The 57,671-nt window shown below is 66.5% G+C and carries 40 protein-coding genes (2 of these 40 only partly in view); 12 read left to right on the top strand and 28 right to left on the bottom strand.

What is annotated here, in order from left to right; all coding sequences use genetic code 11:
- The 7 genes from AC1KVE_RS06665 to betA all read left to right on the top strand — a co-directional run.
- Positions 1-708 carry the 3' portion of a c-type cytochrome gene (locus AC1KVE_RS06665; protein WP_024939455.1) on the top strand. It extends 90 nt beyond the left edge of the window, so the window shows 708 of its 798 coding nt (coding positions 91-798); its start codon lies beyond the left edge, outside the window; the stop codon is at positions 706-708.
- Between the two features lie 97 nt (positions 709-805).
- On the top strand, positions 806-1,456 hold the full coding sequence (locus tag AC1KVE_RS06660; protein ID WP_481092172.1) for a thiol:disulfide interchange protein DsbA/DsbL: 651 nt from the start codon (positions 806-808) through the stop codon (positions 1,454-1,456).
- A 91-nt stretch (positions 1,457-1,547) separates the two neighbouring features.
- The gene (locus AC1KVE_RS06655; RefSeq protein WP_104609291.1) at positions 1,548-2,363 is read left to right on the top strand and encodes a thiol:disulfide interchange protein DsbA/DsbL; all 816 of its coding nucleotides are present in this window, start codon (positions 1,548-1,550) and stop codon (positions 2,361-2,363) included.
- A 49-nt stretch (positions 2,364-2,412) separates the two neighbouring features.
- Positions 2,413-3,150 carry an endonuclease/exonuclease/phosphatase family protein gene (locus tag AC1KVE_RS06650; RefSeq protein ID WP_024940789.1) on the top strand — a complete coding sequence of 246 codons (738 nt, stop codon included), beginning with the start codon at positions 2,413-2,415 and terminating at the stop codon, positions 3,148-3,150.
- 136 nt (positions 3,151-3,286) lie between these two features.
- Complete coding sequence (gene betT / locus AC1KVE_RS06645) at positions 3,287-5,266, top strand: choline BCCT transporter BetT (RefSeq protein ID WP_481092173.1); 1,980 nt, start codon at positions 3,287-3,289, stop codon at positions 5,264-5,266.
- 40 nt (positions 5,267-5,306) lie between these two features.
- Complete coding sequence (betB, locus tag AC1KVE_RS06640) at positions 5,307-6,779, top strand: betaine-aldehyde dehydrogenase (RefSeq protein ID WP_024940791.1); 1,473 nt, start codon at positions 5,307-5,309, stop codon at positions 6,777-6,779.
- Between the two features lie 157 nt (positions 6,780-6,936).
- Complete coding sequence (betA, locus tag AC1KVE_RS06635; RefSeq protein WP_039528720.1) at positions 6,937-8,607, top strand: choline dehydrogenase; 1,671 nt, start codon at positions 6,937-6,939, stop codon at positions 8,605-8,607.
- 908 nt (positions 8,608-9,515) lie between these two features.
- On the opposite strand, the gene AC1KVE_RS06630 is transcribed toward betA, so the two are convergent.
- A complete protein-coding gene (locus AC1KVE_RS06630; protein WP_481092174.1) occupies positions 9,516-12,395 on the bottom strand; it encodes a TonB-dependent receptor in 2,880 nt (959 codons plus the stop codon).
- A gap of 271 nt (positions 12,396-12,666) precedes the next feature.
- Here AC1KVE_RS06630 and AC1KVE_RS06625 point away from each other — a divergent pair, with 271 nt between their 5' ends.
- Both AC1KVE_RS06625 and AC1KVE_RS06620 read left to right on the top strand, forming a co-directional pair.
- Positions 12,667-14,640 (top strand): transglycosylase SLT domain-containing protein, encoded by a 1,974-nt coding sequence (locus AC1KVE_RS06625; RefSeq protein WP_481092175.1) that lies wholly within the window; start codon positions 12,667-12,669, stop codon positions 14,638-14,640.
- 915 nt (positions 14,641-15,555) lie between these two features.
- Positions 15,556-16,788: a multifunctional CCA addition/repair protein gene (locus AC1KVE_RS06620; RefSeq protein ID WP_481092176.1), complete on the top strand. Its 1,233-nt coding sequence runs from the start codon at positions 15,556-15,558 to the stop codon at positions 16,786-16,788.
- 169 nt (positions 16,789-16,957) lie between these two features.
- On the opposite strand, the gene AC1KVE_RS06615 is transcribed toward AC1KVE_RS06620, so the two are convergent.
- The 24 genes from AC1KVE_RS06615 to AC1KVE_RS06500 all read right to left on the bottom strand — a co-directional run bounded on the left by AC1KVE_RS06615 (position 16,958) and on the right by AC1KVE_RS06500 (position 51,415).
- Positions 16,958-19,621: a TonB-dependent receptor gene (locus tag AC1KVE_RS06615; RefSeq protein WP_481092177.1), complete on the bottom strand. Its 2,664-nt coding sequence runs from the start codon at positions 19,619-19,621 to the stop codon at positions 16,958-16,960.
- Positions 19,622-20,410: 789 nt separating this feature from the next.
- On the bottom strand, positions 20,411-21,565 hold the full coding sequence (gene nagA / locus AC1KVE_RS06610) for an N-acetylglucosamine-6-phosphate deacetylase (RefSeq protein WP_481092178.1): 1,155 nt from the start codon (positions 21,563-21,565) through the stop codon (positions 20,411-20,413).
- Between the two features lie 2 nt (positions 21,566-21,567).
- Positions 21,568-22,596: an SIS domain-containing protein gene (locus AC1KVE_RS06605; protein WP_016900885.1), complete on the bottom strand. Its 1,029-nt coding sequence runs from the start codon at positions 22,594-22,596 to the stop codon at positions 21,568-21,570.
- Positions 22,597-22,601: 5 nt separating this feature from the next.
- The gene (locus AC1KVE_RS06600) at positions 22,602-23,669 is read right to left on the bottom strand and encodes a LacI family DNA-binding transcriptional regulator (RefSeq protein WP_024940298.1); all 1,068 of its coding nucleotides are present in this window, start codon (positions 23,667-23,669) and stop codon (positions 22,602-22,604) included.
- Positions 23,670-23,709: 40 nt separating this feature from the next.
- On the bottom strand, positions 23,710-24,987 hold the full coding sequence (locus AC1KVE_RS06595) for a sugar MFS transporter (RefSeq protein WP_024940299.1): 1,278 nt from the start codon (positions 24,985-24,987) through the stop codon (positions 23,710-23,712).
- A gap of 46 nt (positions 24,988-25,033) precedes the next feature.
- On the bottom strand, positions 25,034-25,756 hold the full coding sequence (locus AC1KVE_RS06590) for a GntR family transcriptional regulator (RefSeq protein ID WP_016900882.1): 723 nt from the start codon (positions 25,754-25,756) through the stop codon (positions 25,034-25,036).
- Between the two features lie 260 nt (positions 25,757-26,016).
- The gene (locus AC1KVE_RS06585; protein WP_481092179.1) at positions 26,017-27,183 is read right to left on the bottom strand and encodes an acyltransferase family protein; all 1,167 of its coding nucleotides are present in this window, start codon (positions 27,181-27,183) and stop codon (positions 26,017-26,019) included.
- Between the two features lie 121 nt (positions 27,184-27,304).
- Positions 27,305-29,740: an alpha-N-acetylglucosaminidase gene (locus AC1KVE_RS06580; protein ID WP_481092180.1), complete on the bottom strand. Its 2,436-nt coding sequence runs from the start codon at positions 29,738-29,740 to the stop codon at positions 27,305-27,307.
- Positions 29,737-32,631: a beta-galactosidase GalA gene (gene galA, locus AC1KVE_RS06575; RefSeq protein WP_481092181.1), complete on the bottom strand. Its 2,895-nt coding sequence runs from the start codon at positions 32,629-32,631 to the stop codon at positions 29,737-29,739. The genes AC1KVE_RS06580 and galA overlap by 4 nt, the downstream gene beginning before the upstream one ends.
- A gap of 165 nt (positions 32,632-32,796) precedes the next feature.
- A complete protein-coding gene (locus AC1KVE_RS06570) occupies positions 32,797-35,505 on the bottom strand; it encodes a TonB-dependent receptor (protein ID WP_481092182.1) in 2,709 nt (902 codons plus the stop codon).
- 723 nt (positions 35,506-36,228) lie between these two features.
- Positions 36,229-36,912 (bottom strand): type II secretion system protein N, encoded by a 684-nt coding sequence (gspN, locus tag AC1KVE_RS06565; protein ID WP_102255680.1) that lies wholly within the window; start codon positions 36,910-36,912, stop codon positions 36,229-36,231.
- Between the two features lie 32 nt (positions 36,913-36,944).
- The gene (gene gspM, locus AC1KVE_RS06560) at positions 36,945-37,421 is read right to left on the bottom strand and encodes a type II secretion system protein GspM (protein WP_481092183.1); all 477 of its coding nucleotides are present in this window, start codon (positions 37,419-37,421) and stop codon (positions 36,945-36,947) included.
- Positions 37,418-38,506, bottom strand: a complete 1,089-nt coding sequence (gspL, locus tag AC1KVE_RS06555; protein ID WP_435012552.1) for a type II secretion system protein GspL — start codon at positions 38,504-38,506, stop codon at positions 37,418-37,420. The genes gspM and gspL overlap by 4 nt, the downstream gene beginning before the upstream one ends.
- Complete coding sequence (gene gspK, locus AC1KVE_RS06550) at positions 38,503-39,495, bottom strand: type II secretion system minor pseudopilin GspK (RefSeq protein WP_435012551.1); 993 nt, start codon at positions 39,493-39,495, stop codon at positions 38,503-38,505. Before gspK ends, gspL begins: the two co-directional genes overlap by 4 nt.
- Positions 39,492-40,115 (bottom strand): type II secretion system minor pseudopilin GspJ, encoded by a 624-nt coding sequence (gspJ, locus tag AC1KVE_RS06545; RefSeq protein WP_024939654.1) that lies wholly within the window; start codon positions 40,113-40,115, stop codon positions 39,492-39,494. The genes gspK and gspJ overlap by 4 nt, the downstream gene beginning before the upstream one ends.
- Positions 40,112-40,492 carry a type II secretion system minor pseudopilin GspI gene (gene gspI, locus AC1KVE_RS06540; RefSeq protein ID WP_435012549.1) on the bottom strand — a complete coding sequence of 127 codons (381 nt, stop codon included), beginning with the start codon at positions 40,490-40,492 and terminating at the stop codon, positions 40,112-40,114. The genes gspJ and gspI overlap by 4 nt, the downstream gene beginning before the upstream one ends.
- On the bottom strand, positions 40,476-40,958 hold the full coding sequence (locus AC1KVE_RS06535) for a GspH/FimT family pseudopilin (protein ID WP_104553695.1): 483 nt from the start codon (positions 40,956-40,958) through the stop codon (positions 40,476-40,478). The genes gspI and AC1KVE_RS06535 overlap by 17 nt, the downstream gene beginning before the upstream one ends.
- A gap of 27 nt (positions 40,959-40,985) precedes the next feature.
- Positions 40,986-41,450: a type II secretion system major pseudopilin GspG gene (gene gspG, locus AC1KVE_RS06530; protein ID WP_039513054.1), complete on the bottom strand. Its 465-nt coding sequence runs from the start codon at positions 41,448-41,450 to the stop codon at positions 40,986-40,988.
- 28 nt (positions 41,451-41,478) lie between these two features.
- On the bottom strand, positions 41,479-42,675 hold the full coding sequence (gene gspF, locus AC1KVE_RS06525; protein WP_481092184.1) for a type II secretion system inner membrane protein GspF: 1,197 nt from the start codon (positions 42,673-42,675) through the stop codon (positions 41,479-41,481).
- Positions 42,662-44,149: a type II secretion system ATPase GspE gene (gspE, locus tag AC1KVE_RS06520; RefSeq protein ID WP_349781270.1), complete on the bottom strand. Its 1,488-nt coding sequence runs from the start codon at positions 44,147-44,149 to the stop codon at positions 42,662-42,664. The genes gspF and gspE overlap by 14 nt, the downstream gene beginning before the upstream one ends.
- Before the next feature lie 4 nt (positions 44,150-44,153).
- On the bottom strand, positions 44,154-46,235 hold the full coding sequence (gene gspD, locus AC1KVE_RS06515; RefSeq protein ID WP_184457162.1) for a type II secretion system secretin GspD: 2,082 nt from the start codon (positions 46,233-46,235) through the stop codon (positions 44,154-44,156).
- Complete coding sequence (locus AC1KVE_RS06510; protein WP_481092185.1) at positions 46,232-47,044, bottom strand: type II secretion system protein N; 813 nt, start codon at positions 47,042-47,044, stop codon at positions 46,232-46,234. The genes gspD and AC1KVE_RS06510 overlap by 4 nt, the downstream gene beginning before the upstream one ends.
- 158 nt (positions 47,045-47,202) lie before the next feature.
- Positions 47,203-49,857, bottom strand: a complete 2,655-nt coding sequence (locus AC1KVE_RS06505; protein ID WP_054591904.1) for a TonB-dependent receptor domain-containing protein — start codon at positions 49,855-49,857, stop codon at positions 47,203-47,205.
- Between the two features lie 79 nt (positions 49,858-49,936).
- Entirely contained in the window at positions 49,937-51,415 is a 1,479-nt protein-coding gene (locus AC1KVE_RS06500; protein WP_481092186.1) for a hypothetical protein, read from the bottom strand.
- Between the two features lie 189 nt (positions 51,416-51,604).
- Between AC1KVE_RS06500 and AC1KVE_RS06495 the strand changes: the two genes are divergently transcribed.
- Together AC1KVE_RS06495 and AC1KVE_RS06490 are read left to right on the top strand one after the other, a co-directional pair.
- On the top strand, positions 51,605-52,465 hold the full coding sequence (locus AC1KVE_RS06495) for a 2OG-Fe(II) oxygenase (RefSeq protein ID WP_184457167.1): 861 nt from the start codon (positions 51,605-51,607) through the stop codon (positions 52,463-52,465).
- Positions 52,466-52,776: 311 nt separating this feature from the next.
- Positions 52,777-54,822 carry a TonB-dependent receptor gene (locus AC1KVE_RS06490; protein ID WP_184457170.1) on the top strand — a complete coding sequence of 682 codons (2,046 nt, stop codon included), beginning with the start codon at positions 52,777-52,779 and terminating at the stop codon, positions 54,820-54,822.
- A 224-nt stretch (positions 54,823-55,046) separates the two neighbouring features.
- Here the strand turns inward: AC1KVE_RS06490 and AC1KVE_RS06485 are convergent, their stop codons facing one another.
- Positions 55,047-55,415, bottom strand: a complete 369-nt coding sequence (locus AC1KVE_RS06485) for a VanZ family protein (protein ID WP_202397592.1) — start codon at positions 55,413-55,415, stop codon at positions 55,047-55,049.
- A 32-nt stretch (positions 55,416-55,447) separates the two neighbouring features.
- Positions 55,448-56,701 carry a class I SAM-dependent methyltransferase gene (locus tag AC1KVE_RS06480; RefSeq protein ID WP_024939666.1) on the bottom strand — a complete coding sequence of 418 codons (1,254 nt, stop codon included), beginning with the start codon at positions 56,699-56,701 and terminating at the stop codon, positions 55,448-55,450.
- Here AC1KVE_RS06480 and AC1KVE_RS06475 point away from each other — a divergent pair.
- Positions 56,700-57,437 carry a pteridine reductase gene (locus AC1KVE_RS06475; protein ID WP_184457172.1) on the top strand — a complete coding sequence of 246 codons (738 nt, stop codon included), beginning with the start codon at positions 56,700-56,702 and terminating at the stop codon, positions 57,435-57,437. The two genes, AC1KVE_RS06480 and AC1KVE_RS06475, sit on opposite strands and share 2 nt — an antisense overlap.
- A gap of 12 nt (positions 57,438-57,449) precedes the next feature.
- On the opposite strand, the gene folK is transcribed toward AC1KVE_RS06475, so the two are convergent.
- Positions 57,450-57,671: the 3' portion of a 2-amino-4-hydroxy-6-hydroxymethyldihydropteridine diphosphokinase gene (folK, locus tag AC1KVE_RS06470; RefSeq protein WP_046345647.1), read on the bottom strand. Its footprint extends 291 nt past the window's final position; only the last 222 of its 513 coding nucleotides appear in the window; its start codon lies beyond the right edge, outside the window; its stop codon occupies positions 57,450-57,452.

Raw genomic sequence — 57,671 nt, 5'->3', positions numbered from 1 at the left:
CCCGATCCGCCGCCGGTGCGCATCGCCCCGCTGGAGGTGGACCTGTCCAAGACCACCTGGGGCGATGCCAAGGCCGGCCAGACCAAGGCCGCCGCCTGCGCGGCCTGCCATGGCCCGGACGGCAATCCGGCGGTGGCCATGTACCCGCGCATCGCCGGCCAGACCGAGCGCTACGTGGCGCACCAGGTCGCCTTGATCGCCAGCGGCGAGCGCAATACCGGCATGTCGGCGGTGATGGTGCCGTTCGTCAAGGACCTCACCGCGCAGGACATGCGCGACCTGGGCGCCTACTTCGCCACGCAGAAAGCCGCTGCCGGGGTGGCCGACGATGCGGTGGTCAACGAGGGGCCGTACCAGGGCCTGAAGTTCTACCAAGTCGGCGAGAAGCTCTACCGCAGTGGCGATGTCGCGCGCGGCGTGCCGGCCTGCATGGCCTGCCATGGCCCGTCCGGCAGCGGCAATCCCGGCCCGGCGTATCCGCGCCTGGGCGGCCAGCATGCCGAGTACGTGGCGCGGCGCCTGAAGGAATACCAGGCCGGCACCACCCAGGAGCGCAACCCGGCGCTGTTCAATATCATGGCGCAGGTGGCGCACCCGCTGACCGAGCAGGAGATCCAGGCGCTGGCCAGCTATCTGCAGGGTCTGCACGACCGCGCCGACGATGCCGCCGCCGCACAACTGCCCGCAGCAACGCCCGCACGCTCATGAGCTGACCGCCGCAACCGCCACAGCGTGTCACGACGCCGGTCCCGCGACCGGCGTCGTCGTTTCCCGCCCTCCCCCTTCCCACCCCCACGGAGCCTGCATGAATCTGCTTTCCCGCCTGTCCCTGCTGTTGTTGCTGTTGATGCCGCTGGCGGCCTGTGCCGCCGACAAGAACGCCCCGCCGGTCGAAGGCGACGACTACATCGTCATCGACGGCGGCCAGCCGTACGCGCCGCTAGCCGGCAAGGTGGAAGTGGTCGAGGTGTTCGGCTACACCTGCCCGCACTGCGCGCACTTCGAGCCGACCCTGGAGGCCTGGGTGGCCAAGCAGCCGTCGTATGTGCGCTTCACCCCGGTGCCGGCGGCCTTCGGCGGGTTCTGGGATGCCTTCGCGCGTGCCTACTTCGCCGCCGACATCCTGGGCGTGGCCAAGCGCAGCCATCGCGCCATGTTCGAGGCGATCCACGAGAAGCAGACCGTGCCGACCCAGAACGTCGCCCCGGAGGAACTGGCCGCCTTCTACGCCGGCTATGGCGTGCCGCAGCAGCGCTTCATCGAGACCTACAAGAGCCAGGCGGTCGACACCAGGCTCGATGCCGCGCGCGAGTTCGCCAAGCGCAGCAAGCTGCCCGGCACCCCGGCGATCATCGTCAACGGACGCTATCTGATCGGCGCGCGCAACTACCCGGACATGCTGCGCGTGGCCGACTACCTGATCGCCCGCGAACACGCCGCGCCTGCCAAGCGCTGAACCGCGTAACCGCCACCGACGGCCGCCCGTGGCATCATGCGCCCCGCGGCCGTCCGGCCCTTTCCTCGCCCCACGCTGGAGATCCAATCCGATGAAGACCCGCTTCGCCCTGACGCTGATGGCGCTGCTGCCGATCCTGGTCGCCTGCAAGGCCCAGGACGGCTCGTCCGATACCGCACCTGCCGCCACCACGCCGGCTGCCGCAACGGCGCCTGCTCCGGCCGCTGCCACGCCGGCCGCCGACCCCGCCGCACCGCCTGCGGTTGGCGAGAGCGCCAGCACCCCGCCGGCCGCCGCCCCCAGCGCCGCACCGCGCGCGCCGAACGGCCCCGAGCCGGTCGCCGGCACCGACTATCTGGATATCGAAGGCGGCCAGCCGTACCAGCAGGCCGCCGGCAAGATCGAAGTGGCCGAGGTCTTCGGCTATGTCTGCCCCGCCTGCAACGCGTTCCAGCCGCTGATCGGGCCGTGGAAGGCCGGCCTGCCGTCGGACGTGCACTTCGTCTACGTGCCGGCGATGTTCGGCGGCCCGTGGGACGACTACGGCCGTGCGTTCTACGCCGCTGAAACCCTGGGCGTGCAGGAAAAGACCCACGAAGCGCTGTACAAGGCCATCCACACCGAGCAGACCCTCAAGGGCGAGCGCGGCAAGGATTCGGTGCAGGACATCGCCGCGTTCTACGCCAAGTACGGCGTGGACCAGAAGACCTTCATCGACACCATGAGCAGCTTCGGCGTGTCGGCCAAGACCAACCGCGCCAAGCAGTTCGCCACCCGCAGCAAGCTCACCGGCACCCCGTCGCTGATCGTCAACGGCAAGTACCTGGTCAAGGGCCAGAGCTTCCCGGACATGCTGCGCATTGCCGATCACCTGATTGCGCGCGAACGCGCCACGCTGGCCAAGTGATCCTGTCGATCGCCGCCCTGTGAACGCTTCGGATTCGCGCACCCTGCGGGTGCTGACGGCCAATATCCAGGCTGGCTCCAGCACCCGCCGTTACAGCGATTACGTCACGCGCAGCTGGTCGCATGCGTTGCCGCTGGGCAGCAAGCGCACCAGCCTGGACAGCATTGCCAAGCTGGCCGGCGAGCGCGACATCGTCGGCCTGCAAGAGGCCGACCCGGGCAGCCTGCGCTCGGGTTTCACCAACCAGACCCATTATCTGGCCGAGCGCGCCGGCTTCCATTACTGGAGCCACCAGCCCAACCGCCGCATGGGCGGGGTGGCCTCCAGCGCGAATGGTTTGCTCAGCAAGCTGGAACCGCTGGAAGTGCAGGACCACGCCCTGCCCGGCCGGATCGGCGGACGCGGCATCCTGCTGGCCAAGTTCGGGCAGGGGCGCGAAGGCCTGGCGGTGGCGGTGGCGCATCTGTCGCTGGGCGCCAATTCGCGCATGGCGCAGCTGGCCTTCATCGCCGAATTGTTGTCCGAGCATCCCAACGCGATGTTGATGGGCGATTTCAACTGCATGGCCGACCGGCCGGAAATGCAGGCGCTGTACCGGCACACGCGGTTGCAGCCGCCGAGCTGCGAAGTGCATACGTTTCCGAGCTGGCGTCCGGACCGGGCGATCGACCATATCCTGGTCAGCGACAGCCTCACCATCGAGCATATCGAAGCGATTCCCGCAGCGTTCTCCGACCATCTTGCGGTGGGCATGGATATCCGCGTGCCACTGCAGCTGCTGCGTTAGCCACCACGCAAAGTGGCTACGGGTTCGCACTGGCGGACTCGACCGATGACACCCCCTCGACACCGCCTGTGCGATAACGCAGGCGGTTTTTCGTTGGGAGCACAGCACGTGATACGCGTCATATGAGTGTGTCGGCATGAGTGCGGTTGAGCCGCAGCTGTTGCCGGTGCGCACCCTGCGCCCGGTGTTCGTGCTGGCGGCCACGGTGGTGTGTACGTTTGCGTTGTTGGTGTCGTTGTTTCCGCTCGAAGCGGGCCGCGTGCTGCTGGACGCGCAGACCTGGGCCTCGCGCAATGTCGGCTGGTACTACCTGCTGGCGATGACGGTGTATCTGGTGTTCGTGCTTGGCGTGGCCTTGTCCAGCTACGGCAACATCAAGCTCGGCGCCGATCACGACGAACCGGAATTCAGCTATCTCTCCTGGGCCGGCATGTTGTTCGCCGCAGGCATCAGCATCACGCTGTTCTTCTTCTGCGTCTCCGAACCGCTCACCCATTACCTGCAACCGCCGCAGGGCGGCACTGGCAGCGGTGAAGTTTCCGCGCGGCAGGCGATGCAGCTGCTGTTCCTGCATTGGGGATTGCATGGCTGGGGCGTGTTCGCGCTGGCAGCAATGGCGCTGGCGTATTTCGCATTCCGCCACAACCTGCCGCTGGCCTTGCGCTCGGCGCTGTATCCGCTGATCGGCAAGCGCATCAACGGGCCGATCGGCTACACGGTGGATGCGCTGGGCATCGTGGCCACCGTGTTCGGCCTGGGCGCGGACATGGGCTTTGGCGTGCTGCATCTCAACGCCGGCCTGAGCACCTTGATGGATGTGCCGCATACCCATTGGGTGCAGGTCGCGCTGATCGTGGCGATGATGGGCGCGGCGATCGTGGTGGCGGTGTCCGGCGTCGAGAAAGGCGTGCGCTGGATGTCGGACATCAACATGCTGCTGGCGATCGCGCTGCTGCTGTTCATGCTGTTCGCTGGCCCCACGCAGTACCTGCTCAACGCGCTGATCCAGAACCTGGGCGACTACCTGGGCAGCGTGGTCAACAAGAGTTTCGATGTATATGCCTACGGCGGCCGCAGCGACTGGCTCGGCAACTGGACGGTGTTCTACTGGGCGTGGTGGATCGGCTGGGCGCCGTTCGTGGGCCTGTTCATCGCACGCATTTCGCGCGGCCGCACCATTCGCGAATTCGTGCTCGGCGTGTTGCTGATACCGCTCGGTTTCACCCTGGCGTGGCTGTCGATCTTCGGCAACAGCGCGCTGGACCAGCTGCTGCATCACGGCCAGGGCGCGCTGGCGCAGCAGGCCATCGATGCGCCGCAGACGGTGCTGTATTCGCTGTTGCAGGGCTACCCGTGGAGCCGCACGGTGATCACGGTGACGGTGGCGATCAGCTTCGTGTTCTTCGTCACCTCTGCCGATTCCGGCACGGTGGTGCTGTCCACGCTGTCCTCGCACGGCGGCGAGCCGCACGACGATGGCCCGCGCTGGTTGCGCGTGTTCTGGGGTGTGCTCACCGCGGTGGTGACCGGCGGCCTGCTGCTGGCCGGCAGCATGGACGCATTGAAATCGGCCGTGGTGCTGGCCTCGCTGCCGTTCTCTGCGGTGTTGCTGCTGATGGCCTGGGGCTTGTCGCGCGCGCTCAGCGAAGAATCGCAACGCAAGCGCGCACAGCTCTACAGCCCCAGCCCGCTGATCGGGCAATCGCGGCATCACCGCGGCTGGCGTCAGCGCCTGGGCCAGGCGATGCATTTCCCGGCGCGCGATGAGGTCTATCGCTTCATGCACGACCAGGTGCGCCCGGCGATCGAAGCGGTCACCGCGCAACTGCAGGAAGAAGGCTGGCAGGTCAGCAGCCGGCTGGACGACGACGACATGGAAATCAGCGTCGACCACGGCGAGCAGCAGGGCTTCCGCTACCAGGTGGTGATGCGCGGCTACCTGACGCCGTCTTTCGCCGCGCAACGCCTGCGCAACCAACGCTATTACCGCGCCGAAGTGTATCTGTACGAAGGCAGCCAGGATTACGACCTGGTCGGTTACAGCCGCGAGCAGATCATCAACGACATCATCGATCAATACGAGCGTCACCTGCAGTTCCTGCATCTCACTCGCTGAGGTGCCGCCGCTGCCGCGTGCGCCCCACAGGAGGTTTGTCATGCCACGTTTTCCCGACCAGTTGCTGTATATCGGCGGCCGCTATGTTCCCGCCCGCGGCGGCCACACCTTCGAAGTGGTCAACCCCGCCACCGGCGAAGTGTTGGCCAATGTGCACAACGCCGGTGCCGACGACCTGGATGCCGCGGTCGACAGCGCCACGGCCGGCCAGCAGCAATGGGCGGCACTGACCGCGGTGGAACGCTCGCGCATCCTGTTGCGTGCGGTGGCGCTGCTGCGCGAGCGCAACGACGCGCTGGCCGAGCTGGAAACGCTCAACACCGGCAAGCCGCTGAGCGAAACCCGCAGCGTGGACATCGTCACCGGCGCAGACGTGCTGGAGTACTACGCCGGGGTGGCGCAGGCGCTGCAGGGCGCACAGGTACCCCTGCGCGAAGGCAGCTTCTTCTACACGCGGCACGAGCCGCTCGGCGTGGTCGGCGCGATCGGCGCATGGAATTACCCGATCCAGATCGCGCTGTGGAAGGCCGCGCCCGCGTTGGCGGCCGGCAACGCAATGATCTTCAAACCCAGCGAAGTGACACCGCTGACCGCACTCAAGCTGGCCGAACTCTTCACCGAGGCCGGCCTGCCCGATGGCGTGTTCAACGTGCTCCCCGGCGACGGCGCCAGCGTGGGCACCGCGCTCACCGAGCACCCACAGATCGAAAAGATCAGCTTCACCGGCGGCACCGCGACCGGGCGCAAGGTGATGGCCAGTGCCTCGAGTTCGTCGCTGAAAGACGTGACCATGGAACTGGGCGGCAAGTCGCCCCTGATCGTCTGCGCCGACGCCGATCTGGATCTGGCCGCCGACATCGCGATGATGGCCAACTTCTACAGCTCCGGGCAGGTCTGCACCAATGGCACCCGCGTGTTCGTGCCGCGCGCGCTGCGCAACGCCTTCGAGGCGCGGCTGCTGGCACGCGTGCAACGCATCCACATCGGCGACCCGCTGGACGCGCGCACCACCTTCGGCCCGCTGGTCAGCGCCGCGCACATGCAGCGCGTGCTGGACTACATCGAACAGGGCAAGGCCGAGGGGGCGCGCCTGCTATGCGGTGGCGAACGTCTGCGCGATGGCGCGCTGGCACAGGGCTGCTACGTCGCACCGACCATCTTCAGCGACTGCACCGACGTGATGACCATCGTGCGCGAGGAGATCTTCGGACCGGTGCTGAGCCTGCTCACCTACGACGACGAAGACGAAGCGATCGCGCGCGCCAATGCCACCACCTACGGTCTGGCCGCAGGTGTGGTGACGCCCGACCTGGCGCGCGCGCATCGGCTGATCCATCGCCTGCAGGCGGGCATCTGCTGGATCAACACCTGGGGCGAGTCGCCGGCAGCGATGCCGGTGGGCGGCTACAAGCAATCCGGCGTGGGTCGCGAGAACGGCCTGGCCACGCTGCAGGCCTATACCCGCACCAAATCCATCCAGGTCGAACTGGAACGCTACGCGTCGGTGTTTTGACCGGCCGACGCCACCTGGCAGGCCGTCGCCGGCGATACCGGCGAGCTGCGCGAGCTGAAGCCTGTAGACCGCGCCGCCATTTCGAACAAGAACAGCCGCCCACCGCGCAATCGTCTTGAAAGCCGCTTCACACCGGCACCGCAACAAGGAGAACCCTATGCAACGCGAATACGACTACATCATCATCGGCGCCGGCTCGGCAGGTAACGTGCTGGCCGCGCGCCTGACCGAAGATCCGGGCGTCAGCGTGTTGCTGCTGGAGGCCGGCGGGCCGGATTACCGGCTGGATTTCCGCACCCAGATGCCGGCGGCGCTGGCGTTCCCGTTACAGGGCCGTCGCTACAACTGGGCCTACGAGACCGAGCCGGAGCCGCATATGGACAACCGGCGCATGGAATGCGGGCGCGGCAAGGGATTGGGCGGCTCGTCGTTGATCAACGGCATGTGCTACATCCGCGGCAATGCCCTGGATTTCGACCATTGGGCCAAGCGGCCGGGCCTGGAAGACTGGAGCTACCGCGACGTGTTGCCGTACTTCCGCAAGGCCGAGACACGCGACATCGGCGCCAACGATTATCACGGCGGCGAAGGCCCGGTCAGCGTGGCCACGCCGAAGAACGACAACAACGTGCTGTTCCATGCCATGGTCGACGCCGGCGTGCAGGCCGGTTACCCGCGCACCGACGATCTCAATGGTTATCAGCAGGAAGGCTTCGGGCCGATGGACCGCACGGTGACGCCGCAGGGGCGCCGCGCAAGCACTGCACGCGGCTATCTGGACATGGCGCGTCCGCGCGATGGCCTGCACATCGTCACCCATGCCACCACCGATCGCATCCTGTTTGCCGGCAAGCGCGCGATCGGCGTGCATTACCTGGTCGGCAACAGCAGCGAGGGCATCGACGCGCATGCGCGCCGCGAAGTGCTGGTGTGTGCTGGCGCAATTGCCTCGCCGCAGCTGCTGCAACGCTCTGGCATTGGCGCGCCGGATCTGCTGCGCGCACTCGACGTGCAGCTGGTGCACGACCTGCCCGGCGTCGGCCAGAACCTGCAGGACCACCTGGAGGTCTATATCCAGTACGCCTGCACCAAGCCGGTGTCGTTGTATCCGGCGCTGCAATGGTGGAATCAACCCGCCATCGGCGCGCAGTGGTTGTTCGCCGGCACCGGCACCGGGGCCAGCAACCAGTTCGAGGCCGGCGGCTTCATCCGCACGCGCGAAGAATTCGACTGGCCCAACATCCAGTACCACTTCCTGCCGGTGGCAATCAATTACAACGGCAGCAATGCGGTGAAGGAACACGGCTTCCAGGCGCATGTGGGCTCGATGCGCACCCCCAGCCGCGGGCGCGTACATGCCAAGTCGCGCGACCCGCGCCAGCATCCGTCGATCCTGTTCAACTACCAATCCACCGATCAGGACTGGCAGGAATTTCGCGATGCGATCCGCATCACCCGCGAGATCATCGCCCAGCCCGCACTGGACGCCTACCGCGGCCGCGAAATCAGCCCGAGCGCGGACTGCAAGACCGATGCCGAGCTGGATGCCTTCGTGCGCGCACGCGCAGAGACGGCGTATCACCCGTCCTGCTCCTGCGCGATGGGCACAGATGACATGGCGGTGGTCGACGGACAGGGCCGCGTACACGGCATGGAGGGCCTGCGGGTGATCGATGCCTCGATCATGCCGCGCATCATCACCGGCAACCTCAACGCCACCACCATCATGATCGCCGAGAAGATCGCCGACCGCATGCGTGGCCGCACGCCACTGCCGCGCAGCACCGCCGACTACTACGTGGCCGGCGATGCGCCTGTGCGCGGGTGATGCTAGAAAACGCAGTGCGCTACCCTGGGTCGAGTGCACGGTGCCCTCAGCGCTCGCAGGATACGCTGCAAGTACGTCCTTGTAGGCTCGGCGGCATCCATGCCGCCACACGGTCCCGCAATCGGTAAGCACACCGCACCAGAAAATTTGCATGTTGCTTGCTAAAAGACCGTGTTCTGATCTCGTTGCGTTGCGAAGCTGATCAGATGCGTCATTACCGAAAAACGCACGCCATGCATTGCTTGCAACCATGCACACCGACCAACTCGACTGGTCCTTGCCCGCCCACCGTCGCGGGACCTTACGCGGCATGGATGCCGCGTAAGAGCCTACACGGACGTACTTGCGGCGTGTCCCGCGATGGTGGGCGGGCAAGGGCCCTGCAGCGAGGTCACAGATCAACCGCTCTGCAATTGATCTATCCGCACTCTCCAAGCACTTCAAGACAACCGAGATTTAGAGTCGTAGCGCCGTTTAGATGCGATCAAAAGCGTGGTTAGTGGAGTGCGCGGTACCCTCACCGCTCGCGGGACACGCCGCAAGTACGTCCTTGTAGGCTCGGTGGCGGCATCCATGCCGCCACACGGTCCCGCAATCGGTGAGGACACCGCACCAGAAAGTTTGCAGGTTGCTTGTTGAAAGCCTGTCTTCTGATCTCGTTGCGTTGCGGAGCTGATCGGATGCGCCATTACCGAGCAGCGCACGTCATGCATTGCTTGCAACCATGCACACCGACCATCTTCGATGGTCCTTGCCCGCTCACCGTCGCGGGACCTTACGCGGCATGGATGCCGCGTAAGAGCCTACAGGGACGTACTTGCGGCGTGTCCCGCGATGGTGGGCGGGCAAGGGCCTTGTGGCGAACCAGCAGATCGCATGCTCTGCTGGTGCTACATCCACACCGTAGACTAAAACTTCAAATCCACCCGCGCATACCAGAAGCGCCCACCGGGGATGTCGTAGGTAGAGGCGTCGTAGCCATTGAGTGAGCACGACAGGCAGAGCGGCGGGTCCTTGTCGAAGACGTTGTTCAAGCCGGCCGTGAGCTGCAGCCCCTTGAGCCAATCGACGCGATAACCCAGCTGTGCATCGTGGTAGGTGATCGCATCCAGGCGATTGGTGCCTACTGCAGGATCGGAACACACCGCAAATTCCACTGCATCGCCGCATTGCTCGGTGAGTTTGGAGATGTGGCGCGCCGTCCAGGATGCGGTCCAGTTGCCCAGCGACCAGTCCAATACCGCGTTGCTGGTCCACTCGGGGATCGCGCTGTCCACCACTTCGATGCCCGGCCCCTGCGGCTGGCGCTGCCCTGCCGCACCGAGTGCCTCGTAGCGGCCCACAAAGGTGTTCTGCCAGGACAACTTGAATCGCCCCAACCCGGTTTCCGGCAGCGTCCAGAACAGGTCCACATCCCAACCGTCGGTCTTGATCGAACCCAGATTGGTCAACCGGTTGTTGAACGCATTGATGCCGCCGGTGGAGGCGCGCCCGATGCCATTGCAATACAGTGCGTCCAGGGTATCCACGCACAGATCCAGCTGGGTTTGCGCATTGATCGCCTGGATCGCGCCATCGACATGATGGCGATAGAACGTCATCTCCAGGTCGAGGCGGTCGGACCAGCTGGCATTGCTGGCAAAGCCAGGACTGAACACAAAGCCGGCACTGAAGCTGCGCGAACGTTCCGGATCCAGTTGCTCGTTGCCGCCGGTGGTGACCGAGATCTGCTGGTTGGCCTGTTGATAGCCGGCCGGTACGCCGAGCGATGCGCAGTTCGCGGCGCTGCCGCGCGGCGCGGTGCCGCCCAACCCGATCGAGCATGGATCGGACAGCTGCAGATCGGCGCGCGCGGCCGAACCGAATAGCTCGCCGATGGTCGGCGCACGGAAGCCCTCTGCATAAGTGGTGCGCAGCACCAGCTCATCGGTGACCTGCCAACGCAAGCCGTACTTTGGCGTGAACTCACCACCGAAAGTGGAGTAATCCGAATAACGACCGGCGATATTCAGGTCGAGTTTGTCGCCCAACGACGAATTGGCGAAGATCGGGATATTGAGTTCGAGATAGGCCTCGTTGACGTCGTAGCTGCCTGACGTCGGCAACGACGGCACACCGTTGTAGCGCCCCGCCACGGTGAGCGGGTCGGGTTGGTAGGACCCTTCGTATTTGCGGTATTCGTAGCCGGTGGCGAACGACACCGCACCACCAGGCAGTTGGAACAGCTCGCTGCTCAGATTGGCGGTGAACAGGCTCAACTCGTTCTGGCTGCGGTCGCGCACCACCGGCTGGATCCAGCGCAACATCTCCGGCGTGATGCTGCCGGCGCCGCTGAAGATATCCAGTGGCACGCAGCCGGCCACCGCCGCGCACGCGGCCGGATCGCCCAGGCCAAGGTTGATGTTGTAGAGGTTGTAACTGCCGTAGTTGGTCTGTTCGGCCTTGTTCTTGCTGTACATGCCGTTGATGTCCCAGAACCAGGTGCGCGCCGCACCTTCGAAGGTGCCCACCAGACCGGTGCCGAAGTATTGCGTGTCGACCTGCTGCTCGAAACGGCGCGCCCCGCCTTCCACCGGGCGGCGGCCGATCTGGATCAGGTTGGTAGCCGAGTTCAGCTCGAAGCCGAACGGATTGAACGGATTGAGCGCGGAAATCACGATGTTGTCGGCCAGCGGATTGCCGGTGCCGGCATCGGGGCCGAGAAAGATCGGCTCGGGCGCCGCCTGGTTGGTCGACTCGCGCCGGTTGCCCAGCGCCTTGACGTACCACTGCACGTCGTCGTTGAAGTAATAGCGAAATTGCGCGAACACGCCCTTGCGCTCGGACGGTGTCAGCAACAGGTTCTGTTCTGCAAAGTTGTAGCGGTCTGCGGTGCCGAAACAGTGGTAGTCGTCGCTACGCGTACAGCCGGCGCTGCCATCGTATTGCGGCGTGCCGACGCCGGCATTGGGCGTGAGGTTCTGGCGCACGCCGGTGTTGGGGTCGACGAACTGGAAGCGACCATCGGGCGTTGCCGAGCTGGCAAAGGTCAACCCGGTGCCCGGGATCGGGAAGCGGGCCTGCGCGCGGTCGCGTGCGTAGATCGGATCCTGCTTGACGTAGCTGGCGCCCAGAAACAGGCTGAAATCCTCGCCGCTGGTGCCCCAGGCCAGGTCCATGCCCTGGTTGGCGCCGTCGCCCTTGCCGTATTGCCCATAGTTGAGCGTGACCTGCGCACCGTCGAAGCTGCGCCGGGTGATGATGTTGACCACGCCGGCGATCGCATCCGAGCCGTACAGCGACGAGGCGCCGTCTTCGAGCACCTCGATGCGCTCCACGATCGCCAACGGAATGGTGTTGAGATCGGTCGACGAGCCCACGCCGGAGGCCGAAGACTCGTTGACCCAGCGGATGCCATCGACCAGCACCAGCACGCGCTTGGAGCCGAGATGGCGCAGATCCACCTGCGCCGAGCCGGCGCCCACGCCGCCGCCATCGGGCGGAAAGCCGAAGTTGCCGGACGAATTGAATTTGGCGTTGAGCGCCGAACCCGACGCGGTGAGTTCCTGCAGCACCTCGCCGATCGAGGTCAGGCCGGTGCGTTCGATGTCGGCGCGGTTGAGCGTCTGGATCGGCACCTGGCCCTGCAACTCTGCGGTCTTGATGCGCGTGCCGGTGACCTGCACGCTGTCGAGCGTGCGCGTACTCGGGGCGGCCTCGGGCTGTTGCGCCCAGGCGAGTGTGGGAATCAGACACAACGACAACTGCACGGCCAGGCATGACCGCGGGGAGCCAATCAGACGCTTCATCCTTTCTCTCTCCAGAAGGACTGCTAAGTGTCCGCACGCCCCCGTGCCCTGCGGTCCGCCCCAACTTTTAAACGAAACCTTAACGCCCCGCAAGCCAACCATGCAGGCAGTGAGAGACGCTTCCCATTGCGCGCCGGGCCGCAGACCAAGACCGCGCGCCAACGGGACGCATCTGCGCCTCGCGGCGCAGGTCGCTGCCGACAGCGCTGACGGGCGTCGATCCTGCACGTATTCACTCAGGCGCGCGGGCGCGCTTCGGTATCATCGCGCAATGACTTATGCCCCCCGTCTTGCCACTGTTTTCGTCGGCCTGCTGTGCCTTGGCAGCACCACGCTGCATGCCCAAAGCCTCGACCCGCAATTGACCGCCATGCGCGATGCCATCGCCGCCGCAGAGCGCGGCCAGTCCGATGCCGGTCAGCTCGGTGCCCTGAGCCGTCACCCGCTCTATGGCTGGCTGGAATTTGCCACGCTCAAGCGCAATATCGACAACGTCTCCAACACGCAGGCACAGGGATTTTTGCAGCGTTATGCAGGCCAGCCGGTGGCCGAAAGCTTCCGCAGCACCTGGTTGCCGGCGGTGGCGCGTCGTCAGGACTGGACCACGTTGCTGGCCAACTGGAAACCCACCGACAACGTCGGCCTGCGCTGTGCGCAGCTGACCGCGCGACAGGCAACCGGCAAGCTGGATGCGCAGTGGAGTCGCGATGCGTTGACGTTATGGCGCACTGGCAAGGGCCTGCCCGACGCCTGCGATCCGGTGGTCGCCGGGCTGGAGTCGCGCGGCGAGCTCACTCCGGCGCTGCGCTGGGAGCGCGTGGAGGCGGCCGCCGATGCGCAACTGCCCGCGGTGATGCGCACGGCCGCACGCGGTCTGCCGGCAGCCGATCTGGCCCTGGCCAACGACTACGCCGCGTTTCTGGACAAGGTGCATCCGCGTGCATCGAGCTGGCCCAGGACCGAGCGCAGCCGGCGCATCGCGGTCGATGGCCTGGCCAAGCTGGCCAAGAGCGACCCGGATGCGGCCGAGCAGCAGTTGCCGCAGCTGGCCAGCGCGCTCGGCTTCAGCGAGGCGCAGCGCGGCCAGGTGCTGTACCAGATCGCGCTGTGGACGGTGGCGTCTTACCTGCGGGATTCGGCGCGTCGCCTCAATGCAGTGCCCGATGCCTCGTACGACGAGCGCCTGCACGAATGGCGCGCGCGCGAGGCGATGGCGCGTGGCGACTGGCCGGCGGCATTGGCGGCGATCCGCAAGATGCCCGCCACCCAGCGCAGCGATTCGCGCTGGCAGTATTTCGAAGCGCGCCTGGCCGAGAAGACCGGCGCTGCCGCGGCCGCGCAGCCGCTGTATCGCGCAGCCGCGCAATCGCCGACCTTCCACGGCTTCCTGGCCGCCGATCGTCTGCAGCAGCCTTATCGGCTGTGCCCGTGGGAGCCCAAGGACACCCCGCAGGCCAAGGCCGCCGTCGCGCGCGATCCGGCGTTGCTCCGTGCCATCGCCTTGTTCCAGATCGACCGCCCCGGTTGGGCCGTGGCCGAGTGGAACGATGCCGCAAGCCGCTTCGACGACACCCAGCGCCGGCTGGCGGTGCAGGTGGCCAGCGAGAATGGCTGGTTCGATCGCGCAGTGTTCGCGCTCGGCAAGCAGCCGGACGAACAACGCCTCTATGCATTGCGCTTTCCGCTGAATCACGACGACAGCATTCGCCGCGAAGCGGCCAAGAACGCGATCGACCCGGCCTGGGTGGCAGCGGAGATCCGTGCCGAAAGCATCTTCAATCCGCGCGCGCGCTCGCCTGCCAACGCGATGGGCCTGATGCAGGTATTGCCGGGCACCGGCGCGGCCGTGGCCAAGGGCATCGCCCTGCCCGGTTACGCGGGCGCCACCAGCCTGTACGAGCCGGACACCAACATCGCCATCGGCACCGCCTACCTGCGCCAGTTGCTCAATACCTACGGCCTGCCCTACCTCACCATCGCCGCCTACAACGCCGGCCCGGGGCCGACCGGGCGCTGGCAATCGCAACGGCCCAACTTCGAGCCGGACTTCTGGATCGAGACCATCAGCTACAAGGAAACCCGTGAGTACGTCGCGCGTGTGCTGGCTTTCAGCGTGATCTACGACTGGCGGCTCAACGGCGACATGCTGCCGCTGAGCGATCGCCTGATGGGCAAGCTGGTGGACAAACGTCTGAAACCGGTGTGCACGCCAGGCCAGGCGACCAATAACGCGGCGCAGGACTGAGCTCCCAGTCAGCCGCCGGGCATGGCGGCTGGATGAGGTGACCGTGCTTGCGCGGTTGCGCGTGGTTGTCTTGGCCTGGGGCGCAAGCTAGGCGATGCCGCTCTGATACTTGCCTTTCGTTCGCTCCTAGGCTTGAAGCTCTGAGGCTTCAGGCTCTCAAGCTCTGGGGCTCTGGGGCTCTGGGGCCAACCAAGCGTTCCCGTCGTTGCGTTGTTTCGGTGCATCGAAGGCTCGGGTCGTCGAGGGCGCGGTGCCCTCACCGCTTGCGGGACACGCCGTGAATCCGTCCGTGGAGGCTCGGTGGCGGCATCCGTGCCGCCACACGGTCCCGCAACCGGCAAGGACACCGCACCAGAAAGTTGGTCGGCTGCTTCTTGAAAGCGTGTTGCCCGACCTGCCTTGGGCAGATGGGGGACTTGTAGCTTGCTTGCTGAAAGCCTGCCTGCTGCCCAGGTTGCGATGAGAGGCTGGTCGGACACGGCGTGATTCGAACAATGCGCGTCCTGCCCTGCTTGCCCGTGCACACCGACCATCTCGACTGGTCCTTGCCCGTCCACCGTCGCGGGACCTTACGCGGCATGGATGCCGCGTAAGAGCCTACATGGACGTACTTGCGGCGTGTCCTGCGAGGGTGGGCGGGCAAGGGCCCTGCAGCAAAACCACACATCACCCCGCTCTACAGCTGATCTATCCGCAAAGCCGTACTGCCTTGCGGCATGTCCCGCGATGGTGGGCGGGCAAGGGTTCTTCAGTAAAGCCACACATCACCCGCTCTACAGCGGATCTATGCGCAAAGCCGTAGATGGGCCACGCTGCCTTGCGGCATGTCGCGATGATGGGTGGGCAAGGGCCCTACAGCCAAGCAATGGATCAGTCGCTCTACGACGCACGCACCGCATCGGGCATCATGTCGCGATGAAGACCTATCTCGTTGGCGGCGCAGTCCGCGATGCCCTGCTTGGCCAGCCCGCTGGCGACCGCGACTGGGTAGTGGTCGGTGCCGATCAGGCGCAGATGGAACGCCTGGGCTTCAAACCGGTGGGGAAGGATTTCCCGGTGTTCCTGCATCCGCGCAGCGGTGAGGAATATGCGTTGGCGCGTACCGAGCGCAAGTCCGGGCGCGGCTATCGCGGCTTCGTGGTGGATGCCGATCCTTCGGTGACGCTGGAAGAGGATCTGCTGCGCCGCGACTTCACCATCAATGCGATCGCACGCGACGAGGACACTGGCGAGTTGTTCGATCCGTATGGCGGCGCGCGCGATCTGCAGGCGCGCGTGCTGCGGCACGTGGGGCCGGCCTTTGTCGAAGATCCCGTGCGCGTATTGCGCGCTGCCCGCTTCATGGCACGGCTGGCACCGCTTGGTTTCACTGTCGCGCCAGAGACCGCAGCACTGATGCGCGAGATGGCCGCCAGCGGCGAGCTGGACAGCCTGGTGCCCGAACGTGTGTGGCAGGAATTGCGCCGCGTGCTGGAGAGTGCGCAGCCGTCGGCATTCCTGCGCACGCTGCACGACACCGATGCGCTGCGCGTCATCCTGCCCGAGATCGATGCGCTGTATGGCGTGCCGCAACGTGCCGAGTTTCATCCGGAGGTGGATACCGGCATTCACCAGGAAATGGTCAGCGACATGGCCGCGCGACTGGCGCCCGGCGACGCGCTGGTGGGCTTTGCCGCATTGACCCACGACCTGGGCAAGGCGCTCACGCCGGCGGAAGAATGGCCGCGCCACATCATGCACGAACAGCGCGGCGTTGCCCCGCTGCAGACATTGTGCGAGCGGCTCAAGGTGCCGCAGGATTATCGCCAGCTCGCCATCACCGCCTGCCGCGAACACTTGAACGTGCATCGCCTGGCCGAACTGCGCGATCGCACCGTGCACGAGCTGCTGGTGCGCTGCGACGCGTTTCGCCGCCCCGAGCGCATCGCGCAACTCGCGCTGGTCTGCGAAGCCGACAAGCGTGGCCGCCTGGGCAGCGAACACGCCGCATATCCGCAGGGCGAACAGCTCAAGCATCTGCACGCCGCTGCGCTGGCCATCAATGCGCGCGACCTGGCCGCACAAGGCCTGCAAGGCCCGCAGATCGGCGAGGCATTGGCGAAGGCGCGGATTGCGGCGATTGCGGCCGCAAGAAAGGCCGGCACATAGCCGATGCATCGCGCATACCGTTGTCGCAACACGACAGGGATGTAGCCGTGCCAAGCAAAGCGTTGCCGCTCAGATCCGGACTAGCGAAAGATCCCGGGGGCGAAATTGCAACCGCGAGCCGCCGCCATTGCAACAAGGCGGCTGCCCGAGAGCAGCCGCCCGGCCGACGTCACAGCTTGAAATTCAGGCTCAGCATGAAGGAGCGGCCGTTCTTGTAGATGTAGTACGGCTGGTTCTTGTTGCCGATATAGCTGAAGTAGGTTTCGTCCAGCAGATTGGTGGCTTCCAGCGCTATGCGCAGGCGCTCGGTGGCCTGGTAGCCGAACGAGGCATCGACCTGGGTGAATGCATCGGTCATCTGCTGGCCGTTGAGGCGGCCGATCTGGGTGAAGTATTCCGAGCGCCAGCCCAGATTCACCCGCGCGCTCCATTTGCCCTGCTCGTAGTACGGGCTGATGTTGTAGGCGTTGCGCGAGTTGTACGGCAGGCTGTAATCGCCGTCGGTCTTGGAATCGGAATAGGTGTAGTTGGCCACCACGCCGAACCCGTTGCCGAAGTTGTGCTGCAGGTTAAGCGCAACGCCGCGCACCTTGGCATCGCCGGCGTTGGTCGGCACGGAGGTCTGATAGGTGCTCGAGCCGCCGGTGGCGTTGTTGAAGAACACCCGGTCTTCCACCGTGGTCAGGATGTAGTTGGAGATATCGCGCGAGAAGAACTCGCCGCTGAGCAGGCTGCTGTCGGAGAAGTACCACTCCAGCGATGCGCCCAGGTTGGTGGACTCGTACGGACTCAATCCAGGATTGCCCGTGGACGCGGTGAGCGTGGTGTCGTCGGTGGCCACGTACGGGGTCATGTTGGTGTAGCGCGGCCGTGCGATCACCTTGGACGCAGCAAAGCGCAGCATCAGATCGTCGCGCAGGTCGTAGGCGATGTTGAAGGACGGCAACCATTTGCCGTAGCTGTTGAGGAAGTTGACCGGCGTATAGCCGCCACCGGGCGCATAGCTGAAACCATCGGTGGAATCGCGGGTGTGCACGTAACGCACGCCGACGTTGCCGCGATAGCGCTCGCCGGAAAAATTGCCCTGCAGGAACCAGGCGCGGTTCTGCTCTTCGATGCTGTAGTTGCCGGCGTAGCTGATCGGCAAGCCGTCATCGCCCTCCAGGCCACCGATGTACTGGCTGATGGCGCCGCTGTTGATGGTCGACCAGCGCTGCATGTCGGCGCTGGTCGACAAGCCGTCCAGATAGCCCGACGGCGTGGTGCCCGGCGAGAATGCGGCCAGCGTGCTGCCGTCGTTCGGTGTCCAGGTGCGGCTGTAGGAGGACTGCCCGGTGGCATGATTGGTCAGCTTGATGCCGGTCAGGATCTGGGTGAACGGCCCCCACTCCACCGCATGGTCGAAGTCCAGCTGCAGGTAGCGTTCCTTGTCGTACTGCGGGCTGTGGCTGGCCGAGGCGTTGTTGAGTTGCATCGCCGACGCGTTGGTGGGGTCGGTACTGTAGTCCATCGCGGTGCGACGCCCGTCGATGTTGTAGCTGTAACCGGCGAGGTTGCGGAACTGGATGCCGTAGATGCGCTCGGCGCCGCCCTGCGAACTGGTGTAGCCCACCTGGCTGGACGCATTCCAGCCATCGCCATGCCAGTCGGCGCGTAGATGGATGCTGCCGGTGCTGACCTCGCTGTTGCGCAGATAGCCGTCCAGGTAGGTGTTGGACTGGTCGCCGAACGTACCCGAGGTCGCCACGCCGTTCTCGAAGCCCAGCGCCTGCGCATCGCCGGGGGTGGAACCCCAGTAGCCATAGCGGCTCTGGTTGTAGTTGTCGAAACTTTCCTTGACGTACAAACCGGTCAGGTTGAGCTCGAAATCGGCATCCGGCTTCCACTGCAACGCCGCGCTGACGCCGTCGCGCTTGCGCGTCTGCTGGAACAACGCGGTGTTGATCGAGGTCGGAAACACGCCGGTGTTGTTGCCGACCACGGCCGCCGGAAACCCCGCGCCTTGCACATTGTCGTAGCCGAAGATCTCCACGCCATCGCGGCGCAACACGCGCTGCGAATGCATCACCGAGGTGAGCACGCCGAGCGTTTCATCCTGGTTCTTCCAGCTGTACAGCGCCGAGGCATTTGGCTTGCCTTCTTCGGAACGATCGTTATAGCCGTAGCTCAGCGTGCCGGTCAGCGTATTGCGCTCAAGATCCAGCGGCTTGCGCGTGTGCACGATCACGGTGCCGCCGATCGAGCCCTCGTCGATGCGTGCCTCCGGTGTCTTGTAGACCTCCATCAGGCCGACCACTTCCGGCGCCAGCGTGCTGTAGTTGAACGAGCGGCTATCCGGGTCGTTGGGATCGCCGCCCCAACTGGTGGAGGCAATGGTCTGGCCGTTGAGCAACACGCGATTGAGTGCCGGATCGGTGCCGAGGATGCTGACCTTTTCGCCTTCGCCGAACTGGCGATCCACCGTGATGCCGGACAGGCGCGACAGCGACTCGGCAACGTTGGTGTCGGGGAATTTGCCGATGTCTTCGGCGCTGATCGCATCGACGATCGCATCGGCATTGCGCTTGACGTTGAGTGCCTTGCCGAGGCTGGCCTGATAGCCGACGACCTTGACCTCGTCCAGCGTGGACACCGAGGGATTGGTTTGCGCGGGCGCCTGTTCCTGCGGGGCAGCAGCCTGCTCCTGCGCACCTGCGGGCAACGCGGCAAGACCTGCCAGGGTAGCGCCACCGATCAACAGGCCGCGGACTGCAGTGCTCAATGGAGTACGACGCAGCGGGTGCGCATGACAGAACAGGTGACGGGACAACTCGAATACACGGGAAGACGGCATTGCGTAGACCTCTTGACGGATGTCAGGTGGCAACCATGTGGTTGCACGACAACGCGCGATGCGCGTGACATGCCCGCACTCCGTCCCCTGTGCCGGATGCGAGCAGCGTCCCGCACTGCCGTAGCGGCGTGCGGGTCAGCGCCAGTCCGACCAGCGGCCGGACGACAACGCTTTCAAGAATTCAGAAGTGGCTCCTGCTCGCTGACAACGTTATCAGCGAAGGTGCCTTTCGCGGCGGGGGCTGTCAACTCGCTGCCACAAAAGCCCAGTTTCATGCCTGAAACCGCACCGCCGACGCAGATATTGGAATGACAGCGTGATCGTGTTCGCACTCATGTGCATCGACGGTGCAGACCACTGCGCGTAGCGGCCTGATGCCACAAGGCTGCGCAGCCGGATGTTGCGATGCAGAGTGTGTTGCAGGCTTTGTTGTGGTGGCTGGTGTATGCGGCGCTTTGCCAAACCACTGCGATTGCAGTGCTGACGTGCTGCAAGCGCACGCGGCTGCAGTCATCGTCGAGCGTCTACTGCAACAGAAAGCGCGTCGGTTGCACTACGCGTTGCGTGACGCCGCAAGCGCCCGAGTTCTGCTTGGCTGCTCCAGCGTTCGACACTGATGCCTTTCCGGAGCTTGGCGAAAGCACGCCCTGCACTCGCGCACGCACGCACGCACGCACGCACGATCATGCTGCAGCGTACCGACGATGGCGGTTCACCGCAGACACGACCGCAAACAAGGTTTCAAGCGCATCGCGCCGCACGAACGGGTTCGTGCGGCGGCGCGCGGACTTAGTCGCGCTGACCGGCGACCCAGGTGGCAAGTACCTGCACGTCGGCATCCACCAGCACTAGGTCGGCCTGATAGCCGGGTGCAATGCGGCCCAGGCGCTGGCCCAGGCCGATGCATTGCGCCGGATAGGTGGACGCCATGCGCGCGGCTTCGGCCAGATCCACGCCCAGCCACTGCACGCTGTTGCGCACGGCCGTTGCCATGTCCAGCGCCGAGCCGGCCAGTGCGCCGTCGGCATTGCGTACCACGCCGTCCACGGCGGTGATGGTTTCGCCGTACAGGTCGAAACTGGGGCTGTCGGCACCGACCATCGGCATGGCGTCGGTGACCAGCAACAGCTTGCCGCGCGGTTTGGCGGCCAGCGCCACGCGCAGGCTGGCCGGGTGCACGTGCACGCCATCGACGATGATGCCGCACCACACATCGGGGTCTTCCAACGCGGCGCCGACCGCGCTGGGCTCGCGCCCGGCCAGCTGCGACATCGCGTTGTACAGATGGGTGAAACCGCTGACGCCGGCGGCAATGCCGTCGCGCGCCTGCTCGTAGCTGGCCGCGGTGTGGCCGGCAAACACGATCGCGCCGCCGGCGACGAAGGCGCGGATGTCGTCCAGCGGCACGCGCTCGGGTGCGAGCGTGATCAGGGTGACGCCGTTGTCCAACGAGGTATCGACGGCAATCTCGTGCGCGTCGGGCAGGCGGAACTTGTGCGCGTCGTGCGTGCCCTTGCGGGCCGGGCTCAGGTACGGGCCTTCCAGATGAATGCCGAGCACGCCGGGCACGCCTTGCGCGATGGCCTGGCGCGTGGCGGCGATCGCCTCGGCCATCACCTCGGCGGTGTCGCTGATCAATGTCGGCAGCATGCCGGTGGTGCCGTAGCGGCGATGCGCCGCCGCGATCGTGGCCAGCGCCTGCGGGTCGCGCGCATTGTTGAACAACACGCCACCACCGCCGTTGACCTGGATGTCGATGAAGCCGGGCAGCAAGGTGGCGCCGCCCAGATCCACGCGCGTATGCGCCTGCGCAGCGCGCGCATTGTCGGCCGCCACCACCGCCTGGATTTGCGTGCCGGCCAGCAGCACCACCAGCCCATCCTGCAAGCCATCGTCGGTGAGCACGCGTGCATTGCACAACGCCTGAATCGGGGAAGCATCCATGTTCAAACGGTTTCCGTGACCTTGTTCAAATGCGGCGGCAGATCGGGATTGTTGCCACGTTGCAGGGCCAGCGCGTTGATCGCGCGGTAGAAGCTCTGCACGGTCAGCAGCGGCGCGCTGGCCGGGTGCGCCGCATCCACGAGCGGCAGGTCGCCGTCGGGGGCGGCCAGCCACACCTGCGCGCCACGCGCGCGGAATTCGGCGGCGAGCGCACGCGTGCCGGCGCCGGTTTCGTCGGGCTGGGCGAACACCAGCACCGGGAAGCCCGGCCCCACCAGCGCCATCGGGCCGTGCTTGACCTCGGCCGAGCTGTACGCCTCGGCATGCAGGCCACAGGTTTCCTTGAACTTCAGCGCCGCTTCCTGCGCCGCGCCCAGGCCCAGGCCGCGACCGAGCACGAACAGGTTGTGTGCCGGCACCAGGCCGGCAGTGAGCGCGGACCAGTCGGCCTGCCAGGCGGCGCGCAACTGCTGCGGCAGTGCCTCCACCGCCGCCAGCAGGGCCGGGTCGTTCTTCCACACCGCGCCCAGGTGCAGCAGCGCAGCCAGCGAGGCGAGATAACTCTTGGTGGCGGCAACGCTTTTTTCCGGGCCTGCGCCCAGCGGAATCACCACCTCGGCCAACTGGGCCAGCGGCGAATCCTCGACGTTGACCAGGGCGACCACGCGCGCGCCGGCCGCCTTGGCGGCCTCGGCATTGCGCAGCAGGTCCGGGCTCTTGCCCGATTGCGAAATCACGATGTACAGCGCGCCGCGCAACTGCAGCGGCGATGCGTAGACCGAGCCCACCGACGGCGATGCAGAGGCGGTCACGATGCCCAGTTGTGTTTCGAACAGATACTTGGCATAGGTCGCTGCGTGATCGGAACTGCCGCGTGCACAGGTCACCACGAACGGCGGCGGCGTATCGCGCAGCGACTGCGCGAGGGCGGCGACGGTGTCGGCATTGCGGGCGAACTGTGCGGCGACCACGTCGGCGGTCTGCGCCGCCTCGCGGAACATCAAGGTCTCGGTTTCGGTGGGAAGGCTCATCGTGCTCAGGCGGATTCGGGAGGAAGGGATTTGGCGGACGGCGTCTGCGCCGGTGCAGTGGAACCGCGCACCACCAGCTGCGGCACGAAGCCGCGGTTCTGCAACTGCGCGGGCTGGTCGTCGTAGGCATCGCTGCGCAGCTGGCTGATCAACAGGCGTGCGGCATGCCGCGCGATGTCGTCGGTGGCCTGCTTGGCGGTGGTCAGCGCCGGCCAGGACTGGCGCGAGAACGGGCTGTCCTCGAAGCCGGCGATCGACAATTGATACGGCACGTTCATGCCGGTGGACTTGGCCGCGGCCAGCACGCCCGCGGCGATTTCATCGTTGCTGCCGAAGATGGCGGTGGGCGGCTCGCGCAACGACAGCAGCCGGCGCGCGCCACGGAAGCCGTCGTCGAAGGTGTAATCGCCGGGAATCACCAGGTGCTTGTCCAGGGTGATGCCGTAGTCCTTCAACGCGGCCTCGTAACCGGCGTAGCGCTCGCCGCTGGAGCGGTGCTGCGGGCCACCCCACAGGAACCCGATGCGCTGATGGCCCAGCTGGACCAGATGCTCGGTGATCTCGTAGGCGGCAGCGCGGTCGTCGATATAGACGCAGGGGCCGTCGCCCGGATCGTCGGTGGCGGCGATGATGCGCACGCTCTTGATGCCGCGCGCAGCCAGGCCGGCCATCAACTCGGGGCGCTCGGACATCGGCGCGGTCAGCACCACGCCGGCCAGCCGCGAGCGCTGCACCCATTCGGCCAGTTCTTCGGCCAGCAATGGCGAGGTGGAATCGCAGGGATGGATCTGCAGGCCGAAGCCGGTTTCGCGGCAGGCGGCCAGCACGCCGTTCTGGATGCCGATGATGTGATACGGGTTGGGATTGTCGTAGACCAGGCCGATCACGAACGGCGTGCCGCTGCGCAGGTTGCGCGCGGACGGATCGGGTTCGTAGTCGAGATCGGCGATGGCGCGCAGCACGCGCGCGCGCGTGGCCTGCATCACCGACGGTTCGTTGTTGATCACGCGCGACACGGTCTTCAACGAGACCTTGGCGCGCTCGGCGACATCTTTGATGGTGGGCCTGCGCATGGGTGTGCCTTGTTCGTCGGAACGCATCATGCTGCCTGGTTCACTTGGCCTGGGCCGGCAGGCCCACACGGTAACCGCGCAGCGAATAGAACAGGATGTAGAGATAGCACGGCACCATCAGCGCAGCGAACACGACTTGGAAGTCGTAGTGCTGTTTGAGAATGGCGAACAGCTGCGGAATGATCGCGCCGCCGGCAATGCCCATGACCAGCAAGGCCGACCCGATCTCGGTGAAGCGGCCGAGCCCGCGAATGGCCAGCGGAAAGATCGCCGGCCACATCATCGCGTTGGCAAAACCGAGCGCGGCCACGAAGCCCACCGACACATAGCCGTGGGTCAGCAGCGCGCCCAGCGAAAACAGCACGCCCAGCACCGCCGACACGCTCAGGTAGCGCGCCTGCGAGATCACACCCGGAATCAACGCCAGGCCGACGATGTAGCCAACCAGCATCGCGCCCAGCGTGTAGGAGGTGAAGATCTTGGTGCTGTCCAGCGGCAGATTGAAGCCGTGGCCGTAGGTGCCGATCGCATCGCCGGCCATCACTTCCACGCCCACGTAGACGAACAGGCACAACACGCCCAGCCACAGGTGCGGGAACTGGAAGATGCTGGACTTCTGCACGCCAACCGCGCTGCCGGGCGTGGCATTGGCCTCGGAGGCCCGCAGCTCCGGCAGCGGCGAGAACAGCACGCCGATCGCCAGCAACAGCAGCACGCCGGACATCACCAGATACGGTGCGTGGATCTTGGCGGCGAAGGCCGTGAGCAACTGCTGCTTGGTCGCCGCATCGGCGCTGGCCACCTGCGCGGACAGATCGCCGATGCCGTGCAGCACCAGCGAGCCGATCAGGATCGGCGCCAGGATGCCGGCGATCTTGTTGCAGATGCCCATCAGCGCGATCCGCCGCGCCGCGCTCTCGATCGGCCCGAGGATGCTGATGTACGGGTTGATCGCGGTCTGCAGCAGCGCCAGGCCGCTGCCGATCACGAACAGGCCGCCCAAGGCGCCCGGATACCAGCGTTGGGTGGCGAACTGGCCGAAGCCGGCCGCGCCCACCGCCATCACCACCAGGCTCAGCGCCAGCCCCTTCTTCATGCCGGTGCGCTTGAGGATCCACGACGCCGGCAGCGCCAGGAAGAAGTACGACAGGTAGAACACCATCAGCACCAGGAAGGCATTGACCTCGTTGAGGTCGAACGCCAGCCGCACGAAGGTGATCAGCGGCCCGTTGATCCAGGTGAAGAAGCCGATGATGAAGAACAGCACGCCGACGATGGCGATCGAGACAACGGGATTTGCGGGCCTGGCGGTAGTCATGGATCGGCTGGCTCTTGAGTTGTCGGTTGGGGGGCGCCGCGCTGGATCAGCGACGCAGTTCGGCGACGAAATCGTAGAAATCGTTGTGGCAATAGGTGTCGGTCAATTCGATCGCGCTGCCGTCGCGCGCATAGCCCACGCGCACCACATGCAGGATCGCCTCGCCGGTCTTCATGCGCAGGTGTTCGGCCAGCCGCGCTGGCAGATTGATCGCGCGGAAGTACTGCAGCGCGCGCACCACCGGGGTGCCCTGCGCGTCCAGGTAGCTGTAGAGCGAATCGCCGATCTGCTGCGGGTCGGCAACGATGCGCTGCGGCAACACCGCATGCTCGTAGGCCATGACCCGGTCGTCGGCGCTGCGCAGGCGGGTCAGCGAGGCCACAGCCGCATCCGGCGACAGGCCCAGCCGCAGGATCTCTTCGCCATGCGCCGGACGCAGCCGCCGCTCCAGCCAGCGCGTGCCGGGCTCGTAGCCCTTGATGCGCAGCGTCTCGCTGAAACTGGTCAGGCCGCTGAGCTGGTGCTGGATCTGCGTGGTGACGAAGGTGCCGGCGCCTTGCCGGCGCGAGACCAAACCCTGTTCGACCAGCACGTCCACGGCCTGGCGCAGGGTCACCCGCGAGATCTGCAGCCGCTCGCACAGCTGGCGCTCGGCCGGTAGCGCCTCGCCGGCCTTCCACTGCGCGCCGCGGATCTGCTCGTCCAGCTTGCTCGCCAGTTGCAGATACAGCGGCGTCGGCGCGGAGGCGTCCAGCGTCAGCGCGTCCATCCGGGGGTCGGTGTCCGTCCTGGCTTCGGTTTTCGGTTTGGCCATTGCCTGTCCTCCGGACCGACTTGGATTCGTTAGGTCCAATATAGTACCAATTTGCCTGCAGCGCATTAGCGGCTGTGGATCGTCGGGAGCGATGACAAGCTTGGCTGACGCAGGCGTCCACCGCGCTGGTCAAGGGCGGGATGCATGCCGATGACCAAGCCGGTGCGGCACTGTCCGCGCCCCGGGGCTGCGTCACCCGTTGCCGGGTCGGGCAATCACAGCCGCAGATACCAGCGCCGCCGATCCATCCACCAGCCCACGCACCAACACAGCAGCGTGTAGCTCAGCGCGCACAGCAGCGACCCGAGCGGGCCCGGCGCGATGGTCTGGAACACGCGGATGCCGGCCCAGGCGTACAGGTCCAGCCCGGAGCTGCCGGCCGGAATCAGCCGCAGCACCACCACGAACAGTTCGGAGAACAGGTAGATCGCCAGCGGGTTGCGCCCCAGCACGGTGAAGAAGCCGCTGCCGCCGCTCCAGCCGCGCAACTCCAGCAGGTAGACCAGGACGCCCAGCGCCAGCAGATCCAGGCCTACCGTGCAGGCGACGAACGACCCGCTCCAGAGCTTCTTCGACAGCGGCCAGGCCGGGTGCCAGAGCAGTGCCAGCAGCACCAGCCCCGCGCCCGCCAGCAACAGGCTGCGCGTGGCGGCACCGGTCTTGCCGTGCCGCTGCAGGAAGCGCCCGCCCAGATAGCCGGCCAGCACGTTGACCGTGGCCGACAGCGTGCCAAGCAGGCCCTCGGGGTCGAAGCCGCCATCCTTGCGATACAGATGCGCATGCCCGTACAGCCACAGGTCCAGCCGGGTGCCGGCGTTGCCGGTCTTGCTCAGCTCCGCACCGGGCTGGCCAAAGACGTACAGCAACGCCCAGTAGCCCAGCAGCAGCGCGACGCAAACCGGCGCGATAGCGCGTGGCGGCAGATAGCGCACCAGCAGCGCCGCAAGCAGATAGCACAGGCCGATTCGTTGCAGCACGCCGGTCAGGCGGAGTTGATCGACTGCAGTGAACGCCCATCCACCATCGGGCTGCGGGTGGAAGAACGGAAACCAGTACATCAGCACGCCGCACATCACGATCAGCGCGGCGCGCTTGCCCACGCGGGCGAGGAACTGCCGGTGCGACGTGCCGGTGGCCAGCGCAAAACTCATCGCGCTGCCGACGGCGAACAGGAACGAGGGAAACACCAGATCGGCAAGCGTGAAGCCGAACCAGGCCGCGTGGGTCAGCTGCGCATATGGCTGCGCGCCGGGGCCGGCGGTGTTGACCAAGATCATCAGGAAGATGGTCAGGCCGCGGAACACGTCCAGCGACAGGAAGCGTTCGCGCCTGGGTGCTGCGGTTGCAGTGCCAGTTGCAGCAGGGAGTGTTTGTGCGCTCATTGCAGTTCCTTGCCCAGCGACTGCAGGTGGAGCCGACGTGCAGACGTGCTGCCCGTGACGAGCGTCATTGCATCGGCGCTGAAGCGCTCATGGAGGGCCGCGATGTGTAATATGGATCTGCTCATTGGGCAGTACCTTGCGGGGTGCTGCGAATGGCACCGTGCGCCATGCCGTGCACGTCGCCTTGGGCAACGCCTTGCGTTGCATCGCGCGTACTGCCTTGCACATTGCGTTGCATGGCGCTTTGCAAACCCTCTTGCGCGTCCACCTGCGCCAGCAAGCCGCGCAGCAAGGTCAGTGGGTCGCGGGGTGGCTGTCGCTTCGGCACTTCGTCCTGCGCGACCCATTGGCGCTCCCACGTGGCAAGCTGCGCGTTGACTGCCGCTGCGTCGAACGGTGTGCCCGCCTTGCGTGCCGCGCGGTATGCGCCGAGAAAGTGCGTCCAGCGCTGCAGATAGAAATCCGCGTACATACCCTGCCATGCCTTGGACGCGTAATCGGCCAGATTGCCGTCGCCGCCCCAGATGCTGACCTGCGCACGTGCATTGCCGACATAGGTACGCCGCAGTGCGGCATCGTTGCCGGCGGCTGCGGCGGCCTGGCCGGTCCAGTCGGCCAGGGTTTCGTGCTGGCCGCCGACCAGTGCATCCAGCCCCTGCACCAGTTGTGTGGTGCGCGCCAGCAGCGCATCGCCGCGCGCGAAGTCGCCGGCGTCGTAGGCCTGCACCACCGCCTGCAATTGACGGTCGGCGTGCAGGCTCAGGTAATGCCGCGCGTCTTCGATCAGGTCGTAACGGTACAGCGGCGCGTCGGCATAGCGGTCGGCCTGCTGCAGCAACGCGTCGATGGCGCGGCGCAGGCGTTGCGGATCGCCGGGGCGGTCGTCGAAGCCGACGATGTCGGCGGTCGGCCGCTTGAACAGCAGATACGCGCCGGCACGCTTGTTCCACCAGCGCGGCGACCAGTAGCGGGTCTGGTAGATGCCCGCCTCCAGATCCGACCAGGCCTGCAGCAAGGCCGCATCGCTGCGGCCGTAGCGCGCGCGGGTGTATTGGCTGAGCCATTGCGACCAGGATTGTTGCGGGCCCTCCCAGGCCAGCGCGTAGAGATAGTCGTAGACCACCGAGTTGCTGTGCAGCCCTTCTGGGAACACGCCAAAGCCGCGCAGGTTGCGTTTGTCCGGATCGGCCAGCAGGGCCTGCAGATCGTGTCGATAGAACGCGAAGTCGCCGTACAACGGGTTGCTGGCGCCGTAGTTGTGCACGTAGCCGTAAATCCACTGCTTGTTGTCGAAGGCCTGCGCCGCCCTCCAGGTGCCGGGATAGCGGTCGTTGCCGATGTCCAGCACCATCAAGCGCGCGTCGGGTACCTTGCCGAGAAACGCGGCGATCGCCTGCGGTTGCCAGAACTCGCGGTCGGCACCGAACAGCCAGCCCTGCATCACCCAGGTGGCCTGCGGATTAACCTGCGCGATGGAGCGATACAAGGCCTGCCCGTACTCGGCCAGGCGTGCATCGCGTTGCGCCGCCGGCACGGCCTTGGCACGTGCGGCATCGGAGTTGGCGATGCTGTCGCCGTACTTGGCGGCGGCCACGTCGCTGCCGTCGTCGGCCACCGGCGGCAGCATCTCGTTGAAGGCGTCGGCCAGATAGAACTCGCCTGCACCGTAGGCCTGCGTGTACAGCTCCAGAAACCGGCGCGCGACCTGGGCGAACAACGGATCGCGCGGATCCAGCCAGTAGGTTTCGTGGAAACCTTCCCAGGCGCGCATGCGGTAGATGCGCGCGTTCGGATGCGCCTGCGCGAATGCCTTGGGCACGTAGCCGGCAAACGCCGGCAGCACCGGCTGCATGCCCAGCTCGCGCATGCGGCTGAGGATCTGCGTCTGCAGCACGCGCTTGCTGTCGATCCATTGCTGCGGCAACGGCGCGCGATAACCTTCGATATTGCCCATGCGCTGCCACGGGGTGAAGGCGGGGCCAGAGAAATACTCCGCCAGCGCGTCATCGCCCACGCCGAACTCGCGCCACAGCGCCTGCCAGATCGCCTCCTGCCCTTCCATCGCCAGCGGCATGTCGATGCCGTGCAGCGCCATCCAGTCGATCTCGCGCTGCCAGCGCGGCCAGTCCCAGAACGGCGTGGTGTAGCCGTAGGTGCAGGTGTTGAGATAGGCGCGATGGGCAAACGGCGTGCGCACTTGGCCGCTGCTGTAGGCCGGCCATTGCGCCGGCAGCACCACGCGGTTGCCTTCCCAGCTCATCGAGGCTGCACCGGCCTGGCCCAGATAGGCGTAGGCGCCACGCGCCAAGGCCACCTGCGAGGAGCCGGCAATGCGCACCGTGTCGCCGCCGGCATCGATGCGATACCAGTCCGCGCCGTCGCCGCGCGGTGCCACGCGCATCTCGAACTGGGCGGCGCGTGCGCCGATCAGGCGTTGCAGCACCGCCTGTGCGGGCGGTGCGGCCAGCACGGTGAGGGGAATGGCGAGCAAGGTGCTCAGCACTGCGCCGGCGAACAGCCGCGCGGGCGCGGACGGGAAAAACGATGAGCTAATCATGGTGAGTTCCGATACTGCACGGTGACGACGTCGTGGAATCCAAACGGTTGATCCGCAGCGACCTGCAGGATCACCGCCAGCGTGCGCGCGCCGGTCGCGGGTGCAAGCGCGAACTTGATCGGTGTGCCGGCCGCCGCCTGCGTCACTGCACGGCCATCCAGAAACACCTGCGCCGGCCCGCTGAGGCGGCCCAGGTCGAGCATGCCGCCGTGGGCCTGCACGCCTTGCCACGGCGTGAACCGGGTGCGGTACAACACGTAGCCGGCGCGTTCGGGCGCGGTTTCCAGGGTGCCGGGCAACGTGTTGCTCCAGCTGTTGTTGTCGTTGGGGCGGCGCGAGAGATCCGGCGCCGGCGGCTGCGCGAAGGCGGCGGTGTGGCGCCAGCTCTCGACCACCATCACCGGCGCCACGATCGGCACCGTGGCTGGCAGCGGCACCGTCACGCACGCGATCTCGACCACCGCATCGCGCACGCCTGCGCTGCGCGCCTGCAGCCGTAATACGCCTGCGCCACGCTCGGCCTGCACGATCGCCTGCGCCAGCCCGTTGAACAGGGCCACTTGCATGCCCTGATCGGCGGCGTGTGCATTCGGGTCGCCATTGCCAACCCCCAGCAAGCGGCCACCGCTGATCTGCAGCGTCAGCATTGCATTGCAATCGGGCACGTGGCGACCTTGCGCATCCACCGCTTCCAATGTCACCGGCTGCGCATCGCGGCCATCGCCGCGCAGCTGGGGGCGGTCGGGCGTGAGCCGCAGCGCAACCGCTGCGCCGGTGGTTTCCACCCGCGTACGCGCCACCTCGCGGCCGTCGCGCCAGGCCACCGCTTCGAGCACACCCGGCGCATAGTCCACCTGCCACTGATTCATCTGCGCGCGATCCACCGCCTGTTTGCCCAGCGAGCGGCCATTGAGCCACAGCTCCACCTGCGCGGCATTGCAGAACGCCATCACCTTGATCGGCCGGCCCTCGCGGCCGGGCCAGTTCCAGTGCGGCAACAGGTGCAGCACCGGCGCGTCGTCGATCCACAGCGCGCGGCGCAACCAGTACGCCCCCTTGGCAAATCCGCATTGATCCATGATGCCGAAGAACGCGCCCACCGACGGCCATTCGAACGGCGTGGGTTCGCCGCGATAATCGAAGCCGGTCCACACGAAGCTGCCGGCGACGAACGGGCGTTCGGCAATCAGCTGCCAGGCACGGCGGTGGGTATTGCCCCAGTCCGCGGCCAGGCTGTCGTCTTCGGCCACCACGTGCGCGTCCAGGTCGGTGAACCACGCGCCGCGGGTCTGGAACGCGCTGGTGTCCTCGCTGGACAGCATCGGCGTGCGCGGCCGCGCCGCATGCACGCGGTCGTAGTTGAACTGGCGGTAGTTGAAGCCGAGCACGTCCACCACATCGGCCGCGCCACGGATGGCGAACATGCCGTCGTTCATGCCGGCGGTGATCGGGCGGCTGTCGTCGAGCGCGCGCACGGCGCTGGCGGCGCGCGCCATGATCGCGTAACCGGTGGCGGTGCCCTGCAGCGGCTCCTCGTTGAGCAGCGACCACAGAAACACGCTGGGATGGTTGCGCTGGCGCCGCACCATGTTCTGCAGCAGCGCCACATACTCGGGTGCGGGATTGAATAGCCTGTTCTCGGCCATCACCAGCATGCCGAGCCGGTCGCAGGCCTGCAGCAGTTCCGGTGCCACCGCGTGATGCAGGCGGATGGCATTGCAGCCCATCGACTTCAAGCGCTGCAGGCGAAACGCGTGCAAGGCATCGGGCAGCGCCACCCCGACGCCGGCATGGTCCTGATGCAGGCATACGCCCTTGATCTTGAGCGGGCGGCCATTGAGGAAGAAGCCGTGGTCGGCATCGAAGCGCAGGCTGCGAAAGCCGATCTCGCACTCGGCACGGTCGCTGCGGCCGTCCGCGCCACGCACGCTGGCCTGCACGCGGTACAGCACCGGCGTGTCCACGCTCCAGCGCTGCGGTTGCGGCACCGACATGCTGATGGCCGCCTGCACGGTACCGAATGCAGCCACGCGCAGTTGCGTCTCGCCACTCGCCACGACAACACCGTCTGGGTCGCGCAGCGCCACATCCACCCACGCCTCGGCAGGCTGTTCGCCGCTGTTGACCAGGTCCAGTTGCACCGGCAGCTGCCAGAGATCGCCCGGGCCTTCGCGCGGCGCCGCCGCCAGGCCATCGCCGGCGATATGCAAGGGCGCACGCAGCACCAGCCAGGTGTGCCGGTAGATGCCGCCGCCTTCGTACCACCAGCCATCCATCGCCTCGGCATCGACGCGGATGGCGATGCTGTTCACGGCATTGCCGTAGCGCGCGACCGGCGTGAGATCGATGACCAGCCCGTTGTAGCCGCTCCAGCTGCGCGCCATCAGCATGCCGTTGACCCACACGGTGGCATGGCTGGCGATGCCGTCCAGACGCAGCTCCACCGCTTGGCCGCGCACGGATTCGTCCAGCCGCAGCGTGCGCCGGTACCAGGCAATGCCGCGCGGGCGATAGCCCTGCGCGATATTGGCGTCGGCACGCACAGTCTGCTCCACCACGAAGTCGTGCGGCAGTTGCAGCTGTCGCCAGCCGGTGTCGTCGTAGTCCGGCGCCGCTGCACCCCAGGCACGGCCGGCCTTGGCGTTGTCGTAGGTCTCGTCCTGCGCCAGCAGGCGCGGGAACGGCAGATCGCCCGCGTGGAAGCGCCAGCCCTCGTCCAGGTCCAGCCACTGGCCGGCGTCATCGGTGCCCGCTGGCGGTGGCGCGGGACGCGGCGTGCCGCCACTGCCCGCGCGCGTCGCTACAGCGTTCGCCGCGCCCGGCAGCAGCGCCGGCACGCCAAGCAGCGACGAGGCGCAGACGCTGCCGGCAAGGAACTCACGCCTGCGCATGATGGCGCCCGCCAGCCTGCACCGCAGGCGCGCTCCGTGACGCATGCCGCGCATCCACGCGCGCAGCCACTGCATGGCGCGCGTCCATCACACCTGCGGCATTGCCTGCGCTGCTGGCTGCCACCCGCAGCGATGCCTGCCGGCGCAGTGCTCGCTGGCCCGGCATCACAGCATGTCCCACTGCATCGACAGGTAGTAGCTGCGGCCGGTGACGCCGGTCATCTGCCAGCGGCTGGCGATGTCCTTGTAGGCCTGCTCGGTGCGGTTGGTGAGATTCAGGCCACCGAGCTGGAAACTCAATTTGTCGTTGACCTGATAGCCGAGCACCGCATCCAGTTGGGTGCGCGCCTTCATGGTGTGGCCTTCGCGCGCGAAGAAGCTGTCGCTGCTGTCCTGTTCGTACTCGCTGCGATGGTTGAGCGAGACACGCGCCGAATAATGCGCGCTCTCCCAGTACGCGGTGGCGTTCCAGGTCTGCTCGGACAGGTTGCGGATCTGGAAATCGGTATCGCGTTGCGGAATCACCCGGGTGAAGTTGGTGGTCACCCCGAAGCCGTCGATCGGCAACCAGGCATCCAGCGATTGCGTCCAGCCCAGTTCGTAACCGCGGATCTTGACCTTGCTCGGGTCGTTGGTGGTGGCGGTGATCTCGTAGATATCGCCGCCACTGTCCACGCAGTCGCCGGCCGCATTGCTGGACAGCGCAGTGCCGTTGAAGGCGGCCGGGCAGACGATGCTGTTGAAGGTGCCGTTCTTGATGTTCTTCCAGAAGCCGGCCACGGTCAGCGCGCCGCCGTTGCCGTAGTACCACTCCAGGCTCAGGTCGGCCTGGTCGGCGGTCAGTGCCTTCAGATCGGTCTGGCCCTGGGTGACGACGTAGGTGGTGGTGCCGCCGGTATTGGTGCCGGTGGAGATGGTCGAGGCGATGGCGGTGTTGCTGTCCAGGATCGGCCGCACCAGTACCTTGGCGGCGGCAAAGCGCAGCAGCAGGTCGTCGCGCATGTCCAGCACCAGATTCAGGCTGGGCAACCAGTTGGAATACTCGTACGGCGCACGCGCGGTGCCGATCACCACATTGGCATCGTCGCTGGCGGCCTGCGCCTGGGTCAGGTAGGTGTCGGTGGTGCGCTTGGTGTTTTCGTAGCGCAGGCCGAGGTTGCCGCGCAGGCGCATGCTGCCGATGTCGGTGTCGATGCGCGCCATCGCATAGGCCGAGGAAATGTCGTTCTCGATGCTGTAGCTGCTCTGCGGTGCGAACAGCACCGGCACGCTGATGCCGGCGGCCGCCAGCGAGCGCGCGTAGGCGGCGATGTCCGGGGTGACCCAGCTGTCCTGCGAGGCCAGCTGCCCGTCGAGGAAGTTGCTGACCGTGCTGTTGGCGGCCGACAGCTCCGGGAACATGTCGAAGCCCGACACCGCACCGGTCCTGAGCAGATACAGGAAGTCGCGCCGGCGCACGTCGCGCTCGAAGGTTTCGCGGCGGTATTTGGCACCGAAGCGCACCGCATTCAACGCACCCAGCTCCAGATACCGTTCGGCATCCAGCTGCAGCGACCATTCCTTGTTGCTGAGCGACTGGATGGAGCCGTTGGGGTACTCGCTGCGCACCAGATTGCGCTTGTCCCAGGCGCTGGCATCGGTGGCGTCGGCATCGGTGGTCAGCGAGATCGCGTCGGGATTGGAGGTATCCAGCAGCGTCGCCGAGGGGATCCGGCCCAGGATCGCGGCACGTTCGTTCTCGTCGGTCTTGCCCTGGGTGTAATTGGCCGCGCCACTGAGCGTCCAGGCCTCGCCCTTCCATTTGAAGTCGTAGGTGAGCAACTGTGTGGACAGATCGTGTTGTTCGATCTGGCGGTTGTTTTCCAGCCAGTAGTCCGATGCCGACACCTGCGTGGCGGTCAGGCCGTTGGTCTGCAGCACCGTCAGCGGAGTGCGCTCGAACGAGTACACCAGCTGGTTCATGTCGTTGGCGGTCTTGTCCTGCGAATACAGCGCAGTGAGGTTCATCTCCAGCTGGTCGTTGGGCTTCCACTGCAGGCCGCCATTGAACATCTTGCGCGTGGTCTCGCGCTCGATCGAGCGATAGCGCGGACGACGCGGGATGTACAAGGTGCCGGCGTCGGTGTCCTGCGTATACCAGCGGTCGATCCACAGATAATCGGCGCGGTCCTTGAGCTTCTGGTAGCCGGCACTGAGGAACACGCCCAGATCGCCGCCACCGAACTTGAACTGGTCGATATAGGTCAGCACGCCCTTGGGCGTGGGCGAGCCACCGGCGAACTCCGCATATTGGGTCTTGGCCGAGAACAGCAGCTTGGTCTGCTGGTAGTCCAGCGGTTTGGTGGTGTTGATGTTGACCGTGCCGGACAGGCCGCCGGCATCCATGTCCGCGGACGGCGACTTGATCACCTCGATCCCGGCGGCCACTTCCGGCTGGATGATGTCGTAGCGGAACCCGTCGGTGAAGTCGGCGCTCTTGATCACCTGGCCGTTGATGGTGGTGGCCGAATACTGCGGGCCCAGACCACGCACGCTGATGGTGGAGCCACGCCCGTTGATGGTGGAGATCTGCACGCCGGGGATGCGCTGGATCGCCTCGGCGATATTCTCGGCAGGAAACTTGCCGATGTCCTGTGCGGAGATGCCATCGGTCATGCGCACGTCGTCGCGCTTGTTGTCCATCGCGGTGATCAGGCTCTTCTGGTAGGAGCTGGTGACCTTGACGGTATCGAGCTGGGAGATCTGCGCCGATGCCGTCGGAGGCGATTGCTGCGTCTGCGCACTGGCACCGCAGGCAAGCAGCGACAGCGCGATGGCGACGGACAGCGAGGAGGGCGAACAACAACGCAACGAGGCACGCGGGACAGGTGACATGGGAGATCCTGAGGTGGAATGGCTGGACGACGACGCGGCTGGCATTCCGATCGATCAGCAAAGACAGATCACGACGCTGGGCAACCCACCCACACGCGCATAGGCCACCAGTTCCGGACGTGCGGAACCGCCTGCGATCTGTTGTCTGCGAGCACCCCGTACGGCCCCCCGTGGGTGCCGATGCCGCCTCCCTCCCAGGACGGACATCGCATGCCATTGCTGATCAACGGCCCTGACTGGCAAATACCAATTCAGTGGATTTGATTCTTATGGTCTTTAAAAGATCCTGTCAACAGTCACTGCCGAAAGTGTTTGACCGGCGGCTGCGAACGCGTCTGAGCCCTGCTTTTCAAGACCTTCGACGGTGCACAAAGGATCATTTGGGTGCGTGGCGGGCATCGTTGTCACAGGACCAGTCTCTGACCAATCCCCGGTAACCAGACCAATTCCGGTGGGTCCGGAATGTGTGGCCGCAGCACACGCGTTGCGGGCTGGATGACAGTCCATACCGCACGCTCCCGTGTATCGGAAGCAGCACTTCTGCCTTATCGAAGCAACCCAGCAACTGGCGCAATGAGTACGCAGGGTCCTACGCCGACAACGTTGTCAACGGATCAATGAACTGTGCCTTCGCAGCGGCCACGATGAAGACACCAGCCTCCGGGCATGCACGCTAATGGTGCAGACGAAAGATTTCTCGCCGCGCCGCGCGTAGCAGCAGTCCTAGCGCAATTGCCCCTGGTCGATGCGCAACAAGCTGCGCTCCGGGGTGGCGGCAAAGCCCAGCAACTGCAGGCCCACGCCCAACACTGCGTCCTGCCCCGGATCGATGCGTGACTGCAATTGCCAACGCCCATCGCGCCACACTTGCAGCTGTGCATCGGCCTGCACGCCGGCAGGCAACGGTGCATCGGGCAGCAGACTCAGCACGGCGCTGTCATCCACGCACCGCGGCTGCCCGGACAAGCGCAACGGCGGCAGACCGGGCAGCTCGCCCGCCCCGCTCGCCAGCAGTTGCAGGCCGACCCGGCCACCTGCCTGCACGCAGCCGGTGGCATCGAACAGCAGATCCACCTGCTGCAGCTCCACCGCCAGATCGATCAAGGCCATGCCCGCCGGCTGGCGCAACAGCAGCTGGCCCTGCGCATCGCCGATACCGTGTTGCGCGCCATCCACCAGCAGCAGTTGCAGCTGCGGGGCCTGCAGGTGCACCTGGCGCTGTCCACGCAATAGCGGCCAGATGCGCGGCCGCACCATGACATCGCCGAAGGCGATGCCCTGCCATTGCACCTGCCGCAAGGTGCCGGCCCACACCGGCCCCTCCACGTCCAGCGCCGAGAACGGCAAGCCCTCGCGTGGCAACACCAGGCGCAGGGGCAGCCATGCCAGCAGCGCAACGCCCACCATCAACAAAAAGACCAGGGTCCAACGCAGGCGCGTCACGGTGCAGGCTCCGTAAACCCGCAGCGTACCCGCAGTTGGCCCTGGTCGCGCACGATGCTCAGCTGCGTCGGCGCCAGGTCATGCGCCTGGCGCAGCCGCTCCAGCCAGCCGAACAAGCTGGCGGCGCTGACCGCATCGATCTGCACGTCCACCCCGCCCGCTGCGTTGCGCTGCTGCGAGGTGATGCCGACGCCGGCATCGCGTGCGCTGCTTGCGATGAGCTCGCTCAGTGCCGCCGTACCAGGAGCAGCGGTACGCCTGCTCGCCAATGCCTGCGCAGATGCATCGAGCACCAACTGCGCCGCAGCGGCATAGCGCGCCTGCGCCTGGGCACGCCAGTGCCGCAACGGGGTGTAGAGCGCGTACCAGGCGACGAACGCAGCCACGGCGGCGCACATCACGCCCAGCATCAGCCGCTCGCGCGGCGCACGCGTCTGCCACCACTGCATGCCGCGTTGCACAGGTGCAGTCATCGCAATGGCTCCAGCACGAATGACGTCCGCAGGCGATCGTCCTCGCCCTGGCTGCTACCGGGCTGCAGTTGCCACCCCTTCCCGGCCAGACGCGTGGACAACTGTTGCAGGCTGGCGCCATCGGCGTGCAGCAGGGTGCCGCGCAGCGGCTGTGTGGCGTGATAGTCGATCTGATCCAGTTCCGCCGCCGGCATGGCATCGACCGCCGCGAACAAGTCGCCGAGCTGCATGGCCAGGCGATCGGCCGCTGCCCCGGTGTGCCGGCGTGCCTGCAGCGCGGCCGGCACCGCCGCCGCATCGCGCACGCCCAACTGCGCGGCGGCGCGCGATTGCAGCAGGCGCGCGCCGATTTCGTAGCGCAGTGTCTGCGCCAGCACCAGCACCAGCGGCGACAGCAGCACCAGCGCGGCCAGCGCCGCAAGACGGCGCGTAGTGACCGTTCGCTGCGCGGCCGGCCGCGCAGCGAACGCTTGTTGCAGCAGGTTGATCGGTGCGCGCGTGGCGCCTTGCGCAAGGCAGGCAATGGCGTGCGCGGTGTCCTGCGCTGGCGGCTGTGCCGGCGCGCGCGCGCCCAGCAGCATGCGCGCGGCCTCCGGCTCCAGGCTGCAGGCCAGGCTTGCGCCACGGATCAGCCAGCGACCGTCCCAGTCCACCACTGCCGCCGCAGCGTCCGCGCCGGGCTCCAGCAACAGGCAATCGGGCACCACCGCATCGGGGACGACGCCCAGCTGCGCTGCGCGCGCCAACCACTGCTGCATCGTTGCGCCATCCACCGCAGCGACCAGGCGCGTGCCATCGGCCTCGCTGCGATCGGCGATCACCACATGCAGGGCCGGCGTCTCCACAGCCAGATGTTCGGCCAGTTGCAGGCGCGCGGCCGCGACCGACTGCGCGATGCTGCGGCCGGGCAGGCTCAGCCAGCGCAGATGCACATCCACGCCCGGCACCACCAGCACGCTGCGTGCGGACGGTTCGTACGGCGCGCTGGCCACGCGCTGCGACAGTACCTGGCCATGCGCGTCCACACGCACGGCGATCGCGTGCGCGGTGGCATCGGCGGGCAGCAACAGCAAGGTGGTACTCATTCGTCGGAACTCCATTGGCGCGCCACCAGCCGCACGCGCCCGGCAGGATCCTGCTGCAGCAAGGCGTCCAGTACGACCTGCGCGCCGGCATGGTCGACCTGGCTGTAGAGGGAAAAATAACGGGTGCGTAATTCGATCTGTTCCAACACTGCATTGGAAAGCTCGGCCTGGATCAGCGCTGGCTGGCTCAGGAAGGTCCTGGCGTCGCGCCATCCTCCGGCCGGCCGCGCGGCGATGACGCGGCGCGCGGCCGGCAATTCCAGGGCGCCTCCGGTCAGCGCCACCAGCACCGGCGCATCCTGCGGACGCAACGTATTGATGTTGACCGGCGACAGCCGCGCCTCCGGCAGTGCGCACACATGCGGCCGCAACTGCGCGATCACCTGCGGCGTGTAGCCGGCGATGGCGCGCAGCTCGCTGACGCCCGCCAGCAGGGTTGCCCCGCTGCGCAACGGCACTGCCGATTGCAGGTAGCGATCGTCTTCGGCGCCCTGCGCACCGGGCTGGCTATCGCTGTCGATCCAGTCCACCAGCGCATCGGTCAGCACCTGCGCCTGTTGCGGTGCAATGCCCAGCACCTCCAGCAAGGCGCGGTACTGCGCTGCGCCGTCGTCGCTGCGCTGCCATTGCTCGGGCGCACCGGCGACCACGCTGTTGAGATTGAAGCAGCCGCCGCGGTCGCGCAGCCGCACGCTCACTGCGCCGTCGTCCAGCGGGAAGGTCACCGGTTGATCGTTCCAGCCACCCTCCAGCGTGGTGCGCATCGGGTCGCGCCTGGCCAGTGCCTGCAGGCGTTGCCGGGCGATGGTTTCGGTGCCCAACGCATACCACTGCGCCTGCGTCATCGCCTCGCCGTTGCCGCTGCGGCGCAGGCCAAAGCGCAGATCGTCCAGCACTGCGACCATCAGCAACGTCATCACCGCCACCAGCAACAGCACCGTCAGCAGTGCGACGCCGCGTTGCCCGGCGTGTGCGTTCAAGGCCTTCATCCGCGCCCCTCCGGCAGCAGGAACAACTGGCGCACGCGGCCCCATTGCTCCAGGTCCAGCTCCAGCGAGATCGCATCCGGCAGTGCGTCGAGCCCGCCGCTCCAGCCATCGCTCCACTGCGCGCGATAATGGAACCCGACCACCGCCGAGCGCACCCCACGCAACACCACCTGCGGCGGACCGGCGATTGCACCGTCGAGTGCGGGGCGTGCACTGCGCTCCAGGCGTCCATCGACCACGCGGTATTCCACGTATTGCAGCGACGCGCGCGGCGCCTGATCCGGATTGCTCCAGCCGCGTCGCACAAAACCGAACAGCGGCCCCGGCACACCGGGCGGGCTGGCGACGAACGCGGTGCGTGCAGCGCCGCCCTCACTGTTGCGCGTGCGCCGCACTGCGGCCTGCTGCAGGTCGCTGCGCAACAGGCCATGTGCAAGCTGGAACTCGCGGACCTGCTGCAAACGTGCACGCACCGCATCGCGCTGGTCGATGCTCTGGCGCATCACCACCACCGCGGCGACCGCCACCAGCGCGAACACCGCCAGGGCGACCAACAGCTCGATCAAGGTAAAGCCCGCGCTGCCACGGCTGCCCGCTGCGCTGCGAGGTGTGCGGATCATTCGGCGCTCCGCAGGACACTTACGCTGGCGATTTCCTGCGCCCGCGCTGCGGCGCGCACCTGCACCTGGATGCGCACGATGCCGGTACTGCCGGCCGGCATCGACGTACGCTGCCAGTCCCAGCTGCGTCCGCCCAGCATTTCGTGGCCGTTCGCCGGCGCCACTGCTGCGGCGGTGGGCGCCAGCATCGCGTCGATCGCCTGATTCTCCGCAACCACTGCAGCCAGTGCGCGTTCTTCCAGCACCACCGCGGTGCGCGTGCTTTCGCCGGACAGGTTCAGCAGGCCAACCACGGCCATGCCGAAGATCGCCAGCGCGACCATCAGTTCGAGCAGCGAAAACCCGGCGCAGGCATGGGGATTACCGCAGGGGCGCATCGACCCGTACCACGCCGGCGGCGTCCACTACCACCTGCAGCTGCTGCTGGCCGTCGGCCAGCGCGATGCGTTGCGGCGTGGCCGCACCGGTGGGATCGAAGCGCACGCTCAACTGCGTCCCGCCCACCGGCAACTGCGTCTGCACGCCGGCAGGCCAGCGCATCGCGGCGAACGGTTTTTCATCCAGCGGCACCCAGCGTTGCTGCGCCTGGCGGCGGAACCTGTAGCCACCTGCATCCACGGTCACCTCGACCATGCGCAGGCTCAGGATGGCTTCGTCGCGTGCGTGCAGCAGGGCACTGGCCAATGCATCGGCCTGGTCGTGCAGGTCGCGCCGCGTATCGGGCAAGGTCAGCACCACCAGCGTACTGGCCAGTGCGGTGATCACCAGGACCGCGAGCAGTTCGAGCAGGGTGAAGCCGCGCGCCTGCGCCCGCGACGCACATGCCCGTGCTTGCCTTGCCATGGCCGGTTGCGCGAGCACCGCTGCGACTCAGCGCCAGTTGCCGACATCGGCATTGTCGGCGTCGCCGCCTTCGGCACCATCGGCACCGAACGAGTAGACGTCGAAGCCACCACTGCGGCCCGGGCGGCGGTATTGATACGCATGGCCCCATGGATCTTCCGGCAGGCGGCGGATATAGCCGCCCTGGCGATAGCGCTCGGGCCGGGTCAATCCGCTCGGCGCATTGAGCAAGGCCTGCAGGCCCTGTTCGGTGCTCGGGTAGCTGAGGTTGTCCAGGCGATAGGTCTCCAGCGCCTGCTCCAGCACCGCCACGTCGGCACGCGCCTTCTCGACCATGGCGCGGTCCTGGCTGGGCATCACGTTGATCATCACCACCGTGGCCAGCAGGCCGATGATGACGATGACCACCATCAACTCGACCAGGGTGAAGCCGCGCAGGCGCGCGCGCGCAGTGAGCGAGCCAGGACGTGCGCGAGAAGGGATGGACTGCATGAGGATCTCCAGAGATAAGCGTCCGCGCTCAACCAAGCGCGAGGGTGTTGAATTGCAGGATGGGCAGCAGGATCGACAGCACGATCACCGCCACCACGCCGCCGAGCAGCACGATGATGGCCGGCTCCAGCAAGCTCATCGCCGCGGTGGTGAAGGACGCGAACTCGCGCTCCAGATAATCGGCGGCGCGCTCCAGCATCGGCGCCAGGCGCCCGCTGTTTTCGCCACTGGAGGCCATGTACAGCAGCGTCGGTGGAAACACGCCGGCGCGCTTCATCGCCGCGGCCAGGCTGCCGCCCTCGCGGATTGCCGCGACCATGTTGTCGGTGGCCAGCCGCAAGGCGCGGTTGTCGACGGTGCGCGCGGCGATCATCAACCCTTCCATCAGCGGCAACCCGCTGTTGACCATGATCGCCAGCGTGCGCGCCATGCGTGCGGCATGCAGGTCGCGGATCAACCGGCCGAGCAAGGGCGCGCGCAGCACCGCACGGTCGGCCGCCAGGCGTACCTCCGGGCGCTTGAGCAGGCGCAGCGCTGCGATCACCGCAATGACCAGTGCCACCAGCAACGGAATGCCTGCATGCAACAGGAAGTTAGACACGCCGATCACCGCGCGCGTCAGCCATGGCAATGCGCGGCCCATCGAATCGAACTGGTCCACCACCTTGGGCACCACGAAGGTCATCAGCACGATGACCACCGCACCGGCAGTCAGGGCCAAGGCCGCCGGATACACCAACGCAGACTGCAGCTTGCTGCGCACCTGCGCCTGCCGCTCCAGCAGGTCGGCCAGGCGCTCCAGCACCTGCGGCAGCGCCCCGGCACTCTCGCCCGCGGCCACCATCGCGCGGTACAGCGGCGGAAACGCAGTGCCCTGGCGCGCCATCGCATCGGACAGGCGGAAGCCCTCGACCACCAGCCCGTGCGTCTGGCCGGTGACCCGGCGCACGCCGCGCCGCTCGGATTGCGTGCCGATGGTGCGCAGCGCTTCTTCCAGCGGCGCGGTTTCCACCAGCGTGGCGAGTTGCCGGGTGAACAGCACCAGATCCTTGCCGCTGAAACGCGCCGGACGCACGCTGCTGGCCGCCACCGCCGCCTCCACGCGTACCGGCACCCACTGCCGCTGCTCCAGTTGCGCACGCGCAGCCTGTACCGTGTCCGCGCTGATCACGCCCTGACGGCTGTGCCCATGCAGGTCGAGCACGGTGTAGTCAAACCGCGGCATGCGCATCGTCCTGCTGGCGGGTGACCCGCAGCGCTTCTTCCAGCGTGGTGAGGCCTTGCAGCACAGCGGCGCGCGCGGCATCGCCCAGGCGCGCTGCGCGTGCGAAGGCCGCTGCCGCCAGGGCATCCTCGTCGGCGTTGTCGCCGATCAGGCGGCGCATCGCATCGTCCACCGCGATGGCTTCGTAAATGCCCACGCGCCCGGCATAACCGCTGTGGTGGCAGGCCGCGCAGCCCACGGCGGCGTAGATGGTTGCATCGTCGGGCGCCTGCAACATCTGCCGCGTGCTGGCATCCAGCAGGCGCGGTGCGCGGCACTGCGTGCACAGGCGACGGACCAGGCGCTGCGCCAGAATCAGCCGCAGGCTCGACGCGAGCAGGAACGGTTCGATGCCCATGTCGCGCAGCCGCGTGACTGCGCCCACCGCATCGTTGGTGTGCACGGTGGACAGCACCAGGTGGCCGGTGAGGCTGGCCTGCACGGCGATCTGCGCGGTCTCGGCGTCGCGGATTTCGCCGATCATGACCACGTCCGGATCCTGGCGCAGGATCGCGCGCAAGCCGGCCGCGAAGGTCATGCCGACACGTGCATTGACCTGGGTCTGGCCGACGCCGTCGATGGCGTATTCCACCGGGTCCTCCACCGTGAGGATGTTGCGCGAGCCATCGTTGAGCAGGCTCAGCGCCGCATACAGCGTGGTGGTCTTGCCCGAGCCGGTCGGCCCGGTCACCAGCACGATGCCGTTGGGCACCTGCAGGGCGCGCTGCACCGTGTGCATCACCGCCGGCGGCATGCCCAACTGGGCCAGCGACAAGGTGCCCTGCTCCTTGTCCAGGATGCGCAGCACCACCCGCTCGCTGCTGCGCGTCGGCAGCGTGGACACGCGCACGTCCAGCGCCTTGGCGCCCATCACCAGCGACACGCGGCCATCCTGCGGGATGCGTTTTTCGGCGATATCCAGCCGCGCCATCACCTTGACCCGCGACACCAGCAACGGCGCGATGCGTCCGGGCAAGGTGGCCGCCTCGCGCATCACCCCATCCACGCGCAGGCGTACGCGCAGCCGCGATTCGTAGGACTCCAGATGTACGTCCGAGGCGCCCAGGCGCGCGGCCTCGGCGATGATGCCGTTGATCAGGCGGATGATCGGCGCATCGTCCTGGCTGTCGAGCAGATCGGCGGTGGGGATGTCGTCGATCAACGAATCCAGGCTGCCGTGCAGGTCCAGCGCCTCGACCTGCACGCCCTGATCCATGCCGGCATCGGCGTAGATCTCCGACACATGCCGGTCGAACACCGACGGCGCCAGCGTGCGCACCTGCAACGGCATGCCCAGCGCACGCCGCAGCTCGATCAGCGCCTGCACGTCGCCGCCTTCGCGCAGGCCGATCTGCGCGGCGCTGTCGCTGCCCAGCAGCACCACGCCGTGGCGCTTGGCAAACGCGTAGGAAATGCTGGCGCGCGCGGTGTTCATGGCATCAGCGCTGCGCGGGACGCGCGCCGGGCGCAGGCGTTGTTGCCGGTGCGGGCACGGCCGACGATGGCGCGGCCGGCAGCTGCGGCGGCTGCGCACGCAGGTAGTCGCGCACCAACGCATCGAGCGCGGCTTCCGGGTCGCCATCCGCCAACTGGCGATCGCGCAGATAGGTGTAGCGCGGCGCGGTCATGCGCTGCGCATCGGCCGCGTCGCGGATGATGGTCGGGCGGATGAACACCATCAGATTGGTCTTGTCGCGATTGCGCGACTTGTGCCGGAACAGCGCGCCCAGCCCGGGCACATCGCCCAGCAGCGGCACCTTCTCCACGGTCTGCCGGTCGTTCTGGTCGAGCAGGCCGCCGAGCGCGACGATGGCGCCGTTTTCCACCACCACGCGGGTTTCGATCTGGCGCTTGTTGAACACCAGCTCCGACGACTGCGCGCTGACCGGCCCGGCAATCGCCGAGACTTCCTGCTTGATCGCCAGGGTGATGCCGCCGGCGGTATTGATCTGCGGGCGCACTTCCAGCTCCACGCCCACGTCCTGGCGCTGGATGGTGCGGAACGGGTTGTCGTTGGCCGCGCCCAGCACTTCGCCGGTGGTGATCGGCACTTCCTGCCCGACCAGGATGCGCGCCTGCTCGTTGTCCAGGGTCATGATCGACGGGGTCGACAACAGGTTGGAGCCGGTGTCGCTCTTGACCGCATCGATGATCATGCCGAACACCGCATCGTTGCTTTGCCCGGCCAGCCCGATCAGGCCGCCGCTCAGGCCCAGCAGCGATTGCGCGGCCACATTGCGCGCCTGTTCCAGCACCGAATCGTCGTCGCCGTTGTTGCTGCGCGTGCCGGCCGCCGCTGCGGCCAATGGCACGATGCCCGGCGAGGCGCCGCTGTACTGCGTGGCGATCAACGGCACCGTGCCATTGCGCCCGGCCAACAACAGCTGCACACCCAGACGCTTGGCGGCGGTGTCGGAGATCTCCACCACGATCGCTTCGACCAGCACCTGCTCGCGATGCACGTCCAGCTGACGGATCACATCCATCAAGGCACGCTGGGTTTCCGGGTCGGCATTGATGATCAAGGCGTTGGAGCCGGGGTAGCGCACGATCACCGGGCGCTTGCCGGCGGCCGGTGTGATCACCTGCGTCTGTGCAGCGCCCGCAGCAGCGGCGGCCACATCCACCGCGTTGGAGCGCGTGTCCTGCCCGGGCTGCGCCTCGTTGCCCGGGGTCTGCCCGACCAGCTGCTGCAACACCGGCAGCAATTGCTCGGCGCTGGCGTGCTGCAGCCGCACCACGCTGACATCGCCGCGACGTTCGGCACGCCCGTCCAGATCCACCGCGGTGCGCACCACCCGCTGCACCAGCGCCGGGTCGCCGCGCACGATCAGCGAATTGCTGCTTTCCACCGGCAACACCGACAGCACATTGCTGCGCTCGCCCCCCTGCCCGAACAGCGAGGTCAGCGTGCGCGCCAGTTCCTGCGCGGAGCTATTGCGCAAGCTCACCGTGTCGATCGCCGCGCGGTCGGTGTCGATCTGCGCGACCAGGCCGCGCACGCGGCGCAGGTTGTCGGCATAGTCGGCAATCAACAGGCTGTTGCCCTGCGGCATCGCCATGATCACGCCGCCGCGCCCGATCAACGGCTTGAGGATCTCCGCAGCGCTGCGCGCATCCACACGTTGCAGGGTGAACACCTGCGTGGCAAATCCCAGGTTGCCGCTGGCGGCGCTGGCCGGCTGCTGTGCAGCGGTATCGTCGGGAATGATGCGATAGGTCGATGGCCCGCTGGACACCGCGATCAAGCCATTGGCACGCAAGACCGCCAGCAGCATGCCGAGCAGATCCTGTTCCGACATCGCCTGCGCACGCGCCACGTTGACCGTGCCCTGCACGCGCGTGTCCACGATGAAGGTGATGCCGGTGGCACGCGACACATCCTGGATGAAAGCGCGCAGGTCCACATCCTGCAGGCGCACGGCCGGCGCATCGGCGGCATGCAGCGACAGCATCGGCACCGCCGGCAGGGCAAGCAACAACGTGGCCGAAAACAGCCATCTGGGGCGGGCAGCAGTCATTGCGGGCGCTTCAAGGTCATGGTGTGGGTCTGGCCGTCGCGGCGGTAGGTCAGCGTGGCCGCCTGGCCATCGCGCAGTTCGTCCTGCAGCTCGCGCAGGTGTTCGGCATCGAGCGTGCGGCCATTGAGTTGGGTGAGCACATCGCCCGGCGCCAGGCCGGCCTGGCGCAGCAGCGCACCATCGCCGCGCGGCATCACGGTGAAGCCACTGCCGTCTTCGCTTGCACGCAGGCCGGCGGTGGTGAGCAGTTGTTGCGGGTCGACGGCCGCCGCCGTGGCCGTGCCGGCCGCGGTGCCGACATTCGACGTCACCGCAGGTGCGCCGCCCGCTGCTGCGGGCGCGGCCGTTGCCGGCGATGTGGCCGCCGCAGACGCGGTGGATTCCACCAAGGCCAGACGTCGCACGCCGCTACCGGTACGCAGCAGCACGTGATCGCTCGCGATCGCCTGCACCGTCACCCCAGCCACTACGCCATCGCCGATGCGATACGCCCCCTGCCTGCCGTCGCCGCTGCTCAGGAACGCAGCCGCTTGCGCGCCACCCGCGCGTACGCCATGCAACACGATGCCGTCGCTATTCGCCTCCGCAACGCTGCGATAGAACACATCGCGGCGCAGTGCCGGCAATTCAGCCTGTGCAGGCGTGGCGACCTGAGTGGTGCCCAACGGCCCGATCGGGGCGATCACCAACCACATCACGCGCGCGCACTGCAACGCGAGCAAGGCCAGCAGCACGCAGGCCAGTGCACTGCGGCCGCGCGCCGACATCAGGGGTTTCAAGGAGGGCAAAGCGCGCTGCAAAGCGGACATCCGTCTCAGGATTGCGGTCGGATGACAGAATGCGGCAGCAATGTGTCAGTTCGAAGAAAGTGATGACACAGGCCGACACACGGCGACACAGACCCAGATGCAAACGCCCGCCATGCGAGGCAGGGCGGGCGTTTGCGATACCGGCAGCGGGCGTCGAATCAGAAGCGCGCTGTCACACTCAGGTCATACGTCACGCCGGGCTGGTACTCGTACAGGTCCACCCGATTGCTGCCCAGGCTCTGATATTCCTGGTACTTGGTCTTGAGCAGGTTGCGTGCGGCAAAGTTCAACGACAGCGTATTGCCCGACCACACCAGGCCCTTCTTGATCACCAGATCCAGCGAGGTGCCGGGCTTGTCGATGTAATCCGGTTGCCCCGGCCGGCCACGCGCGGACACCCGCTCGCCGACATAGTTGGCGATCAAGGTGGCCTGGCTATGGGTGCTCTCGCTTTCCACACCGATCTGCAGGTTGGCGATGTCATCGGACTGCCCCTGCAAGGCCGAGCCATCGCGGATGAACAAGGTCGCCTGCACCGGTGCGGTGAAGCCGAACGGCTGCACGGTGTCGCCATCGCTGGCACTCACCTCCGACTTGGTGCGCGTGTAGTTGCCGGACACGAACACCCGCTTGTCGCCCCACCAGTCGGCCGCGATCGGCAGGTCCAGATATTTCTTGGCCTCCAGCTCGATGCCGTACAAGGTGGCCTCGGGCGCATTGATGAAGCTCTGCACGATGCCGCCGCCGGGCGCATCGTTGACGATGGCTTCGATCGGCTTGTCGATGCTCTTGTAGAACGCGCCGACGGTGAAATACTCGCCCGGCTCGAAGAACCACTCGTACCGCGCATCCAGGTTGACCAGCTCGCTATCGACCAGGAACGGGTTGCCGAAGAACTGGCGATCGATATCCGGGTCCAGATACTGCTGCGGCGCCATCTCGCGGAACTGCGGGCGCGCGATGGTCTTGGACGCACCAAAGCGCAGCTGCTGGTTCTCGGCAAAGTTCCAGGTCACCGTGGCCGATGGCAGCGCGTAGCTGTTCTCCAGCGGTGCCACGCTGTCCTGGCGCACGCCAGTGAAGATGTCGTACGGATGCACCGCCTGGGTGGCGTCTTCGTAGCGCACACCGACGGTGGCGCGCAGGGTCGGCACGATCTCGCCCTCGGCCTGCAGATACGCCGCCTTGACCTTCAGGGTCGCATCGTACGCGGCCGCACCGAAGCTGCCGGTGGTCTCGCGCAGGCGCAGCAGATCGTTGCTGAGGTTGTAATCGGAGATCAGGTAATCCACACGCTGGAACTGGTTGTAGAACGGCAGCGGGCCGTCCAGCGCCAGGAAGCGGAACTCGCGGCTCCACGCGCTGCGATCGTTGTCCAGATAGGCCAGACCGCCCTTGACGGTGAAGTCGTGCTCGATCGGCAAACGCCAGGTCACATCCACCCCGCCGCTGGCCACCTTGTCGTCGACCTTGCTGAAGCGGGTGTAGTTCTGCACGCGCGAGGCATCGTGCGCCCAGTAGCCATCGAGCAACTCGTAGCGAATGCCGGTTTCGTACGGCACATCGCGGCTGGCATTGGCCACCGCTGCGCGCCATTCGATCTTGAGATCGTCGTACTCGCCGAACGCGTGCGTGCCGCGCAGCTGGTTGTTGATCAGCTGGCGCTCGTACCACTCGGTGTTGTCGTCACGCACATCGAAACCGGCCAGCTCATCGCGGCCGGCACGGCTGCGTGCCACCTTCAAAGCATCGTGCACATACAAGGTGGTCCAGCCGATGGTGTGGCGGCCGTACTCCCAGCCCAGGCCCAGCATGCCGTTGGTGCGCACGTTGTTGCGGGTGGTGGCGAAGTCGTAGTTGGAATTGAACTCGACCGTATCGCCGACAAAGATACCGTCCTGCTGCTTGCCGGTGCGCGTGCGCCACTCGTTGTCGTAACTGGCCACCGCGATGATGCCCAGCTTGGCCTCGCCCACGTCCATGCTGTAACCGGCACTGCCGCCGACATTGACGTCCGGGGCGATACTGTCCTTTTCCTGCAGCACATACAGGTTGGCGTCGTTCAAGCTGCGGCCGATACGGCGGATGTCCTCGCGCGAGAAACTGCCCAGATCCACGCGCCGGCCGCTCTGGATCGCATCGCGCAACGCGGCAGGCTGCTTGCGGGTGCCATCGTCGTAGCCCCATTCGTCATCGCCGGAGCCGTAATAGGTCAGGCCTTTTTCGCCGGTGCTGACGCTGTTGACGCCGCCACCCACGGTCAGCGACAGGAACGGTTTGTCCGGCACTGCCATTGATTGCAGATCGATCACGCCACCGCCGAATTCGCCCGGATAATCGGCCGAATAGGTTTTCTGCACGGTCACGCTGGCCAGCACATCGCTGGGGAACAGATCCAGCGGCACCACGCGCTGCATCGGCTCGGGGCTGGGTAACGGCGAGCCGTTGAACAGTGCCGACGAATAACGCTCGCCCAGGCCGCGCACATACACATACTTGCCGCGCGACAGGCTCAGCCCGGTGACACGCGTCAGTGCCACCGCCGCGCTGCTGTCGCCGGTGCGCTCCATGTCCTCACGGGTGACGAACGATGCCACCTCCGAGGTCTGCAGCATCGGTTCGGGAATGTACTCGCCGCGCACCACGACCTGGTCGAGTTGCTTGGGCGCACTGGTGGCGGTGCTGCTACTGCCGCTGGCAGAGCCGGCATCGGTGGTGGTCGACTGCGCCAGCGCAGCGCCGGAAAACAGCAAGGTGGAAATGGAAAGAGACAGGCCCGTCCGCGAGAGACGGGCGACAGCGGAGGTTCGCATCGTGGGAGCCCTGGCAACTGAAAGATGAAGCTGGACGCATCGCAAGGCAGCCGCGTGGGCTGCCTTGCGATGCTGTGCCTCAGCAGGGACGATCGGCGGTCAGGCCACAGGTCCAGCCCTGCCACCAGGTGTCGTTGGCATCGCGCACGCCACCGATGTAGTTCACCTGCTGGAAGAAGCTGCTCACCCCGTTCAAGCCCTGGAAGGCCGGCACGGCGCTTTCATTGGCGCCATTGACGAAGGTGTTCTGCAACGTGGACACGCCGTTGGCGACGTTGTTGGTGCCGGCCGCGAACTGGGTGGCCGCACGCGCGTCGCTGCCGAAGGCCGTCGGGCAGGCGAAGAACACCGAGTTGAAGGTCCCGAGCGTGTCGGCATCGGCCAGGCTGAAGCACACCAGGCCATCACCGCTGCCACCGGCCGGACGCGTGACGACCGAGTTGTAGAACGCGGCCTGCGTGCCCTGGTTGAGCATGATCGCCGCGCCGGCGCGCGCATTGCCCACGTAGGTGAAGTTGGCCACCTTCGGACGCGAATACGGCTGACGGCGCAGGCTGCTCCACTCGTTCATGCGGTCGCCGCCACCGGCGCGCTGCACCACGATGCCGAACTGCAGTGCGCCGTTCCAGCCGGCGTCGGTATCCAGCGAATCGTCGTCGGCGCCGGTGATCACGATGTGGCTGCCGTTGACGGTGCCACCGAACCATTCGATACCGTCGTCGGAGCTATTGTGGATCTGCACATGATCCAGGCGCGTGCCGCTGCCCACGCCGGCCAGGGTGATGCCCTGCAGCTCGTTGTTGGGCGAAATTTCGAAGCCCGAATACATCACCCGCAGGTAGCGCATGGAGCCGCTGTTGTCGGTGGCGCTGTTGCCACCGTAGAACGCGTTGGTGCCTTCCACCTGCGCCTGGCATTCCGGCGTACCGGAGACCGTGGTGCCCGGGCAGTTGTTGATGGCCGCACGGCCCAGCACCACGATGCCGCCCCACAAGCCGATGGTGTTGGCGCTGACCTGGCCCTCCAGCGCCTGGCGCGCGGTGAACACGATCGGTGCGGTGGCGCTGCCTTCGGCAAAGATCTGCGAACCGCGGTTGACCACGATGTAGTCGCTACCCGCCGAACCGAACAGGGTCACGCCCGGCTCGATGGTCAGGATGCCCTGCGTGCTGCCGGCGGCCGGTGCGATGGCGTTGCCGCCGCGGTCGGTGCCCACGTTGACGCGTCCGCTGATCGAATACGCCGTGCCCGCACGTGCCGGCACCACCAGGTTGCCGTTGATGGTGTCCGGCAGCTGGCAGGCGCGCAGCGTGTTGTTGGCGATGGTGCCGACGTTGGAGAAACCGGTCGGGCAATCGGCGGCCGGGCCGGTCGGTGCCGGAGCGGGCGTCGGTGCAGGCGTGGGCGCCGGGGTCGGTGCGGGAGCCGGCGTCGGTGCCGGCGGAAATGCGCCCTCGCCGGGCGAGGCGACACGATCGGCACCACCACCGCAGGCCGACAAGGCCAGCGCGGTACCAAAGGTCATGAGAAGTGTCTTACTGCTATTGCGAACGGACATGCGGCTGATCTCCAGGTCAAGGAAGGTCCGGTATGAAGAGGAGTCGTCAAGAATTGGTTGCGTTCCGCTCACTGCAGTGGCGAGCACGTTCAAGATCCCCGTCACTTTTATAGGGGCTGTCTGTTTCATTTGTCTTACGACGACACAATTGACACATGCCTGCCACACATTGACATGCACTGTAGGAGGATGACTCCGCCTCCCATCCCCGCTGCCCTGGGCGACTGGATCATTGCGCAGGCAATGGCCGGCCAGCCGCCCGAACAGGCGCTACAGCCGCTCCTGGATCAGGGCTGGAACGAACAGGACGCCATCGATGCAGTCGAGGCCCTGCTGCGCGACCACATCCACCAGCACGCGCAGACCCATGGCCTGCCGGTGCCGGTGCGCGTGCCGGCAGTGCTGCAGCACAACGATGCCTCGTTGCTGGACCTGGGCGATCGCCAGGTGCGCGTGCTGGTCAGCCTGTTGCTGCCGCGCGTGGTGGTGCTGGGCGATTTCCTGTCCGATGCCGAATGCGAGGCATTGATCGCACTGGCGCAGCCACGTCTGGCGCGTTCGCGCACGGTGGACAACGACAACGGCGCGCAGATCGTGCATGCCGCACGCACCAGCCACAGCATGTGCCTGCAGCTGGGGCAGGATGCGCTGTGCCAACGCATCGAAGCACGCATCGCCCGCCTGCTCGACTGGCCCGTGGACCACGGCGAAGGACTGCAGGTGTTGCGCTATGCCACCGGCGCCGAGTATCAACCGCACTACGATTACTTCGACCCTGCGGCCGCCGGCACGCCGGTGTTGCTCCAGGCCGGCGGCCAACGCGTCGCGTCGCTGGTGATGTATCTCAACACGCCGGAACGCGGCGGCGCCACGCGCTTTCCCGATGCGCACCTGGACGTTGCCGCCGTCAAAGGCAATGCGGTGTTCTTCAGCTACGACCGCCCGCATCCAATGACACGCAGCCTGCATGCCGGCGCACCGGTCCTGGCAGGCGAAAAGTGGGTGGCGACCAAGTGGCTACGCGAACGCGCGCTACGCATGCCCGGCTAACGCTCCGCAGAACACCGGCACCAGCGGCCGGCACGTACCGACGCGACTAGCCCCCCCTGCCGCCTGCCACCCAAGCCTGTTGCGCCGGGCCAGCCACACCTGGTCACCGGAGCTGCTGCCGGCCTCCAATCCTGCTGACCGCAGCCACGCTGAGCGCGGTGCGAAGCGCTCTGGCTGCCGCGATCCAGCCCCGGCAGCGCACGCGCACCGCGAGCACCCTGCAGCTCGGATCGAAGATTTGTCATTTATGTTATAATATTGCAAAAGATGCCACATTCGGTTTCCCACTTCGCATTGGTGCTGTCCGATCCATGAAGATCCACATTCTCGCGGCGGCCGTCGGCGCCGTTCTGCTGCTCCCTGAGGCACGCGCACAGTCGTCCGATTCGGCGCTGACGCTCGGCAAGGTCGATGTCCACCAGCATGGCGAAGGCCAACTCACCGCGCATCAGGTACTGACCTCGGTGGACGTGCTGGGGGCCGATCAGATCGAGGACAAGAACGTGTCCTATAGCTGGGAGCTGCTCGGGCAGATGCCCGGCATCCAGCTCACCGAAACCCGGCAAGGCGCCGAATCGGGCAAGGTCAGCTTTCGCGCCTTCAACGGCGAGGGTTACCTCAATGCGATCAAGACGCTGATCGACGGCATCCCCAGCAACGTCAACAGTGGCAACCAGCGCTTCATCGACATGCTGTTCCCGCTGGAAATCAATTACATCGAAGTGGTGCGCGGCACCAATGATCCGCGCTACGGCCTGCACAATATCGGCGGCAACATCAATTTCGGCACGCGCCAGGGCGGCAGTTACACCGACGCGCGCCTGACCTACGGCAGCTTCAACACCCGCGATGCGCAGCTGGCCGTGGGACGCGAACGCGACGGGTTTGCGCAGAACTATTTCGTCGGCGTGCAGGCTTCCGATGGCTACCGCGACCACGACACCTCCAGCAAGTATTCGTTGGGCGGCAAATGGTTCTACGGCAACCTCGACGACGGCATGCGCATTGGTCTGACCGCACGCGTCTATCACAACCAGGCCGACGAACCCGGCTTCATGACCGCAGCGGAAATGCAGGCAGACCGTCGCAGTTCGGACCTGCGCAACCGCAACGACGGCGACGACCGCGACATGCGCCAGTTCGGCGTCCATCTGGATCTGAAGCTGGCAGACGGGCTGTTTTTCGGCACCAAGCTTTACTCCAACCGCTATCACGACGACCGCCGGGTGACCTTCAGCGACCTGCCCACCGGCAATGCGCCACGCCAGCGCCGCATCTGGGACGAGACCCAGGTCGGCATGCTCAACACGCTGACCTGGCGCAGCAGCGACACGCTCACCCTGGAAGGCGGCATCAACTACGAGCATCAGGACAACGCCTACCGACGCGAGCGCTTCAGCTACGCCGAGCCCACTAATTTCAATGCCACGCCGGCACGCATCCAGAACGACGACCGCCATACCTTCGACAACTGGGGCGCCTACGTGCAGGCGATCTATCAGCCGACCGAGGCGCTGAAGATCGTGCCGGCCTACCGTGTGGACCGCTTCGACGGCGACACCCAACTGCCCGGCGGCGTTCGCGCGCCGCTGCAGCGCTATGGCACCATCGAGCAGCCCAAACTGAGCCTGGTCTACGCCTTCACCCCGACCACCAACGTCTATGCCAACTGGGGCCGCAGCTTCCAGGTGCTGACCGGGTCCACGGCGCCGGCTTACCTCACCGCCGGGCAGGCGGACGTCCGCCCGTCCACCAATACCGGCGTGGAGCTGGGCATGAAATTCAGCCCGTTCCAGGGCGGCCAGGCGCGCATTGCGGTGTGGCAACAGGATGCGGCCAACGAAGTCTCCAACATGCCCGCCACCGGCACCACCGTCACCCTGGGCAAGACACGCAGGCGTGGGGTGGATGCGCAGATCAATGCGCAGCTGGGCGACAGGTGGACGCTATGGGCATCGCACGCGTACCAGGAGGCAAAGATCGAACGCGACGACCGCGATGCCAGCGTGTCGCTGGTCGGCCGCGAAGTGGCCGCAACGCCGCGTTACATCAGCAACGTCGGCGTCGAGTACCGCCCGACCGCTGCGCTGCGCTTGGGAATGCAGGGCCGCGCGCAAGGCGACTACTATCTGGAGGAGCGCAACCTGGCCGGCAAATACGGCGGCTTCGCCACCCTGGATCTCACCGCCAGATACACCATCAATCCCGCCTGGAGCGTGGATCTGCAGGTCCGCAACGCCACCGGCCGCGAGTATGCCTACGTGTGGTACGACAGCTTCTTCTGGACGCAGGCGCAGCCGATGTTTTCGCCAGCGGCAGGGCGCCAGCTCTATCTTGGCCTGAACATGAAGCTGTAACCCGCGCATCCACAGGCTGCGATCGACGTCTCATCCGATGATGTACGCGTGGCTGCTACCCGATGCAGCCCTGCGCCGGATCCGGGACTCCACACGCTGCAGGCAGCTGCCACGACATCCCGCTACCCGCTACCGATACGTCAATGCGCCATCGCAAGTACACCGCCCGATAACGGCAGTGCCTGGCGCACACGCGCATTCGTACACGCATGCGCGCACGCAACTCAACCCCGCGCGAACAGGCGCTGGTCGATCCGCAACATCACAAGACACAACGGCGTCCACGCCAGGCACAGGCCTGCAGCAATGCCCAGCGTGTCGGCCAGCGCATCGTATGGGTCGGCGCTTCGGTTGGTGGTCAGTGCGCCTTGCGCGATCTCGATGCCAACGCCTAAAGCCACCAGACCGATGGCCGCACCAAGCTGCGCGCGGCGCGTGGCAAACAACTGCACCGCGCCCCAGCACAACAGCGCGAAGGTCAAAAAGTGCTCGGCCTTGTCGCTGTTATCCGGCAGCTCCGGAATCTCCGGCGGCGGCCCCAGGCAGACCGCGATCACCACCACGATCGCAGCGATCCACAACCCCACCCACAACCGCGGCCGATGAAACGGGCGCAGCGTCTGCGTCACAGCCGCCACGTGAGATCGCCCGCCAGGAATGCCGGCGCAAAATCGACGTCGCGCGCAAAACCCATCACCTGGAAGCGCTCACCCATTTCGCTGGGCAAGGTCAGCCGCTTGATCTGCTCGCGCAGCCGCATGCGCCCTACTTCGTCGGTGCGCGTGTCGGCCTGCGCCAACAACGCATCCAGGCCATTGCCGAGCAGAAAACTCGCCTGCGTGCAGTAGCCGGCCAATTCGAAACCGGCTCCGGTGCCGGCCTCGGCCAACGCGGTGAAGTCCACCGACGCAGTCAGATCCTGCAGGCCCGGCCAGCGATACAAATCCTCATGCATACGATGGCGATAGAACGCGCGCAGGGTGCCGTCTTCGCGCTGCGCACGATAGAACTCGCCACGCGGGTAACCGTAATCGACGAACAACATCGCGCCGCGCTTCAGACCGCCAGCCACCGCCTGGATCCAGTAAGGCAACTGCGGCAGCAGCTCGGAGCGATAACCATCGGCGAACGGCTGCTCCAGATAACGTTCCAGATGCCGCACTGCCGCGCCCAGCAAGGCATCGGCCGGCTGCTCACCGCGCGCGAATTGCTGCTGCGCATCCAGCACCACGGTTTCTTCATACACCTCGCCGTCGCGCAGCGTGAAGCGCGGCGTGGGCAATGCGTCGATCACTTCGTTGGCGAACAGCACCCCATCCCAATCGTCCGGGAACGGCCCGTCCAGCCACTCCACCAGATCGAAGACCGGCGGGATCAGGCTGCGCCCCAACCGCTCGCGCTGACGCTCGCGCAGGTCGGCACTGGGCTCCAGGATCGCGTAACGCTCCGGCAGCGCATCCAGCTCAAGCAGGCGCTTGAGCGTGACTTCGGCAAATGCACCGCTGCCGCCGCCCACTTCCAGCACGCGCGCCTGCGGCCCGAGCTGCTGCAGCACCGGTGCCAGCGCACCGGAGACGGTGGCCGCGAACAACGGCCCCAGCTCCGGTGCGGTGACGAAATCGCCAGCCTCGCCGAACTTGCTGGAGCCGGCGCTGTAATAGCCCAGACCCGGCGCGTATAACGCCAGCTCCATGAAACGCGAGAACGGAATCGCACCACCGGCGGCGGCGATCTCGGCGCGCAGATGCGCGGCCAGCCGGTCGCTATGCGCCAGGGCGTCCGGATCGGGAGTAGGAAGGTCGGCGTGCATGCGGGCACCGGTTGCGGGGACAATGCACAGGATAGCCGAGCCCTTTGCAACGCCGAGCGAGTACGCCATGACAGACAGTTCCAAGGTGGTGTTGATCACCGGTGCAGGTCGCCGGATTGGCGCGCAGATCGCCACCACGCTGCATGCGGCCGGCTACCGCGTCGCCCTGCATGCGCACCGCTCCGGCGCGGCGCTCGGCGCGCGCGTAGCGGAGCTGTGCGCCCTGCGCGCCGGTAGTGCACAGGCCCTGCACGCCGACCTGCGCCTGCCGGAGGCGCCGGCGCAGCTGGTCGCCGACTGCATCACCGCGTTCGGCCGCCTGGATGGCGTGGTCAACAATGCCTCCGCGTTCTACCCCACCGCGCTCGGCGCAGCGACAGCCGCGCAATGGGACGAGCTGTTCGCAGTCAATGCACGCGCACCGTTCTTCATCGCCCAGGCTGCCGCCGCGCAGCTGCGCCAGCACCGCGGCGCCATCGTCAACATCACCGACCTGCACGCGCAGCAGCCGATGCGCAATCACCCGCTGTACGGCGCGTCCAAGAGTGCGCTGGAAATGCTGACCCGCTCGCTCGCGCTGGAGCTGGCACCGGAGGTGCGCGTCAACGCGGTCGCGCCCGGCGCGATCCTGTGGCCGGAGGAGGGCAAATCCGCAGCGGCCAGGCAGGCGCTGCTCGCACGCACGCCGCTGGCCCGCATCGGCACGCCCGAGGAAATCGCCGAGGCGGTGCGCTGGCTGCTGGACGACGCCGGCTTCGTCACCGGCCACACCCTGCATGTGGACGGTGGCCGCCAGCTCAGTTGAGCTGCAATGGCGCTAGCGCGCCACATCCAGCGCCGGGGCCGCGTCCAGCGCCACCGTCATGAACGCAATGCCGTGCTGCGGGTGCGCCTGCCACAGCGCGGCCAGGGTCTGCCCGCTGAGCGGATCGACAAAGTCGGGTGCGATATCGGCCAGCGGCTTCAATACGAAGGCATGCTTGAGCTCGGGCCGCGGGATGCGCAGATGACCGGGGCCTTCGATGATGCAATCGCCGAA

The organism is Xanthomonas sp. NCPPB 2864 (assembly GCF_056675615.1).
Note: the sequence above shows the minus strand (reverse complement) of the source record. Positions and strands in the feature narration are given on the sequence as shown.

What these genes read in the sequence shown, in the direction of transcription:
- AC1KVE_RS06655 (WP_104609291.1), top strand. Translation starts at nt 1,548, where the DNA reads ATGAAGACCCGCTTCGCCCTGACGCTGATGGCGCTGCTGCCGATCCTG.
- AC1KVE_RS06495 (WP_184457167.1), top strand. Translation starts at nt 51,605, where the DNA reads ATGACTCCGCCTCCCATCCCCGCTGCCCTGGGCGACTGGATCATTGCG.
- gspI (WP_435012549.1), bottom strand. Translation starts at nt 40,492, where the DNA reads ATGCGCCCCTGCGGTAATCCCCATGCCTGCGCCGGGTTTTCGCTGCTC.
- gspE (WP_349781270.1), bottom strand. Translation starts at nt 44,149, where the DNA reads ATGAACACCGCGCGCGCCAGCATTTCCTACGCGTTTGCCAAGCGCCAC.
- AC1KVE_RS06615 (WP_481092177.1), bottom strand. Translation starts at nt 19,621, where the DNA reads ATGCCGTCTTCCCGTGTATTCGAGTTGTCCCGTCACCTGTTCTGTCAT.
- AC1KVE_RS06505 (WP_054591904.1), bottom strand. Translation starts at nt 49,857, where the DNA reads ATGCGAACCTCCGCTGTCGCCCGTCTCTCGCGGACGGGCCTGTCTCTT.
- betA (WP_039528720.1), top strand. Translation starts at nt 6,937, where the DNA reads ATGCAACGCGAATACGACTACATCATCATCGGCGCCGGCTCGGCAGGT.
- AC1KVE_RS06510 (WP_481092185.1), bottom strand. Translation starts at nt 47,044, where the DNA reads ATGTCCGCTTTGCAGCGCGCTTTGCCCTCCTTGAAACCCCTGATGTCG.
- AC1KVE_RS06660 (WP_481092172.1), top strand. Translation starts at nt 806, where the DNA reads ATGAATCTGCTTTCCCGCCTGTCCCTGCTGTTGTTGCTGTTGATGCCG.
- AC1KVE_RS06605 (WP_016900885.1), bottom strand. Translation starts at nt 22,596, where the DNA reads ATGAGCCTTCCCACCGAAACCGAGACCTTGATGTTCCGCGAGGCGGCG.
- gspJ (WP_024939654.1), bottom strand. Translation starts at nt 40,115, where the DNA reads ATGATCCGCACACCTCGCAGCGCAGCGGGCAGCCGTGGCAGCGCGGGC.
- AC1KVE_RS06475 (WP_184457172.1), top strand. Translation starts at nt 56,700, where the DNA reads ATGACAGACAGTTCCAAGGTGGTGTTGATCACCGGTGCAGGTCGCCGG.
- betT (WP_481092173.1), top strand. Translation starts at nt 3,287, where the DNA reads ATGAGTGCGGTTGAGCCGCAGCTGTTGCCGGTGCGCACCCTGCGCCCG.
- gspF (WP_481092184.1), bottom strand. Translation starts at nt 42,675, where the DNA reads ATGCCGCGGTTTGACTACACCGTGCTCGACCTGCATGGGCACAGCCGT.
- AC1KVE_RS06500 (WP_481092186.1), bottom strand. Translation starts at nt 51,415, where the DNA reads ATGTCCGTTCGCAATAGCAGTAAGACACTTCTCATGACCTTTGGTACC.
- AC1KVE_RS06595 (WP_024940299.1), bottom strand. Translation starts at nt 24,987, where the DNA reads ATGACTACCGCCAGGCCCGCAAATCCCGTTGTCTCGATCGCCATCGTC.
- AC1KVE_RS06480 (WP_024939666.1), bottom strand. Translation starts at nt 56,701, where the DNA reads ATGGCGTACTCGCTCGGCGTTGCAAAGGGCTCGGCTATCCTGTGCATT.
- gspL (WP_435012552.1), bottom strand. Translation starts at nt 38,506, where the DNA reads ATGAGTACCACCTTGCTGTTGCTGCCCGCCGATGCCACCGCGCACGCG.
- AC1KVE_RS06590 (WP_016900882.1), bottom strand. Translation starts at nt 25,756, where the DNA reads ATGGACGCGCTGACGCTGGACGCCTCCGCGCCGACGCCGCTGTATCTG.
- AC1KVE_RS06625 (WP_481092175.1), top strand. Translation starts at nt 12,667, where the DNA reads ATGACTTATGCCCCCCGTCTTGCCACTGTTTTCGTCGGCCTGCTGTGC.
- nagA (WP_481092178.1), bottom strand. Translation starts at nt 21,565, where the DNA reads ATGGATGCTTCCCCGATTCAGGCGTTGTGCAATGCACGCGTGCTCACC.
- betB (WP_024940791.1), top strand. Translation starts at nt 5,307, where the DNA reads ATGCCACGTTTTCCCGACCAGTTGCTGTATATCGGCGGCCGCTATGTT.
- AC1KVE_RS06535 (WP_104553695.1), bottom strand. Translation starts at nt 40,958, where the DNA reads ATGGCAAGGCAAGCACGGGCATGTGCGTCGCGGGCGCAGGCGCGCGGC.
- AC1KVE_RS06570 (WP_481092182.1), bottom strand. Translation starts at nt 35,505, where the DNA reads ATGTCACCTGTCCCGCGTGCCTCGTTGCGTTGTTGTTCGCCCTCCTCG.
- galA (WP_481092181.1), bottom strand. Translation starts at nt 32,631, where the DNA reads ATGCGCAGGCGTGAGTTCCTTGCCGGCAGCGTCTGCGCCTCGTCGCTG.
- AC1KVE_RS06580 (WP_481092180.1), bottom strand. Translation starts at nt 29,740, where the DNA reads ATGATTAGCTCATCGTTTTTCCCGTCCGCGCCCGCGCGGCTGTTCGCC.
- gspK (WP_435012551.1), bottom strand. Translation starts at nt 39,495, where the DNA reads ATGAAGGCCTTGAACGCACACGCCGGGCAACGCGGCGTCGCACTGCTG.
- gspD (WP_184457162.1), bottom strand. Translation starts at nt 46,235, where the DNA reads ATGACTGCTGCCCGCCCCAGATGGCTGTTTTCGGCCACGTTGTTGCTT.
- AC1KVE_RS06620 (WP_481092176.1), top strand. Translation starts at nt 15,556, where the DNA reads ATGAAGACCTATCTCGTTGGCGGCGCAGTCCGCGATGCCCTGCTTGGC.
- AC1KVE_RS06490 (WP_184457170.1), top strand. Translation starts at nt 52,777, where the DNA reads ATGAAGATCCACATTCTCGCGGCGGCCGTCGGCGCCGTTCTGCTGCTC.
- AC1KVE_RS06585 (WP_481092179.1), bottom strand. Translation starts at nt 27,183, where the DNA reads ATGAGCGCACAAACACTCCCTGCTGCAACTGGCACTGCAACCGCAGCA.
- gspN (WP_102255680.1), bottom strand. Translation starts at nt 36,912, where the DNA reads ATGGTGGGCGTTGCGCTGCTGGCATGGCTGCCCCTGCGCCTGGTGTTG.
- gspM (WP_481092183.1), bottom strand. Translation starts at nt 37,421, where the DNA reads ATGACTGCACCTGTGCAACGCGGCATGCAGTGGTGGCAGACGCGTGCG.
- gspG (WP_039513054.1), bottom strand. Translation starts at nt 41,450, where the DNA reads ATGCAGTCCATCCCTTCTCGCGCACGTCCTGGCTCGCTCACTGCGCGC.
- AC1KVE_RS06630 (WP_481092174.1), bottom strand. Translation starts at nt 12,395, where the DNA reads ATGAAGCGTCTGATTGGCTCCCCGCGGTCATGCCTGGCCGTGCAGTTG.
- AC1KVE_RS06600 (WP_024940298.1), bottom strand. Translation starts at nt 23,669, where the DNA reads ATGCGCAGGCCCACCATCAAAGATGTCGCCGAGCGCGCCAAGGTCTCG.